The sequence below is a fragment of the Leifsonia sp. McL0627 genome, from assembly GCF_058244615.1.
This window is the reverse complement of sequence record NZ_JBZCGM010000002.1, coordinates 1,178,054-1,235,061: the sequence shown is the minus strand read 5'-3', so window position 1 is coordinate 1,235,061 and position 57,008 is coordinate 1,178,054. Positions and strand designations below refer to the sequence as shown.

General features: G+C 69.5%; 50 protein-coding genes and 1 pseudogene (1 of these 51 cut by a window edge). 26 read left to right on the top strand and 25 right to left on the bottom strand.

Annotation, left to right across the window (positions count from 1 at the left end):
* Positions 1-6: 6 nt before the first annotated feature.
* The 5 genes from AC37TH_RS06530 to AC37TH_RS06510 form a co-directional block, all read right to left on the bottom strand.
* Complete coding sequence (locus AC37TH_RS06530) at positions 7-1,119, bottom strand: fatty acid desaturase family protein (RefSeq protein ID WP_490763527.1); 1,113 nt, start codon at positions 1,117-1,119, stop codon at positions 7-9.
* Positions 1,120-1,239: 120 nt separating this feature from the next.
* Positions 1,240-2,256, bottom strand: coding sequence for a LacI family DNA-binding transcriptional regulator (locus AC37TH_RS06525; protein WP_490763526.1), 1,017 nt, complete (start codon positions 2,254-2,256; stop codon positions 1,240-1,242).
* Between the two features lie 28 nt (positions 2,257-2,284).
* Positions 2,285-3,214 (bottom strand): carbohydrate ABC transporter permease, encoded by a 930-nt coding sequence (locus AC37TH_RS06520; RefSeq protein WP_490763525.1) that lies wholly within the window; start codon positions 3,212-3,214, stop codon positions 2,285-2,287.
* A gap of 1 nt (position 3,215) precedes the next feature.
* Complete coding sequence (locus tag AC37TH_RS06515; protein ID WP_490763524.1) at positions 3,216-4,184, bottom strand: carbohydrate ABC transporter permease; 969 nt, start codon at positions 4,182-4,184, stop codon at positions 3,216-3,218.
* A gap of 68 nt (positions 4,185-4,252) precedes the next feature.
* Positions 4,253-5,554, bottom strand: a complete 1,302-nt coding sequence (locus tag AC37TH_RS06510) for an ABC transporter substrate-binding protein (protein WP_490763523.1) — start codon at positions 5,552-5,554, stop codon at positions 4,253-4,255.
* Positions 5,555-5,692: 138 nt separating this feature from the next.
* Here AC37TH_RS06510 and AC37TH_RS06505 point away from each other — a divergent pair, with 138 nt between their 5' ends.
* Entirely contained in the window at positions 5,693-7,732 is a 2,040-nt protein-coding gene (locus AC37TH_RS06505; RefSeq protein WP_490763522.1) for a beta-galactosidase, read from the top strand.
* A 46-nt stretch (positions 7,733-7,778) separates the two neighbouring features.
* On the opposite strand, the gene AC37TH_RS06500 is transcribed toward AC37TH_RS06505, so the two are convergent.
* Complete coding sequence (locus AC37TH_RS06500) at positions 7,779-8,948, bottom strand: hypothetical protein (RefSeq protein ID WP_490763521.1); 1,170 nt, start codon at positions 8,946-8,948, stop codon at positions 7,779-7,781.
* A gap of 50 nt (positions 8,949-8,998) precedes the next feature.
* Positions 8,999-10,414: an ATP-binding protein gene (locus tag AC37TH_RS06495; protein ID WP_490763520.1), complete on the bottom strand. Its 1,416-nt coding sequence runs from the start codon at positions 10,412-10,414 to the stop codon at positions 8,999-9,001.
* Positions 10,415-10,552: 138 nt separating this feature from the next.
* On the opposite strand from AC37TH_RS06495, the gene AC37TH_RS06490 reads away from it, so the two are divergent.
* A complete protein-coding gene (locus AC37TH_RS06490) occupies positions 10,553-12,424 on the top strand; it encodes an alkyl/aryl-sulfatase (protein ID WP_490763519.1) in 1,872 nt (623 codons plus the stop codon).
* 20 nt (positions 12,425-12,444) lie between these two features.
* Here the strand turns inward: AC37TH_RS06490 and AC37TH_RS06485 are convergent, their stop codons facing one another.
* Both AC37TH_RS06485 and AC37TH_RS06480 read right to left on the bottom strand, forming a co-directional pair.
* On the bottom strand, positions 12,445-13,086 hold the full coding sequence (locus AC37TH_RS06485; RefSeq protein WP_490763518.1) for an NADPH-dependent F420 reductase: 642 nt from the start codon (positions 13,084-13,086) through the stop codon (positions 12,445-12,447).
* 71 nt (positions 13,087-13,157) lie between these two features.
* Positions 13,158-14,948: a cell wall-binding repeat-containing protein gene (locus AC37TH_RS06480; RefSeq protein WP_490763517.1), complete on the bottom strand. Its 1,791-nt coding sequence runs from the start codon at positions 14,946-14,948 to the stop codon at positions 13,158-13,160.
* Between the two features lie 153 nt (positions 14,949-15,101).
* Between AC37TH_RS06480 and cls the strand changes: the two genes are divergently transcribed.
* The 5 genes from cls (at position 15,102) to AC37TH_RS06455 (ending at position 20,336) form a co-directional block, all read left to right on the top strand.
* Complete coding sequence (cls, locus tag AC37TH_RS06475) at positions 15,102-16,562, top strand: cardiolipin synthase (RefSeq protein ID WP_490763516.1); 1,461 nt, start codon at positions 15,102-15,104, stop codon at positions 16,560-16,562.
* Between the two features lie 41 nt (positions 16,563-16,603).
* Complete coding sequence (locus AC37TH_RS06470; protein WP_490763515.1) at positions 16,604-17,098, top strand: hypothetical protein; 495 nt, start codon at positions 16,604-16,606, stop codon at positions 17,096-17,098.
* A gap of 73 nt (positions 17,099-17,171) precedes the next feature.
* The gene (locus tag AC37TH_RS06465; RefSeq protein ID WP_490763514.1) at positions 17,172-18,053 is read left to right on the top strand and encodes a hypothetical protein; all 882 of its coding nucleotides are present in this window, start codon (positions 17,172-17,174) and stop codon (positions 18,051-18,053) included.
* A 189-nt stretch (positions 18,054-18,242) separates the two neighbouring features.
* A complete protein-coding gene (locus AC37TH_RS06460) occupies positions 18,243-19,472 on the top strand; it encodes a hypothetical protein (protein WP_490763513.1) in 1,230 nt (409 codons plus the stop codon).
* A 3-nt stretch (positions 19,473-19,475) separates the two neighbouring features.
* Entirely contained in the window at positions 19,476-20,336 is an 861-nt protein-coding gene (locus AC37TH_RS06455; RefSeq protein WP_490763512.1) for a hypothetical protein, read from the top strand.
* Between the two features lie 88 nt (positions 20,337-20,424).
* Here AC37TH_RS06455 and AC37TH_RS06450 read toward each other — a convergent pair whose 3' ends face one another.
* Entirely contained in the window at positions 20,425-20,985 is a 561-nt protein-coding gene (locus tag AC37TH_RS06450; protein WP_490763511.1) for a CGNR zinc finger domain-containing protein, read from the bottom strand.
* Positions 20,986-21,055: 70 nt separating this feature from the next.
* Here AC37TH_RS06450 and AC37TH_RS06445 point away from each other — a divergent pair, with 70 nt between their 5' ends.
* Entirely contained in the window at positions 21,056-22,042 is a 987-nt protein-coding gene (locus AC37TH_RS06445; RefSeq protein ID WP_490763510.1) for a DMT family transporter, read from the top strand.
* Between the two features lie 7 nt (positions 22,043-22,049).
* Here AC37TH_RS06445 and AC37TH_RS06440 read toward each other — a convergent pair whose 3' ends face one another.
* Positions 22,050-22,859 (bottom strand): CDP-alcohol phosphatidyltransferase family protein, encoded by an 810-nt coding sequence (locus AC37TH_RS06440; protein WP_490763509.1) that lies wholly within the window; start codon positions 22,857-22,859, stop codon positions 22,050-22,052.
* A gap of 83 nt (positions 22,860-22,942) precedes the next feature.
* On the opposite strand from AC37TH_RS06440, the gene AC37TH_RS06435 reads away from it, so the two are divergent.
* The 8 genes from AC37TH_RS06435 to AC37TH_RS06400 all read left to right on the top strand — a co-directional run bounded on the left by AC37TH_RS06435 (position 22,943) and on the right by AC37TH_RS06400 (position 30,079).
* Positions 22,943-23,914 carry a zinc-dependent alcohol dehydrogenase gene (locus AC37TH_RS06435; RefSeq protein WP_490763508.1) on the top strand — a complete coding sequence of 324 codons (972 nt, stop codon included), beginning with the start codon at positions 22,943-22,945 and terminating at the stop codon, positions 23,912-23,914.
* Complete coding sequence (locus tag AC37TH_RS06430; protein WP_490763507.1) at positions 23,914-24,309, top strand: 6-pyruvoyl trahydropterin synthase family protein; 396 nt, start codon at positions 23,914-23,916, stop codon at positions 24,307-24,309. Before AC37TH_RS06435 ends, AC37TH_RS06430 begins: the two co-directional genes overlap by 1 nt.
* Positions 24,282-25,394, top strand: a complete 1,113-nt coding sequence (locus tag AC37TH_RS06425) for a glycosyltransferase family 4 protein (protein ID WP_490763506.1) — start codon at positions 24,282-24,284, stop codon at positions 25,392-25,394. Before AC37TH_RS06430 ends, AC37TH_RS06425 begins: the two co-directional genes overlap by 28 nt.
* Positions 25,391-26,224 (top strand): SAM-dependent methyltransferase, encoded by an 834-nt coding sequence (locus tag AC37TH_RS06420; protein WP_490763505.1) that lies wholly within the window; start codon positions 25,391-25,393, stop codon positions 26,222-26,224. Before AC37TH_RS06425 ends, AC37TH_RS06420 begins: the two co-directional genes overlap by 4 nt.
* Positions 26,224-27,315, top strand: coding sequence for a lysylphosphatidylglycerol synthase transmembrane domain-containing protein (locus AC37TH_RS06415; RefSeq protein WP_490763504.1), 1,092 nt, complete (start codon positions 26,224-26,226; stop codon positions 27,313-27,315). Before AC37TH_RS06420 ends, AC37TH_RS06415 begins: the two co-directional genes overlap by 1 nt.
* Entirely contained in the window at positions 27,197-27,943 is a 747-nt protein-coding gene (locus AC37TH_RS06410; protein ID WP_490763503.1) for a RibD family protein, read from the top strand. Before AC37TH_RS06415 ends, AC37TH_RS06410 begins: the two co-directional genes overlap by 119 nt.
* A complete protein-coding gene (locus AC37TH_RS06405; protein ID WP_490763502.1) occupies positions 27,940-29,583 on the top strand; it encodes an alkaline phosphatase family protein in 1,644 nt (547 codons plus the stop codon). Before AC37TH_RS06410 ends, AC37TH_RS06405 begins: the two co-directional genes overlap by 4 nt.
* Before the next feature lie 73 nt (positions 29,584-29,656).
* The gene (locus AC37TH_RS06400; protein ID WP_490763501.1) at positions 29,657-30,079 is read left to right on the top strand and encodes a hypothetical protein; all 423 of its coding nucleotides are present in this window, start codon (positions 29,657-29,659) and stop codon (positions 30,077-30,079) included.
* Here AC37TH_RS06400 and AC37TH_RS06395 read toward each other — a convergent pair.
* Positions 30,052-30,717: a TetR/AcrR family transcriptional regulator gene (locus AC37TH_RS06395; RefSeq protein ID WP_490763500.1), complete on the bottom strand. Its 666-nt coding sequence runs from the start codon at positions 30,715-30,717 to the stop codon at positions 30,052-30,054. The genes AC37TH_RS06400 and AC37TH_RS06395 overlap by 28 nt on opposite strands.
* Positions 30,718-30,776: 59 nt before the next feature.
* Here AC37TH_RS06395 and AC37TH_RS06390 point away from each other — a divergent pair, with 59 nt between their 5' ends.
* The 4 genes from AC37TH_RS06390 to AC37TH_RS06375 all read left to right on the top strand — a co-directional run bounded on the left by AC37TH_RS06390 (position 30,777) and on the right by AC37TH_RS06375 (position 33,920).
* Positions 30,777-31,658 (top strand): SDR family NAD(P)-dependent oxidoreductase, encoded by an 882-nt coding sequence (locus AC37TH_RS06390; protein WP_490763499.1) that lies wholly within the window; start codon positions 30,777-30,779, stop codon positions 31,656-31,658.
* 82 nt (positions 31,659-31,740) lie between these two features.
* The gene (locus AC37TH_RS06385) at positions 31,741-32,178 is read left to right on the top strand and encodes a hypothetical protein (protein ID WP_490763498.1); all 438 of its coding nucleotides are present in this window, start codon (positions 31,741-31,743) and stop codon (positions 32,176-32,178) included.
* A gap of 9 nt (positions 32,179-32,187) precedes the next feature.
* A complete protein-coding gene (locus AC37TH_RS06380) occupies positions 32,188-33,294 on the top strand; it encodes a sensor histidine kinase (RefSeq protein ID WP_490763497.1) in 1,107 nt (368 codons plus the stop codon).
* A complete protein-coding gene (locus tag AC37TH_RS06375) occupies positions 33,291-33,920 on the top strand; it encodes a response regulator transcription factor (RefSeq protein WP_490763496.1) in 630 nt (209 codons plus the stop codon). Before AC37TH_RS06380 ends, AC37TH_RS06375 begins: the two co-directional genes overlap by 4 nt.
* Positions 33,921-33,963: 43 nt before the next feature.
* Here the strand turns inward: AC37TH_RS06375 and AC37TH_RS06370 are convergent, their stop codons facing one another.
* Complete coding sequence (locus AC37TH_RS06370) at positions 33,964-36,309, bottom strand: arylsulfatase (RefSeq protein ID WP_490763495.1); 2,346 nt, start codon at positions 36,307-36,309, stop codon at positions 33,964-33,966.
* A gap of 192 nt (positions 36,310-36,501) precedes the next feature.
* On the opposite strand from AC37TH_RS06370, the gene AC37TH_RS06365 reads away from it, so the two are divergent.
* Genes AC37TH_RS06365 through AC37TH_RS06350 form a run of 4 tightly spaced genes read left to right on the top strand, consistent with a single transcriptional unit; the run spans position 36,502 to position 41,164 of the window.
* The gene (locus tag AC37TH_RS06365; RefSeq protein WP_490763494.1) at positions 36,502-38,175 is read left to right on the top strand and encodes a SulP family inorganic anion transporter; all 1,674 of its coding nucleotides are present in this window, start codon (positions 36,502-36,504) and stop codon (positions 38,173-38,175) included.
* A gap of 18 nt (positions 38,176-38,193) precedes the next feature.
* Complete coding sequence (locus AC37TH_RS06360; RefSeq protein ID WP_490763493.1) at positions 38,194-38,865, top strand: GAP family protein; 672 nt, start codon at positions 38,194-38,196, stop codon at positions 38,863-38,865.
* Positions 38,866-38,875: 10 nt separating this feature from the next.
* Positions 38,876-40,474 (top strand): SulP family inorganic anion transporter, encoded by a 1,599-nt coding sequence (locus tag AC37TH_RS06355; protein WP_490763492.1) that lies wholly within the window; start codon positions 38,876-38,878, stop codon positions 40,472-40,474.
* 27 nt (positions 40,475-40,501) lie between these two features.
* Positions 40,502-41,164: a hypothetical protein gene (locus AC37TH_RS06350; protein WP_490763491.1), complete on the top strand. Its 663-nt coding sequence runs from the start codon at positions 40,502-40,504 to the stop codon at positions 41,162-41,164.
* 22 nt (positions 41,165-41,186) lie between these two features.
* Here the strand turns inward: AC37TH_RS06350 and AC37TH_RS06345 are convergent, their stop codons facing one another.
* The 9 genes from AC37TH_RS06345 to AC37TH_RS06305 form a co-directional block, all read right to left on the bottom strand.
* Entirely contained in the window at positions 41,187-41,843 is a 657-nt protein-coding gene (locus AC37TH_RS06345) for a class I SAM-dependent methyltransferase (protein WP_490763490.1), read from the bottom strand.
* Between the two features lie 192 nt (positions 41,844-42,035).
* Positions 42,036-42,416: a helix-turn-helix transcriptional regulator gene (locus AC37TH_RS06340; RefSeq protein ID WP_490763866.1), complete on the bottom strand. Its 381-nt coding sequence runs from the start codon at positions 42,414-42,416 to the stop codon at positions 42,036-42,038.
* A 56-nt stretch (positions 42,417-42,472) separates the two neighbouring features.
* Entirely contained in the window at positions 42,473-43,054 is a 582-nt protein-coding gene (locus tag AC37TH_RS06335) for an alpha/beta fold hydrolase (protein WP_490763489.1), read from the bottom strand.
* Positions 43,030-44,727 (bottom strand): cytochrome bc1 complex cytochrome b subunit, encoded by a 1,698-nt coding sequence (qcrB, locus tag AC37TH_RS06330; protein ID WP_490763488.1) that lies wholly within the window; start codon positions 44,725-44,727, stop codon positions 43,030-43,032. The genes AC37TH_RS06335 and qcrB overlap by 25 nt, the downstream gene beginning before the upstream one ends.
* A gap of 53 nt (positions 44,728-44,780) precedes the next feature.
* On the bottom strand, positions 44,781-45,692 hold the full coding sequence (locus AC37TH_RS06325; protein ID WP_490763487.1) for an RNA polymerase sigma-70 factor: 912 nt from the start codon (positions 45,690-45,692) through the stop codon (positions 44,781-44,783).
* 56 nt (positions 45,693-45,748) lie between these two features.
* On the bottom strand, positions 45,749-46,516 hold the full coding sequence (locus tag AC37TH_RS06320) for an SDR family oxidoreductase (RefSeq protein WP_490763486.1): 768 nt from the start codon (positions 46,514-46,516) through the stop codon (positions 45,749-45,751).
* Between the two features lie 116 nt (positions 46,517-46,632).
* Positions 46,633-47,115 (bottom strand): hypothetical protein, encoded by a 483-nt coding sequence (locus tag AC37TH_RS06315; protein ID WP_490763485.1) that lies wholly within the window; start codon positions 47,113-47,115, stop codon positions 46,633-46,635.
* A 13-nt stretch (positions 47,116-47,128) separates the two neighbouring features.
* Positions 47,129-47,341, bottom strand: coding sequence for a hypothetical protein (locus AC37TH_RS06310; protein WP_490763484.1), 213 nt, complete (start codon positions 47,339-47,341; stop codon positions 47,129-47,131).
* A gap of 38 nt (positions 47,342-47,379) precedes the next feature.
* Positions 47,380-54,339, bottom strand: coding sequence for a DUF5979 domain-containing protein (locus tag AC37TH_RS06305; RefSeq protein ID WP_490763483.1), 6,960 nt, complete (start codon positions 54,337-54,339; stop codon positions 47,380-47,382).
* A 210-nt stretch (positions 54,340-54,549) separates the two neighbouring features.
* On the opposite strand from AC37TH_RS06305, the gene AC37TH_RS06300 reads away from it, so the two are divergent.
* Positions 54,550-55,002 (top strand): VOC family protein, encoded by a 453-nt coding sequence (locus AC37TH_RS06300; RefSeq protein ID WP_490763482.1) that lies wholly within the window; start codon positions 54,550-54,552, stop codon positions 55,000-55,002.
* A gap of 5 nt (positions 55,003-55,007) precedes the next feature.
* A complete protein-coding gene (locus tag AC37TH_RS06295; RefSeq protein ID WP_490763481.1) occupies positions 55,008-55,649 on the top strand; it encodes a winged helix-turn-helix transcriptional regulator in 642 nt (213 codons plus the stop codon).
* 61 nt (positions 55,650-55,710) lie between these two features.
* Here AC37TH_RS06295 and AC37TH_RS06290 read toward each other — a convergent pair whose 3' ends face one another.
* The 3 genes and pseudogenes from AC37TH_RS06290 to AC37TH_RS06280 all read right to left on the bottom strand — a co-directional run.
* The gene (locus AC37TH_RS06290; protein WP_490763865.1) at positions 55,711-55,950 is read right to left on the bottom strand and encodes an ABC transporter permease; all 240 of its coding nucleotides are present in this window, start codon (positions 55,948-55,950) and stop codon (positions 55,711-55,713) included.
* A 427-nt stretch (positions 55,951-56,377) separates the two neighbouring features.
* Positions 56,378-56,776: pseudogene (locus AC37TH_RS06285) on the bottom strand (ABC transporter permease); the annotation flags it as partial.
* A 179-nt stretch (positions 56,777-56,955) separates the two neighbouring features.
* On the bottom strand, positions 56,956-57,008 hold the end of the coding sequence (locus AC37TH_RS06280; protein WP_490763480.1) for an ABC transporter ATP-binding protein. The gene runs 637 nt beyond the window's last position; 53 of the gene's 690 nt are visible here — the last part of the coding sequence; its start codon lies off the right edge, out of view — the gene reads right to left on this strand; the stop codon is at positions 56,956-56,958.

Genomic DNA, 57,008 nt, shown 5'->3' with positions numbered 1-57,008 from the left:
GGTCCGCTAGCGCATGGAGGCGGCTGCTGGACAGTCGAACGGGTCGCGGGCGGAGAGGCCGACGCGGTTGAGGTAGTCGATGACGATTCCGTACGAGTTGATCAGGGTCGTCTCGGTGTACGGGATGTTCTCGGTCTGGCAGTGCTCGCGGACGATCGCGGCGGCCTTGCGCAGGTGCGGCCTGGCCATGCTCGGGAACAGGTGGTGCTCGACCTGGTAGTTGAGCCCGCCGAGCAGACCGGTCATGCCCGGGCCGACGACGTTGCGCGAGGTGAGCACCTGGCGGCTGAGGAAGTCGACCTTCACTCCGCGGCCGATCAGGGGCATGCCCTTGTGGTTCGGCGCGAAGCTCGCACCCATGTAGAGGCCGAAGACCGCGAGCTGCACGCCGATGAACGCGAACGCCATGCCGAGCGGCAGCAGCCAGAAGATGGCGCCGAAGTAGAGGCTGAACCGGATCGCGAGGAACGTGAACTCCTTGGCCCTGCCATCCACCTTGCCGCGCTGGAAGAGCGTGCTGAACGAGCGTCCGTGCAGGTTGAAGCCTTCGAGGAGCAGCAGCGGGAAGAAGAGGTAGCCCTGCTTCCTGGTGATCGCCGCGAGGAAGCCGGTGCGCTTGGCGGCGTCCTCCTCGATGAACGAGATGGTGTCGACCTCGATGTCCGGGTCTTTGCCGATGGTGTTCGGGTTGGCGTGGTGACGGGTGTGCTTCGTCATCCACCACGAATAGCTGATGCCGACGACCAGCGTGGCGAGCATCCGGCCGAGGCGGTCGTTCATCGGGCCGGATTTGGCGATCTGGCGGTGCGACGCCTCGTGGGCGAGGAAGGCGAACTGGGTGAAGATGATGCCGAGAGACGCGGCGATGAGCAGCTGGAACCAGCTGTCGCCAAGCAGGATCATCCCGGCGACCGCGCCGCCGAGTGCGAGGACGAGACCGCCGGCCACGAGGGCGTAGAACAGGCGGGCCCGGCGGAGCAAGCCCTGATCGCGGACCGTGTTCAGCAGGATCTTGAAGCTCTGCGTGACCGGGGCGGACTGCTCGATGCGCGGGCCGGTGCGACGGATGGGACCAAGCGTGGACGCCGGCAGTGCGGGGGTAGGGGCAAGCGATACCATGGGCAGGCCGTTCGATCGGATCGACTTCCCAGCCAATATGGTGGTGGGCTGCTCGCCCGGATGGCCCAACCATATCCCGGGCAACCTGTGCGACCGCCTGCACCCAGGCGAATGCTCAGCCTAGGCTGAGGCCCTGCGAACCAACTCCGTCGGGAGCACGATCGCGGCGAAGTCCCCGCCGTCGATCTGCTCCAGCAGCATGCGCACCATTTCGCGGCTGATACGGCCGAACGGCTGGCGCATCGTGGTGATCGCGGGGGTGGATTGCTCGGCCGCCGGCGAGTCGTCGAAGCCGGCGACGGCAACGTCCTCCGGCACCCGTCGCCCGCTCTCCTCGAGGACGGCGATCGCCGCTGCCGCCATACGGTCATTGGCGGCGAAGACCGCATCCACGTCCGGTCGACGCTCCAGGATGGCGCGCATCGCGGTGGCACCGCTGGCGCGGCCGTAGTCGCCCTCGGCCACGAGGGACTCGTCCAAGTCGTCGCCGAGCGCTGCACGGTATCCGGCGAGCCTGAGCTGCCCTCCCGAGGTGTCCTGCGGCCCGGCGATCGTCGCGACGACACGCCTGCCCTGGTCGCGCAGATACTCGACCATCGTGCGGGCCCCGTGCTCGTCGTCGGCTGTGACGTAGCCCATCCGGCGCTCGAACCCCAACGGGATGCCGCAGGCGACGGCTGGCAGCCCGAGCTTGTTGATCGCGGAGACGAAGCTCTGCCCTCCGCTGTGTGACGAGACCAGGAGCACGCCGTCCACCGATCCCGCCGCGATGAAGTCGAGCGCCCTGCGCTGCTCGTCCTCCGTCGACGCCATGATCAGCACCAGGGACACGTCGCGCTCGGCCAGCGCATCCGCTGCCCCGCGCATCAGGATGGAGAAGTTGGGGTCCTCGAAAAGCAGGTCGTGCGGTTCGGTCAGCAGGAACGCGATCGAGTGCGTGCGGTTGGTCGCGAGACTCCGGGCCGCCGCGTTGATGCGATAGCCGGTCTTCTTGATCGCCGCCGTCACCGCGGCGTGCGCATCCGGGCTCACCCAATGGCCGCCGTTCAGCACCCGCGAGACGGTCCCCCTGGATACCCCTGCTGCGTCTGCGACGTCGTTGATCGTCGGGCGCCTCTTGGGCGCGTCGGTGGCCATGACTGAATTCTAGGGATGCGCGACCTGCTCAGGCCTTCACGGCGCCCGCTGCGAGGTCGACCCTCCAGAACCGCTGCAGCAGCAGGAACAGGATCACCAGCGGGATGATCGACAACAGCGCACCGGTGATGACGAGCGTGTACAGCGCAGGCACGGTCGCGCCCTGGTTGAGCAGCCCGGAGAGGCCGACAGTGATCGGGAAGAGCTGGTCGTTGCCGAGCATGATGTACGGCAGCATGAAGTTGTTCCAGATGGCCACGAACTGGAACAGGAAGATCGTGACCAGCCCCGGCGCCATCATCGGCAGCGCGATGCGGGTGAAGATGCGCATCTCCCCCGCGCCCTCCGTGCGGGCGGCCTCGACCACATCCGTCGGCACTGCTGCTGCGGCGTAGATGCGGGCGAGGTAGATGCCGTACGGGCTGATCAGCTGTGGGAGCAGCACCGACCAGTACGTGTTGGTCAGGCCGATCTGCGCCAGTAGGAAGTACTGCGGGATGGCGAGGATCACGCCGGGCACGAGCACGCCCATCAGCAGGATCGCGAACACCTTGCCCTTGCCGGGGAAGTCGAACTTCGCCAGCACGTACCCGCTGAGGGCGGAGATGTAGCTGGAGACGAGCGCGCCGACGCCGGCGTAGAGGGCCGTGTTGACCATCCAGCGCCAGAACAGGCCGTCGCGGTACTGGGTGAGAGCGACGATGTTGTCCCAGAGGTGCGAGCTCGGCGCGAAGGTGAACGTCGAGAACAGCTCAGAGCCGTCTTTGGTGGAGGCGGTGATCACCCAGAGGACGGGCAGCAGGCAGTACACGGCGCCGAGCAGCAGCACGGCGGTGCCGAAGGCGCTCGGGCGCTCGGCGGGGCTGCGATCGCGGCCGCGGCCTCGGCCGGTGCCGCTGCCGCCGCGCTCGCGAGGTTCGAGCGACGGGACGTCCTGCGATGTGATGGTGGCGGTCATGTCAGTCCTCCTGACCGAAGGCGCGTCGCTGGACGACCCGCAGGAAAATGAATGAGAGGGCGAACGTGCCGAGCGCGATCAGCACGCTGGTCGCCGCCGCGGAGTAGATGTCTCCACGGATGAACGCGTCGCGGTACACCTTCATCAGCGGGGTCCAGCTCGACGAGATCGAGTTGGTCAGCGGCTTGAGGGTGGTCGGCTCCGCGAACACCTGCAGGGTCGCGATGATCGAGAACAATCCGGTCATGATGAGCGACGGCAGCACGATCGGCACCTTGATTCGCCACGCGATCTGCACCTCGGACGCGCCGTCGATGCGGGCGGCTTCGTAGATGTCGCTGGGGATGGCGCGGAGCGCCGTGTAGATGACGATCATGTTGAATCCGACCCCGCCCCAGAGCGCGATGTTCGCGACGGCGAAGATGACGAGGCCGGAGCTCAGGATGTCTGGCGGGGCGATGCCGACGGCTTTGAGCATGTAGGCGAACGGGCTCACCGACGGCAGGTAGAGGAAGCCCCACAGCAGAGAGCTGATCACGGCGGGCACCGCGTACGGCAGGAAGATCGAGACCCTGCTGAACCGCACCGCCCGCGAGCGGCGCGAGTCGAGCAGGAGGGCGAAGACGAGGGCGAGCCCGAGCATCACCGGGATGAGGATGGCGCCGTAGAGGAGCACGCGGAGGACGCTGGCCAGGAACTCGGGGTCGGTGACCGCATCCACGTAGTTGTCGAGCCAGGCGAACTGCAGCTTCTTGCTGCCGGAACCGAGCCCGAGACCCTCGACCTTGACCGTCTGGAACGACATCACCACCGTGTACAGGATGGGGGCGGCCATGAACAGGGCGAACAGGACGATGGCGGGGGTGAGCATCGCATACGGGATGGCGACGCGTTTGACGCGGGTGCGGGTGATGCGGGTGCGGTCCGGGCCGGCCGGACGGGCGGGGCGGGTGATGCTGGTGGTGGCCACAGGGAGTCCTTTGCTGGGCGAGCGTCAGGCGGACGGGAGGGCGCCGTGCCCTCCCGTCCGCCGCCGGCTCATTTGACGGAGAACCCCGACTTGACCAGGTCGTCCTTGGTCGTGGACTGCATCGTGGTCAGCGCGGACTCGAACTGCGCCGGGTCCTTGGACTCGGCCGCCTTGGCGAATGCGTCGGTGTACGCGCTGTACGCGACGTTGACGTTCGGGCCGTAGGTGAACGACGAGACGACTTTCGACGACTGCGCGGCGATCGACCAGAAGTCGGACTGATCGGCGAAGAAGGCCGGAGGCGTGCTGAGAGCCGCGGACGAGTTGACGTCGGCCGGGTAGATGTTCGCGACCTGGGCGAGCGCCTTGACTGCCTCCGGGTCGGTGTTCAGCCAGGTGATGAACTCCAGCGCCTGCTTCGGGTGCTTCGACTGCGCGGTGACTGCGGTGGACGATCCGCCCCAGTTGCCGTTCGACGGCTTCGACGCATCCCAGTTGGGCAGCGGCGCCGCGGCCCACTTGCCCTTGGTGTCCGCCGCGTTGCCCTCCAGCACGCCGGGGCCCCAGACTGAACTGACCCAGCCGACCTGCGTTCCGTCGTTCAGAGCGGTGTTCCAGGCGGGGGTGTACATGGGTTTGTTGTCGATGACGCCGTCCTTGACGAGGCCGCCCCAGTAGTCGGCGACCTTCTTGGTGGCGGAGGAGTCGATATCGACGCTCCACGACTTGCCGTCGATGCCCCACCAGGATGCGCCGGCCTGCTGCGAGAGGCCGGCGAACCAGCCGGGGTCGCCGGAGGAGAACGTGCCCAGGAACTTCGTGGGATCGGCCTGGTGGATGGTGCGCGCATCCTGGGCGTATTCGTCCCAGGTTTTCGGAGCACTGAGGCCGTACTGATCGAAGATGTCCTTGCGGTAGTAGAACATCATCGGGCCGGAATCCTGCGGAACGGCGTAGATGGACTGGCCGCCGAGGGTGACGGCGTTCCAGGTGCCGTCAGTGAACTCCTTCTTGAGATCCGCCGCGCCCTGGTCTTTGAGATCGACGATGGCGTCCGAGGAGACCAGGGTGGGGATCTTCTGGTACTCGGCCTGCATGATGTCCGGTGCCCCGCTGCCTGCCTTGATGGCGGTGAGGAGCTTGGTGACGGCGGCGTCTCCGCCGTCCTGCTTGTTGACGGTGATCTGGATGTCCGGGTGGGACTTGTTCCAGATTGCGGCCACCTTGTCCATGTTGGGCGCCCAGGCCCAGTACGTGAGCTTGACGGGTCCGGAGTTGTCAGCTCCGCCTCCGCTGGAACTGCAGGCTGCTGTGGTCAAGGCCAGGGCTGCTGCCAGGGCGACAGCGCCGACCCTCAGTGATGTGCGCAAGATCTCTCCTCGTTGAGTACGGCTGTGAGCGGTTACAGTAACGCACACGGGTTTGCGCCTTGTCAATTCATTCAGGGCATAACATCCGGGAGTATTCAGGTGTGCTATACCTGGGAGCGCACACAGTAAGGAGAAGCAATGTCGCTGTCACCACAGCCCACCACCGCCCCGAACCCACAGGACGCCCGTCTCGGCTGGCCGCGGGGAACCGCCGACCTCCGCTACGGAGGCGACTACAACCCGGAGCAGTGGGCCCGCGAAACCTGGCTCGAAGACATCGAGCTGATGAAGCAGGCGCGGGTGAACCTGGTCAGCGTCGGCATCTTCAACTGGGGTCTCCTCGAACCGCGCGAGGGCGAGTACGACTTCGCGCAGCTCGACGAAATCCTCGACCTTCTGTCCGGGGCGGGCATCGACGTCGACCTCGGCACCCCAACAGCCTCACCGCCCGCCTGGTTCTGGGCGAAGTACCCCGACTCCCGGCCGGTCACCCGCGACGGCGTCCCCCTCGGCTTCGGGTCGCGCGGGATGGCATCGCCCAGTTCACCGCACTACCGCAGGGCGGCCGCCGCCGTCACGGAGCAGCTCGCCCGCCGCTACGCCGAGCATCCCGCGCTCGCGATGTGGCACGTGCACAACGAGTACGGCGCCCCAGTGAGCGAGTCGTACGATGAGCACTCCGTCGCCGCGTTCCGGCGCTGGCTCGCGGGCCGCTACGGCACGATCGACGCCCTGAACTCCGCCTGGGGCACCGCCTTCTGGGGCCAGCGATACCAAGACTGGTCGGAGATCGACGCCCCGCGCTTGGCCGCGACCGTCACCAATCCGGCCCAGCGCCTCGACTTCGCACGCTTCACCTCTGACTCGCTGCTGGAATGCTTCGTCGCCGAGCGCGACATCATCCGGGCGCACACGCCGCAGCTCGCCGTGACGACCAACTTCATGGCATCCAGCTGCCCGTCGATGGACTACTGGAAATGGGCACGGGAGGTCGACGTCGTCTCCAACGACCACTACCTCACTGCCGAACGGGAGGACAGCCACATCCTGCTGGCATTGGATGCCGACCTCACCCGCTCCCTGGCCGGCGGGCGCCCGTGGATGCTCATGGAGCACTCCACCTCTGCCGTCAACTGGCAACCGCGCAACCTGGCCAAGCGTTCCGGCGAGCTCGCGCTGAACAGCCTGAGCCACTTTGCGCGCGGCGCGGACGCGATCATGTTCTTCCAGTTCCGCGCATCCAGATCGGGGGCGGAGAAGTTCCACTCGGCGATGCTGCCGCACGCCGGGACGGACTCCCGGGTCTGGCGCGAGGTGACGGCGCTCGGCGACGACCTGGCCGCGCTGGCCGAACTGCGCGGCAGCACGGTGGATGCGCGGGTCGCGATCCTCTGGGACTGGGAGTCGTTCTGGGCTCAAGACCTCGAGTGGCGGCCGTCTGTCGACCTCCGGCACCGCGAGCGGATCGAGGCGTACTACACCGCACTCTGGCAGCTCGGGGTGACCGTCGACTTCGTGCATCCGGAGGCGGACCTGTCGGGGTACGAGGTGCTGATCGCGCCCAGCCTGTATGCGGTGACGTCGCGCGGCGGCCGGGCGCTGACCGAGTATGTGCGCGGCGGAGGGCACCTGCTGGTGTCGTTCGGGAGCGGGCTGGTCGACGAGTTCGACGCCGTGCATCCTGGTGGGTTCCCTGGCCCGCTGCGCGAACCGCTCGGGCTGACCATCGAGGAACTGCTGCCGTTCCGCTCCGGCGAGACGGCGTCCCTCGACACCGGAGGCACCGCGACGGTGTGGGCGGACGACCTCCAGCTGGGCACCGCCTTACCGGTCACGCGCTTCGCCGACGGGCGTGCGGAGGGCGAGCCCGCTGTGACGCGCAACGTGTTCGGCTCGGGTGTCGGCTGGTATGTGTCGACGCGGCCGGACCCCGAGACGCTGCGCACGCTCGTCGCCCGCGTGCTCACCGAGGCCGGCATCGACGTGCCGAGGACGCCGCACGGCCTGGAGGTCGTCGAGCGGACGGCGGGCGCCGCCCGCTACCGCGTGTACCTCAACCACACCGACGCGGACCTCACGGTTCCCGCCACCGGACGCGAACTCCTCACCGGAGCCCCCGTCGCCGGCTCGCTCACCGTCCCCGCGCGTTCCCCGCGCGTCGTCTCCCTCTCCTCCTAGCCCCCGCAGCCATCGAGCCCCGGCTTTCTCCCGCTAGGAACGTGTTTTAAGGGGAGGAAGGCAGGGCTCGATTGCTTCCGTCGTCGCTGGAGGAGGGCTGGAGGGCGGACGTGTTGCGGAGGAAGACGATGATCCAGCTGAAGATGAGGATGGCGGCCACCAGCTCGACGGCCGTGAGGTTGTAGTAGCCGACCGCGAAGAACACGGCGAGGACCACGACGACGGCCACGAACAGGTAGCCGAGCAGGATGAACACCCGCGGCATCGCAGGGATCCACCGGTGCAGCCCGATCACCAGGGCGGCGAACACCACGGTCATCCCGGTGGCCACGCTGTTGTGGATCACGAAGAACCGATCGACGGGGAAGACTCCCACGCAGCCGAGGAACACCCCGATCAGCACGAACGCCCAGCGCACCAGGTCGCGTCCTCGACGGGAGGCATGGTCCGGGGTCGGAACGCCCGCCGTCGCGACGCGCGCGATGATGACGACGATCGCGCCGCCCGCGATCAGTGTCAGGTTGAACGCGAGCGCAGACAGGTCGTCGGTCATCCCGAGAGCGGACAGGTTCTTCTGCCACCAAAGCGGATCGGACGAGCTGAGCATGCTCGTGAAGATGCCGACCACCAGGAAGACTGCGAGCACCAGCGAGAGCAGCATCGACGTGAGCTGCACGGCGGTCAGGAAGACGACGTAGGCGGTGAGCGCGAGCGCGACGCCCGCCAGCACCGCGCCGGGGATGGTGAACACGACGGCGCCGAGGAAGCTGCGTTCGACGACGTCCGAGATCGCGGTCCAGCCGAGCAGCGCGATCAAGCCCACCGCGACGGCGAGCGCGACCACGTCGAACGCCGCGAGGTGGAGGGGCGGGTGGGCACCCCCATCCCGTGGCGGACGGGCGCCGAGCAGGATGCGGCCGAGCGCGAACACGACGGCGGCCGTCACCGCTCCGCCGATCGCGGCGAACTCGCCGATCGAGCCGCGGCCGGAGATCGGGAGGTCCCTGTTCCAGAACACGAACAGGGCGACGACCCCGCCGATGACGAAGACGGTGGCGCCGATGAGCAGCGCGGACGACTCGACGGACTCCACGGTCCCGACAGGCCGGCGCAGCACGCGGGCGATGCCGGAGGGGCGATGCGGGGACGGTGTCGCGGACGACGGCTCGCGAACGGCTGCCGGCTCCTGAACGGACAATGGCTCCTGGGTCGACACGGGTCCCCTCTCGCTCGGTCGGCTCGTGCCGGCTCTCGCTGGCTCCGAACCTAGCGCGTCGCCGTCCGGAGCGGAACGTGCACGTCCGCCCCGCCCTCCTCGGTGAGCCTGTCGCGCACCTTCACGAGCATCGGGGCCGGGGTGAAGCCGCCCGCGATCAGCGCTTCGCCCTGCCGGAAGCTGGGCGCGTGGGCGAGCAGCGACGGGGGCGCGAATCCGAAGATCGTGCCGAGTTCGGCGAGGTCGAGCGGCGAGCTCATGCGCATCAGGGCCAGGTTGTCGCACTGCGAAACGATGTTCGGATGAACCTTCGACGGCCGCTGCGTCGACAGCAGCAGCCACAGCCCGAACTTGCGGCCCTCCGCCGCGATCTGGATGATCCGCTCCCGGACGGCGCGCTGCAGCGGACGGTCGTCGTCCGGTGAGCAGAGGTTGTGCGCCTCGTCGATGACGATCAGCAGCGGGCGGCGGGACTCGCGCTTGGCCCAAAGGTCGTCGAGCACGGCGAGCGCGATCACCAGGTGCTCGTCCGCATAGGCGAAACCGCCCAGATCCAGCACGGTCGCATCCGGCCGGGTGTCGAGCACGTCGGTCACCGCGCCCCTGCCCCCCGCCCAGACCTCCCAGTCGATGAGGCGCAGGTTCTCGATACGACGGGCGAGCTGCTCGGAGGCCGCGTCCCCGGAGGCGAGCAGTGCGGGGACGATCCCGTCCGGGTGCTGTGCCTCCATCCGCACGTCGAGGTGGACGAGCGCGTTGTACTCTGCGCGGTCCTCGATCGGGTCGAGCCGCAGCACCGCCGCCTTTGACCTCATCGGGAAGTCGATGAACTTCGCCAGCAGTGGATGCTCGGCGTCGCCAGGACGCAGCACCCGGATGTCTTTCGCGTCGAGCGCCCGCTCCGCGTCGGTGTCGACGGCGGTGCGCAGTTCGCGGAGGCGCACGAAGTCGCCGTTCGGGTCGAAGATCACCATCGGCAGCGCCGTCTCGACCAGGAGCTGTTCGAGCAGCACGCCGAGCGCGTACGTCTTGCCGGAGCCGCTCTGGCCGCACCAGAAGGTGTGGCGGTTGAACCGGTGCACGAGGAGGCGCGCCCGCACGTCGTCGACCCCGATCAGCGAGCCGATGTCGAGGGTCGCCCGCGCGGCCTGGAAGACGAGTTCGACGGCCGTGTCGTCCGCGGTGTCGATGGTCGCCCAGGGGAACGGATGCGTCGAACCGGTGTCGAATGTGCCGTCCTCTCTGCGTTCGCCCAGCAGCTTGCCGGTTCCGGCGAGCTGGTCCTTGCCGTCGAAGTCGAGGTCGTCGACCTGACCGAGCTGCTCGTTTCCTCCGCCCTCGCCGACAGCACCGCCGTCGCGGAGGGTCACGAACCCGCCGGGCACGAACGGCGTGCCCACCGGACTGCGGAAACGGAACTGACGTCCATCGAGGGACGTGGCGACACCTTCTGGCGCTGTGCTCACGAGTCGAGGCTATGACCGCGCATCCACCTGCGGCAAGGGGCGGAATTTGCCATCTCGACGCGGGACGCTGCACGAGGCATAGTCGTCGGTGTACGGGTCTGTCCTCGGACGGGGGCAGTTGTCGAAGGGGAGCGCGTTATGGACCAGAAGCCACCGACCACCGCCATCGAAACGGCCAACAACGCCCTGCGCGACTCGTTGCCGTTCGCTGACACGGCCGACTTCGCCGACGCCGACCGCGGATTCGTCGCTGCGCTGAAACCGGGAGTGGTGAAGGCCGCCGACGGGCGCGTCGTCTGGGATGCGGACAGCTACGGGTTCCTCACCGGGGAGGCGCCGGCAAGCGTCAACCCGAGCCTGTGGCGGCAGTCGAAGCTGGTCGCCCGGCAGGGGTTGTTCGAGGTGACGGACGGCATCTACCAGGTGCGCGGCCTCGACCTCTCGAACATCACGTTCGTCGAGGGCGACACCGGCGTGATCGTGATCGACCCTTTGATCTCCACCGAGACGGCGGCCGCCGCGCTCGGGCTGTACCGGGAGCATCGGGGGGACCGGCCCGTGGTGGCGGTCATCTACACGCACAGCCATGTGGACCACTTCGGCGGGGTGTTCGGAGTCGCCTCCGTCGAGGATGTCGAGGCCGGTCGCATCCAGGTGATCGCGCCGGAAGGGTTCGTGGAGCACGCAGTCGCGGAGAACGTCTACGCCGGAACCGCGATGTCCCGCCGCGCGGGCTATATGTACGGTGCGGCGCTCGACCGCGGCCCGCAGGGACAGGTCGGCGCCGGACTCGGCCAGACGACCTCCACCGGCGAGGTGGGGCTGATCGTGCCGACGCTGTACATCTCGGAGACCGGCGAGAAGCACACGGTCGACGGCGTCGACATCGAGTTCCAGATGGCGCCGGGCACCGAGGCGCCCTCCGAGATGCACTTCTACTTCCCGCAGCGCCGCGCGCTGTGCATGGCGGAGAACGCGACCCACAACCTGCACAACCTGCTGACGCTGCGCGGGGCGCTGGTGCGCGACCCGCATGTCTGGTCCACCTACCTCACCGAGGCGATCGACACCTTCGGCGAACGCACCGACGTGGCTTTCGCCTCGCACCACTGGCCGACCTGGGGCACCGAGAACGTCGCCGGGTTCCTGGCCACCCAGCGCGACCTCTACGCCTACCTGCACGACCAGACGCTCCGGATGCTCAACCACGGCCTCACCGGAGCGGAGATCGCCGAGGCGATTCAGCTGCCGCCCGCGCTGGAGAAAGCGTGGAACACGCACGGGTACTACGGCTCGGTCAGCCACAACGTGAAGGCGATCTACCAGCGCTACATGGGCTGGTTCGACGGCAACCCCGCGAGGCTGTGGCCGCATCCCCCCGTCGAGCAGGCGAAACGCTACGTGGAGGCGCTCGGCGGTGTCGACCGCGTCGTCACGCTCGCGCAGGAAGCGTTCGACGCCGGCGACTTCCGCTGGGCGGCGACGCTGCTCGACCACGCCGTGTTCACCGACGCCGAGCACGCCGCAGCACGCGCGCTGTATGCCGACACCCTCGAACAGCTGGCGTACGGCGCCGAGAACGGGACGTGGCGCAACTTCTTCCTCTCCGGTGCGACCGAGTTGCGCGAGGGCAACTTCGGCACGCCGACGGAGACGGCGGCGCCGGCGATCGTCGCCCAGCTGAGCGCCGAGCAGCTCTTCGACTCCATCGCACTGTCGGTGGACGGCCCGAAGGCGTGGGACCTCGACCTTGTCCTGGACATCACGCTCACCGACCTCGACAGGAACTACCGGGTCACGCTGAGGAACGGCGTGCTCATCTACCGGGTGCGCCCGGCCGACGACAGCGCGGGCGCCACCCTCACGCTGACGAAGGCGAGGCTGACCGGTGTCCTCGCGGGCGACGCCACCTCCCCCGGCATCGAGGTCGGCGGCGACGCCACGGCGCTCACCGCGCTGCTCGGTGTGCTCTCCTCCGGCGACCCAGACTTCAACATCGTCACCCCGTAGCCTCAGCCCGGAGGTTCGGGCTAGATGGTGCGCGGGGCTCGGGCGAGGTTCGCCTCGAGCTCGGCGCGGTTCTGGCGCACGACGTAGGCCGGGCGGTCGCGCTCGACGCGCCAGCTCTCGGAGAGCGGGCCGATGTTCACGGCGTCATAGCCGAACTCGTCGTAGATCGCCGTGACGAGAGCGGCGGCGTCGTCGTGGTCGCTCGCGGTCGCGAGCGCGCGGCGGTCGGCGGTGCCTGCCGGGGCGCCGGTGGTCTGAATGTCCCCGGCCCCGATGTGGTTGAAGCCCTTGGCGACCCTGGACTCCGGCAGGTGCGCCTGCAGCAGCCCGCTGACGGTCGCCGTGCCGTCGTCGAGCTCGGCGATGTGACCGTCGCGCTCGAAGTAGTAGTTGTTCGTGTCGATGACGATCTTGCCGGCGAGCGGCTCGACAGGGATGTCCCCGATCGCGCGGAGCGGCACCGTGACCACCACGAAGTCCCCGGCCGCTCCCGCCTCTGCCGCCGTCGCCGCCGTCGCGGACGGCCCGAGGTCGGCGACGAGCCCGGAGAGCGTCTCCGGTCCGCGCGAGTTGGCGATGGTGACGGTGTAGCCGTGCTCGATGAACGTGCGTGCGAGGGCGGAGCCGATGTGGCCCGCACCGATGATTCCTACGTTGGTCATGCCGCGTACAACGTGGGCTGCGGAGCGGAATTCCGTCGCGCCGAGAATCTGCGCTTTCTCTCAGCGCCCGCTCAGGGCGCGCCGGGCAGGCTCTCGCAGACGATGCCGTCGTGGTCAGCGTCGAGCTTCGCGACGTCGCCGTAGTACGGGAAGTAGCGCTGGTACCAGGCGTTCGCGTCTGCCCACGTTGCGAAGTTCGAGCAGTTGACGCTGTCTCCGGGGTTGGCGGGCGGTGCGGGCGGAGCCGGCGGCACGGGAGGAGCCGGAGGAGCCGGTGGCGCGGGAGGCGCACAGATCGCGCCCTGCCCTACAGCGTTGCTCAGCGCGTTGGGCCCGCCGAGCAGCACCGTGCTCACCGTTCCGTACGCCGAGATCGTCGCCGCCGTCGTCGGGGGTAGACACCCGGACGGCACCACGAACAGGGGCGAGCCGTTGCGTCCGGCGAGCGCCGCCCCGGCGAGTGCGTCGGCGAACGTGCTGCCTGTCGCGAAGTACACCCGGGATGCGGCGGCGAACCGGTTCTTGTTGATCGCGTTCGACGTCTCGTAACGGTCGCCACCGGAGAGCCGGGTGACCGGTGCCACTGACGCCAGCGTGGATGCGATCCCTGCGCTCACCGCGCTCGCGCCACCGGCGATGACGATCGAGCCGACGCCCATTCCACGCAGCAACGTGGTGGTCGCGCCGTCCGCAGCGCCGGCAGCGCCGTCGACGAGGACGACAGGGGACCCGGATGCTCCAGCCGCTGCAGCAGCGGACAGGGCGTCGGGGAAGTTACGTCCCGTCGCCACGAACGCGGTCGCGGCGGTCGGGAAGGCGGCCAGGCTGACAGCCCGGGAGGTTGCGAACCGGTCGGCGCCGGCGATCCGCTCCACCTGCGACGCATAGCTGCGAGCCTGCCGCTCCACCGCCGTCGACACGACGGACGTTCCTCCGACGATCACGATGCGCTGCGGCGCGAGTCTGGCGAGTTCGGACGCCACCCCGGCCGGAAGGCCGCCCGGCGTCGTCAGCAGCAGCGGTCCGCCCTGAACGGCGGCAGCGGGTGCGGCCGACAGCGCGTCGGCGTAGTTCGTCCCCGTCGCCAGGTACGCCACGGCTGCTCCGCCGGGATACCCGCTCTTCGAGATGGCGACCGCCGTCGCGAACCTGTCGGAACCTGCGAGGCGCTCCACGGTGGCAGTAGCTCCGCTGGTCGTCGTCGCCTGGGCGGGCAGAACGAGCGGCTGAGCACCGCACCCGCCCGTCGAGAACAGCGAGTTCAGCTTTGCCCGCTCGGTCGCGTCCACCGCAAGCTTCCACTTGTACTTCACGAGGACCCAGTCCTGCGCGTACTGGCAGGCGGCGGCCGCCGACGGAGGCATCCAGGCGGCGGGGTCGCTGTCGCTCTTGGACTGGTTGACGTTGTCCGTCACCGCCTGCAGCGCGTATGGGATGCTCAGGTCGTTCGCGTAGTCCTGCCGCTGCTGGGTGGTCCACGCCCAGGCGCCGGAGATCCAGGCCTCCTTGAGGGGGACGAGGTGGTCGATGTCGACGTCGGAGGCGAGCGTCCAGGTCTGCGCGTCGTACCAGGAGTTCCACGTGCCGGTCGCGACCGTGCATCCGGTGGCCGTCGTGTATGTGACCGGCACGGTCGTCTGAGCCTGCAAGACCTCTGCACGGGTGTTGCAGCCGTCACGGTCGGTGTCGACCCAGGTGGGGAACAGACTGCGCTGGTACGTCGTGGTCTGCACCGGTGAGGCGGTCGTGAGTCCGGCGAGAACGGTCGAGCCGTTCGCGGAGGCGGCGGTCGCCGGCTGGGCGACGACGAAGACGGAGGCGGCAAGGGCAAGCGCGGCCACCGCGAGGATCGAGCGTCTCACGGAGCTTCTTTCGGGTGTGGAGTCGTACAGACTCGGTTCGGGTACGCCACACGCTATCGACAGCCGCTGACGCTCACACGACCCCAGTGCGGGGTGGGGCGCACCCGCTAGGCTCCGTGCTGTGTCCGCCAGCGTCTCCCCCTCCACCGCCGCATGATCGACGGTGACGCGCTGGCGATCCTGTTGCTGATCGCGCACGGCGTGCTCGTGATCGTCGCCGCCGTGGTCGTGTCGGCGAACCGCCGGCCGTCCACGGCGATCGCCTGGCTGCTCGCGGTGGTGTTCGTGCCCGTGATCGCGCTGATCGCGTTCCTGCTGGTCGGCCGGACCAGGCTGCCCGCCGGGCGGCGCGGCGATCAGGCGTTCGTCACCGACCGGATGCGCGAGCGCGTCCCCAGTCTGGATGCGGGGGGTCACCGCGACCAGTGGCCCGCGTGGCTTCCCGGCATCGTCGCCATGACGGAGCGCCTCGGCGCGCTGCCGATGGTGGGAGGCAACACCGTCGACTTCATCGAGGAGTACGCCGGATCGTTCGACGCGATGATCGCGGAGATCGACACGGCGGAGCGGTTCGTGCACGTCGAGTTCTACATCCTTGTGCTCGACGAGAGCACGCGGCCGTTCTTCGACGCGCTCGCCCGCGCCGCGGCGCGCGGCGTCGACGTGCGCGTGCTGTCCGACCACCTCGCCGGCTTCCTGAACCCCGGACGAAAAGGGACCAGGCAATTCCTGGCCGACCACCGCATCCACTGGTACGGGATGCTGCCCCTCCGTCCACTGCGCGGTCAGTGGCAGCGGCCCGACCTGCGCAACCACCGCAAGCTCGTGGTCGTCGACGGGCGCGTCGGCTTCACCGGTTCGCAGAACCTGGTCGACGCGAGCTACAACAAGAGGAAGAACATCGTGCGCGGGCTGCACTGGCTGGAGCTCATGATCCGGATCGAGGGACCGGCGGTGCGGGAGCTCGACGCCGTGTTCGTGACCGACTGGTTCAGCGAGAGCAGGGAGCTGCTGCCGATCGACGAGACGCCGGTGACGCTGGTCGGTGCCTCCGGGGCGGACCGGTTCGACCTGCAGGTGCTCCCGAGCGGCCCCAGCTTCGACGCGGAGAACAACCTCAAACTGTTCGCCGCCCTCCTGCACAAGGCGGAGCGGCGGATCAGCATCACGAGCCCGTACTTCGTGCCGGAGGAGTCGATCATGCTCGCGCTCGCCACGGCGACGGCGCGCGGGGTGGCCGTCGAGCTGTTCGCGTCGGAGGTCGGCGACCAGGCACTCGTCTATCACGCGCAACGCTCATACTATGAGGCGCTGTTGCGCGCCGGCGTCCGGATCTTCCTCTACCGGTCGCCGACCGTGCTGCACTCGAAGCACTTCTCGATCGACGACGACGTGGCCATCGTCGGGTCGAGCAACATGGACATCCGCTCGTTCAGCCTCAACATGGAGGTGTCGGTGCTGCTGCATGGGCGAGAGGCGGTCGACCGGCTCCGGGCGGTCGAGGACCATTACCGGGAGCAGAGCACCGAGCTCACGCTCGACGGCTGGCTGGCGCGTCCGGCGCTGACGCGGGTCGCCGACAACGCGGCGCGGCTGACCTCCGCGCTGCAATAGGACGGCTCACACGCATCCGGTCTGAGGCGTAGATTGCTTGCATGGCAACACTCGAGGGCACCAGAGACGCCTTGCACCGCCTCATCTCTGCGGAGACCGGCCTGGAGGCGATGCTCCAGGCACGACCGAACTGGTACGGCAGGCTCCTGACCGGGCTGACGCTCGCCATCGGAGACGACCAGCTCGTCTACCTCGGCGCAGCACTGGAACAGTCCGAGCTGGGCTTCACCTTCCGCGTCGGTGCCTTCACCGCCGACACGATCGCCGTCGGCGAAGCACGCGGTGGTGCGGTAGGCGACGCGTCGGTGCTGACCAAGCTGCAGCGCAGAGCCGACCTGATCCGGCTGGAGATCAGCGGCGGCATCCCCGCGTTCGACCCCTCCGCGTTCAGCGAATGGCCCGGCAAGTTCCGAATGAAGGCGTACTACGGCTCCGGCCTGGAGCTGACGATCCCGTCGAGCGTCGTCGACACCGACCAGAAGCGGGCGTCGCTCGACCACATCCTGGACGGGCTGCGCAACGACCTGAAGCACTGACGGCCGCACGGTCGGTTTCACTGACGGCTCCCCCGTCGCCGGATTCGCCTCCGCTGACGGGCGACAATGGGGTGTGCACAATCTCGGACTCCTCTTCGACGTCGACGGCCCCATCGCCAGCCCGATCACCAGGACCATCAACATCCGGAGCATCGTCACCGACCTGGTCGCCATGACGGCGGCGGGCGTGCCGATCGCGTTCATCACCGGCCGCTCCGGCGACTTCATCCGCAACCAAGTGGTCCGGCCGCTCTGCGACGCCGGGCTCAGCGACGCCCTCGACGAGCACGGCGCCCGGATGTTCGGGGTGTTCGAGAAGGGCGGAGCCTGGGCGCCGATCACCGGAGACGGGATGGGCGAGGTGACCGTCGACGGGTCGGTCGCGTTCGGGTCGGCAGCGGTCGACGGCATCCGGGGCCTGGTACGCGAGCGCTACGCGGACACGATGTTCTTCGACGAGACCAAGCAGGCCATGATCTCGGTCGAGCAGCGCACCGACGTGGATGCGGACACCTACGCCGACGCGCAGGCCCGCTTCCAGGACGACGCCTTCACCCTGCTCACCGGCCAGGGCATCGGACTCCGCTACGGCGACCGCACCTCCCCGGACGCGGACGGCGGACTGCCGTTCCGGATCGACCAGACGATCATCTCCACCGACATCGAATCCGTGCTGCTCGACAAGGACCGCGGCGCCCAGCGCGCGTTCGAATACTTTGCCGAGCGCGGGCCGCTCCCCCGCCGCTGGCGCTCCATCGGCGACTCCCGCAGCGACTACCTGATGGCCGACTACGTGCACAGCGCCGGCTACGACGTCGCCCACGTGGATGTGCGACCAGCCGACGGGATCCTGGAGCGGCCCTACGAGGTGATCACCATCGGCGACGCGATCCACGACACGGCCGGCGCGGAGTTCCTGGCGCACTGGCGGCAGGAGTTGGGGCTGGGTGCGTAGGAGGGCGGTCGTGAGGGCGCCCGACGCGGCGTCCTGCGGTCTTGTTGTCTTCGTTAAAATGTTAGTGGCTTTGCATTTGCATTGACCATTCATGCATCCTGGATGTATGTCATCTCTGAGCGGTCACGCAGCCGCACCTCTTCAGCCCGACGAAGACGTCTCGGACCTTCTGCTGATGCGTGGTGAATCGTGGGGTTGATTTACGATTCGGGTGATTCGGGCAGTGTGAAGGGTGCGTTGTCGGCGAATCTTGCCGCTGCCCGGTTTGTGTTGGATGCGTCGGAGCGGGCGACCGATCGTCTGGTGGCTGCGTTGGGGACGGGGGAGTTGTCGGGGAAGGGGTATTCGGCGGTTGATGCGTTGTTCGCGCAGATCATCGCCCCGTGTGTGGTGGCGGCGAAGGGGGAGCTGGACGCGATTCAGACGGACCTTGATCGGTACACGGTGGCGGATGCGAAGGTCAGTCCGTTTGGTGTGCTGAAAGAGGACGAGCTGAAGGTGCAACTTACGGCGTCGCGGACCCAGCGGGACGCGACCGAGCGACAGATCCAGGCCAACGAGGCGGTGGCGGTGTCGTTGCCCGGGGTGGGTGAGCCGTTCCGTTCCGCGAATGCTGGGCTGGAACTGGTGTTGACCCAGTTAGTGAACGATATTCGTGAGTTGGAAGCGAAGCTGCAAGCGTTACGCGACTTCGCGGCGACCACGGCGGGGTTGTTTCTGGGCAGGGTTGAGAATCTGGCGGCGGTCACCGGCGATACCGTCGCGTTGCTGAAGCAGTTGAGCGAACCGGCCGTTGCCCCTGGGATGAGGTTGAACGTCGTGGGTGCTACCGGGCTCGGGCTTGGCGCGTTCGCGACGAGGACGTCGATCCTCGACAACTTGGCCGGCAACAAGCTCACCGTGGATGCGAAGGGCCGGGTGAACGCGGGTGGTCGCTATTTCTATCGGACCGAAACCGAGAACCTTTACAAGCGCGGGAAAGACTTCAACAAGGCGACCGGGACCAGGATCGATCACTATAGGAATCCGCTCAAGGCCGATGGTAGTGCTGCGCTGGCGTCTCCTACGGATGACTTCACCAGGTGGAAGGATGCTTCAAAGCTCGCGAAGGCGGGGAAGGGTTTGGGTGTCGCGGGTACGGTCCTGAGTGTTGGGGGAAATGCCGTCGAGTATTTCGGTGACGGCGTACAGGGAACCGACGTGCAGGATTTCGCCGTCGATACCGGGGTCGACCTCGCAAGCGCGGCAGCCGCGGCAGGCGTTGGCGCTGCGCTCGGCTCATTCTTGTTGCCGCCGTTGGGCACCCTCGTTGGAGCAGGTATCGGGCTCCTCGTGGGAGGTTTCCTCGACTATGGGTGGGGCGGCGGATCGTCAGCCATGGATTTGGCCAAAGATGCGATCAAGAAGGCGTATCGGTGACCCGTGGCAAAGACTAAGAAGCTCACTGTTGCTGAAGGGAACCGCGCCTACTTTCTGGTCTTAGCCAACACCCGGGGATCCCTAGAAATGTTTCCCAACCTGGCGGGCCCGATCATCTTCATATTGCTCGTTTTCAACGTTGGCCTGTCGAACGCACCGACGACTTTCAAGGGTCCCCCGGTGATTTCGTTCCTTTACGACGTCAACGTGGTCATCATCTGGACAACAGTAGCCGTCTCGATTCTGTGGATATTTAGGAAGCTCACCTACCGGTTTCAGGCGGCTTCCTCAGCGGTCATGGCAGGCATGGCAGTAGGCGTGGTCTACACCGTGTGTTTGATCACAGTTCCCTTGATGGCCACTAGTAACCCGCAGGGCGAGGGGCAATTCGCGATGCTCTTCAACATCGGGGCTGTGATCGCCGTGGCCCTGGTGCTTGGTGCGACTGTGGTGCATCTGCTGATGTTGCGGCACCGGTTACGGATGGGGCACTCGGAGAAGCGCACGCTGGGGAATATCGGGGCGGTGTCGGGATCGAACCGGTCGAAGATGTACTGGATCATCCTCGCCGTGGTGGTAGTGGTCCCGAACGTGTTGACGCAAGGCCAATACCTCATGAACTTTACTGCCGCCATGGCGCTGGTCTTATTTGCGTGTGTGATGCCGAGCCTGCCGGTGGAGTTCGGGTATCTCGCGTATCTGAAGTCGAAGGATCGTGACTACTGGGAGAAACTTCCGCGTCGGCGTTCGAAGAAGGAGCGCCGCCGGCTGGTCAAGAAGGTCAGCCTGCGGACGTTCGGAATCGTCGGGGGTCTGGCCCTGTTCTGGGCGCTGGCCAAGTACCTCCCGCTCTGGCTCGCGTGACTGTGCGAAGCAACCGAAAGACTGGACGAGGCGCTAGCGGCGGGCGAACCACGTCGGAGAATCTGCTCCGGTCCCCTCGTCCGCTCCCTCAATCGGCCGCGTCCCCCTCTTGCCGCTTGCGGAAGGCGACCATGTTCATCCGGTTGCCGCAGCGGACGCTGCAGAAGCGCTTGGAGCCGTTGCGGGAGAGGTCGAGCAGGAGGCCGGTGCAGTCGTCGGCGGCGCAGACGCGGAGGCGGCCGGTTTCGCCGGAGCGGATGACATCGACGAGGGCGAGCGCGACCTCCACCCTGATGCGTTCGGCGAGGGGCGCATCCTGGGCGGTGGCGTGCAGGTGCCAGTCGAAGCCGTCGTGCCGCATCAGGTATGGGCGGGCGTTGGCGTCGGCGAGCATGGCGTTGACCTCGGCCGCCGCGTCGTCCCGGGAGAGCGACCAGGTGCGGCGGAGGCGCTCACGCGTCTCGTGCACCTCGCGCAATTCGGTGTCGTTGCGGTCGATGCGGCCGGAGTATTGCTGGCCGATCACGAAGTCCGCCACTTGGTCGGCGGTGGCGAGCTCGTCGTCGCCTGTTCTGGATGCGCTGGGCACGGTGTTGCAGAGGGCGACGGCGAAGACCAGAGCGTCTTCTGTGTCAGGGGCAAAATGCAAGTTGACTCCTTACTTCCGACAAGACTAGCGTCAGGAGCATCACCCATCTAGACCCTGACCAGGATTCACCATGACGCGCAGCCGGACCTCTCTCGGACTCCTCATCGCCGTCGTCTCCGCGGCGACCTTCGGCCTGTCGGGCGCGTTCGTGAAACCGCTCCTGGAGTCGGGCTGGAGCCCGGCCGCCGCCGTCACGGTTCGCGCGCTCACCGGGGGCATCGTGCTCGCGCCGATCGCGGTGCTTCTGCTGCGCGGCCGGTGGTCCACCCTGTGGCGAGGGCGCTGGCGGGTGCTCGGGATGGGGCTGCTCGGCGTGGCGGCGACGCAGCTGCTCTACTTCGCCGCCATTCAGCGCATCCCGGTCAGCACGGCCATCCTGATCGAGTACATCGCGCCGCTGCTGCTGGTCGCCGTGGCCTGGGCGCGGACCAGGCGAGCCCCGAAGGCGGTCGTCATCATCGGCTCGGTCGTCGCGGTCAGCGGACTCGTCATGGTGGTGTCTCCGGACGGCTCAGGGGGAATCGACGCGCTCGGGCTTGCGCTCGCCATCGCGGCGATGGTCGGCTGCGCCGCCTTCTACCTGATCGCGGCGCGCCCGAGCGACGGCCTTCCGCCCGTGGCGCTGGCCTCCTCCGGTCTGCTGGTCGGCGGGATCGCCCTCGGCGCGGTGGGCGCGACCGGGCTCGTGCCGTTCCAGGTGAGCTTCTCGCCCGTGCACCTGTTCGGTCAGGAGACGGCCTGGTGGATCCCCATCCTGGTGATCGGCGTCTTCGCGACCGCCATCGCGTACGCGGCCAGCATCACGGCCACCGAAATCCTCGGATCGCGGCTGGCGTCGTTCACCGGGCTGCTCGAAGTGGTGGCGGCGACCTTCTACGCCTGGCTGCTTCTCGGCGAGAACCTCGGCCTGCTGCAGTTCGTCGGTGGAGCGCTCATCCTGGTGGGGATCGGGTTCGTGCGGTCGGACAAGGCGGAGACGGACGCGGAGGCGGTGACGGCGACGAAGGCGGCGACGAAGCTCACGCCGGACGCCGTGGTCGGCGCCGAACGCGACTGACGCAGGCTCATCCCGCTCGACTCGACCGGCCGCGCACGGGGGCGCCGAACGCCGTCGCACCGAGGCCCGGCGGCTGCTCCGCAGTCTCCCCCGGCACCTGCTCCGCGGTCTGCTCCGGCGTCGTTCGCCGCAGCACCAGCCAGACGACATCCCTGCCGAACGACTCGATCAGCAGCGCCAGGGCGACGGCGACGAGGACCACAGCGACGCCGGGCAGCAGACCGGACACGGCGAGCGCCAACGCGATCCCCGCGACCGCCGTGACCACCTTGCGCCAGTAGCGGTACGGCAGGCGCCTGCGGAACCACGGCAGCCCCCACCCTGCCAGCACGAACAGGTATCGCAGCGCACCGATGGCGAGCACCCAGAGCCCCAGGGTCGTGGCGACGTATGCGCTGAGGACGAGCAGCAGGAACGCATCCACCTCCATGTCGAAGCGCGCGCCGAGCTCGCTCGTGCTGCCGGTGCGGCGGGCGACCCAGCCGTCCACAGCGTCGAGGGCGAGCGCGGGGACGACCAGCGCGGTGAGCAGCGCGACGGGGATCGCTGCGATGAACGATGCGACCACCAGGCCGGTGATCGCCCCGACGAGTGCCGACCGGAGGGAGGTGACGACGTTCGCCTGACCGAAGCTGCCGGCTCCGCGACGACGAAGGCCGATCAGGAGGAGCGCGTTCGAGACGGCCAGATACACCAGGGCGGCGATCCAGCCGATCGCAGGCAGCGGGGTGATCGACGTGGCGAGAACATACGCGAGGACGACCAGGACGAGCCCGGCCCCCGCCCATCCTGCTGCTGTCCGTTGAACCCTTTTCACATTCCCCTCGTGTCTCTGTGTATGCGGCGTGTGTGGTTAACACGCCGGGCGCACAGCGAAGGTTCACCGCGGAGGGATGAAAAGTGGAGGCGACCGCATTCTGGACGGACCGCCCGGGCGTCGGCTCGCTGCGGTCGGAGAGTCTCCGGCCGCCGCGTGACGGGGAGGTGCTCGTGCGAACGACGCACACCGGCGTGAGCAGGGGCACCGAGGCCACCGTGTTCGGCGGGCACGTTCCGCCGAGCGAGCACGACCGGATGCGCGCCCCGTTCCAGGAGGGCGACTTCCCCGGACCGGTGAAGTACGGCTACCTCAACGTGGGCGTCGTCGAGTCCGGCCCGGACGCGTTGCAGGGCCGGACAGTCTTCACGCTGTTCCCGCACCAGTCCGCGTTCGTCGTCCCCGCCGCGGCGGTCGTGCCCGTGCCGGACGGGGTCCCCGCCAGGAGGGCGGTGCTGGCCGGGGCCGTCGAGACCGCGATCACCGTGCTGTGGGATGCGGCACCGCTGCTCGGCGACCGGCTCACCGTGGTGGGCGCCGGGATGATCGGGTGCAGTGTCGCCCGCCTCGCGCGCGGGATCCCGGGGGTGGAGGTGGTCCTGGTGGACACCGACCCGGCGAAGCGCGAGGTCGCTGAGCGGCTCGGCGTCGGCTTCTCCCTGCCGGACGACGCTCCCCGCGACCGCGACCTGGTGGTCAACGCGAGCGCGTCCGAGGCCGGGCTTCGGCTGGCCCTGAAGACCGTCGTGACCGAGGGCGAGGTGATCGAGGCGAGCTGGTACGGGGATCGGCCGGTGACCCTGATGCTCGGAACGGACTTCCACGCCAGGCGGCTCACCATCCGGTCGAGTCAGGTGGGGGTCGTCCCCGCTCGCAGACGCGACCGCCGGACGACCGGCGACCGCCTCGCACTAGCGCTCGACCTCCTGCACGACCCCGCCTTCGACGCTCTGCTGACCGCTGCGTCGTCGTGGCGGGAGCTGCCGGAGGTGATGACCGCGCTCGCCGACGGCCGGAGCACGGGCCTCTGCCACACGATCGATTGGACGGACTGATGCCATTCACTATCACGGTGCGAGACCACCTGATGATCGCGCACAGCTTCACCGGCGAACTGTTCGGCCCGGCGCAGCGGCTGCACGGCGCGACGTTCGTCGTGGACGCGAGCTTCGGCGCGGACGAGCTGGATGCGAACGGAGTGGTCGTCGACATCGGCAGGGCGACGGCCGCGCTGTCCGAGATCACCGGGACGCTGACCTATCGCAACCTCGACGACGAGCCAGACTTCGCCGGGACGAACACGACAACGGAGGTGCTCTGCCGGGTGATCGCCGACCGTCTCGCCGACCGCGTGGCGGAGGGCGGACTCGGCATGAACACGATCACCTCGATCGCCGTGACCCTGCACGAATCGCACATCGCGTGGGCGAGCTATTCGAGGCCGCTGTGAACGCGGGAACGGTCTTCTTCGTCGTCCCGGACGACCTCGATGACCCGGAGCGCGTAAGCGGGGGCAACGTCTACGACCAGCGCCTCCGGGACGGCCTCGCCGCAGACGGCTGGGAGGTGCGGATGCGGCCGGTCGCCACTGCCGCCACCACCGCCACCGCCACCGCCACCGCCCGGAACCTGGCTCGCACGCTGGCCGCGCTCCCGGACGACGCCGTGGTGCTGATCGACGGGCTGCTCGTCAGTCGTGAACCGGACGGGCTTCTCACGCACGGCGCGCGCCTCCGCCCTGTCGTGCTCACGCACATGGTCGCGGCGGACCTCGGCGCACTTGAGCGTGAGGCACTGCGGACGGCCGTGAGCATCGTGGCGACCAGTAGGTGGACGCGGGCGGAGCTGATCGCCCAGGACGCCGCGGATCCGCGCAGGATCGTGGTCGCGCATCCAGGGACGGACACTGCCCCGGTGACGGAACCGTCCGCCTCTGGTGGCCGATTGCTCTGCGTCGCCGCCATCGCACCGCACAAGGGACAGGACCTGCTGGTGACGGCGCTCGCCGGAGCCGCCGCCGTGGAGGGGTGGACGTGCACGTTCGCCGGGTCGCTGGCGGTCGCTCCGGAGTTCGCCGCAGAGCTGACGGCCGCTGCCGTGTCGTCGGGCATCGGCGCCAGGGTCGCTTTCCCCGGCGTGCTCACCGGCCGGGCGCTGCAGCGGGCGTACGCGCACGCCGACCTGCTGGTCATGCCGTCGCGCAGCGAGAGCTACGGGATGGCGGTCGCTGAAGCGCTCGCACACGGCGTCCCGGTGTTGGCGACGGGCGTCGGCGGACTCTCGGAGGCGATCGGCCACGGCGAGGCGGCGATGCTCGTCCCGCCGGACGACCCGTGGGCGCTGGGCATGATGCTCCGGCGGTGGTGGGCCGACCCGCCGCTGCGACGGCGGCTGCAGGCGGCGGCACTGGAGGCTCGGGGCGCGTCCACACCGTGGGCGGAGACGACGCGCACGGTGGCGGCGGCCCTCGCCGACGCTGCGCGCCTCCCAGTCACCGACGCGCGATCGGCAGCCGGATCGGTGGCGGCATCGTGAGCGACATCCTCGACGTCAGCAGCGACTGGCTGGCCCTCCGCGAGACCGAGGACGCCCGGGCGCGCTCCGCGGATCTCGCGCTGCGCATCCCGTCGCTGCGCATCCCGTCGCCGCTTGGGCCTGGCCCGATCACGGTGCACGATCTCGGCAGCGGAACCGGCTCGATGATGCGCTGGCTCGCGCCGATGCTGCCTGGACCGCAGACGTGGGTGCTGCACGACTGGAACGAGAGCCTCACCGGGCGCGCCTTCGACGGGCCGCCCCCGCGCGGCAGCGACGACGAGCCCGTCACGATCCGCACCAGGGTCGGAGAGCTCGACCGACTCCGCGCCGACGACCTCGCCGGTGCGTCCCTCGTCACCGCCTCCGCCCTGCTCGACGTGCTCACCGCCGCCGAAGCGCACGCGATCGTCGACGCCTGCGTGGAGGTCGGAGCGCCAGCCTTCCTCTCCCTGAGCGTGACGGGCGAGGTCGAACTGCGGCCCTGGGATGCGCGCGACAAGGCGGTCGGCGACGCGTTCAACGCGCACCAGCGCCGGGAGGTGCAGGGGCGCAGGCTCCTTGGTCGCTACGGAGGCCCGATCGTGCGCGGCCTCTTCGAGCAGGCCGGCTGGGCGGTGCGCCAGGCGCGCACGACCTGGCGCCTCGACGGCAGCGAGCCGGAGCTGACGCGCGAGTGGTTCGACGGGTGGGTCGACGCCGCGGACGAACAGGCTCCGGAGCGCAGCGCCGAGATCGCCGACTACCGGGCGGTGCGACACGACCAGCTCGACCGCGGCGCGCTCTCCGCCGTGGTCTACCACCTCGACGTGCTCGCGTGGCCCCGCTGATGTCTGCCAGCACCATGCCGTCCAGGATGCGGCCAGCCCTGCTCTCCAGGCTGCGGCCCCTGCTGCGGTCGCGCTGGTTCGGGGTCGCCGTGCGGGTCGTCGTGGGCGGTGGCGTGCTCGTCGCCATCGTGGCACGGGTCGGAGCCGGTCCCTTCCTGCACGGCCTGCGGAGCCTGGATGTGCAGACGGTCGGCGCGGCGGTCGTCCTCGCGGCGATCGCGACGGCCGCGGCCGCCTGGCGGTGGGGCGTCATCGCCCGCCGTCTCGGCATCGGGCTGCCCTGGACGCGCGCGGTCGGCCTGTACTACCGCTCCCAGTTCCTCAACTCGGTGCTGCCCGGCGGGGTCATCGGCGACGTGCACCGTGCCGTCGACCACGGCCGCAGCGCCGACAGCATCGGGATGGCCGCCCGCGCCGTCGCTGTCGAGCGCGCGGTCGGGCAGGCGGTGCAGCTGGCGATCACGGTGGTGGTCATCGCTTTCGCCGGGGCCGCGTTCGGCGGCGTGCTCCTGCCCGCGATCGGGGTCGGGCTGGCGGTTGTTCTGGTCGCCGCGGGGATCGCGACCCTGGCCAGCGCGAGCGTGCGGCGGGTGCTCCGGCGTGAGGCGGCGGAACTCCGTGTCGGTCTCGGCTCCCCGGCGGTCGCGGCGCAGGCGATCGGCGCATCCATCGTCGTCGTGGCCTGCCACGTGGCCACGTTCGCCATCGCGACGGCGGCGGTCGGCGCCGACATCCCGCCTCTCCGGATGCTCACGCTCGCCATCGTCGTGCTGCTCGCCGCCTCCATCCCGCTCAACGTGGGCGGGTGGGGCCCCAGGGAGGGCGCGGCGGGCTGGGCGTTCGCCGTCGCCGGGTTCGGTGCGGCGGCCGGCGTCTCTGCCGCCACCCTGTTCGGCGTCCTCGCGATCGTCTCGCTCGTACCCGGCGTGGCCGTGACCTGGCTCGCATCCATCATCACCAGGAGGAATCATCGTGATCGACACCCCGTACGTGACCCTCAGCTGCGCCGTCTCCCTCGACGGCTACCTCGACACGGCTCGCCCGCCGAGGCTGGCGCTCTCCAACGCAGCGGACTTCGACAGGGTCGATGAGGTTCGGGCGGGCAGCGACGCGATCCTGGTCGGCGCCCGCACGGTCCGGCTCGACAATCCGCGTCTGCTCGTTCGCAGCGCCGAACGTCGGGGCCGGCGCGCGGAATCCGGCCTGGGACTCTCGCCGTGGAAGGTGACGGTGACGGCCTCCGGCGACCTCGACCCGCTGGCGGCGTTCTTCACGGAGGGCGACACCGCCAAGCTCGTGTACTGCCCGCGCGGGGCGGAGCGGCGCCTCCGGAGACGACTGGGCGACAGGGCGACGGTGATCGCGCTCGGCGACGAGGTGCGGATGACCGACCTGCTCTCCGACCTCGGCGACCGCGGTGTGCTGCGCCTGATGGTGGAGGGAGGAGGCAGGACGCTCACCCAGTTCCTGGCCGACGACCTCGTGGACGAGCTGCAGCTCGCGGTCGCCCCGCTGTTCGTCGGCGACCGGCGGGCACCCCGGTTCGTCGGCGACGGTCTGTTTCCGTGGACAGGCGAACGCAGGGCGGCCCTGGTCGACGCACGCACGATCGGCGACGTGGTGCTGCTGCGCTATGCGCTGTCCAGCCGATTCACGGACGACGAGGCCTCCGGGCTGACGATGGCGGCGGACGCGGCGAGGGCGGCGGTGCGACGGTGACACAGGAACTGCACCCGAAGTCCGTGCGCACGCGCGCGACCATCGCCACCGTGCTCTCCGCGGTCACGCTGTTCGTGGCGTCGCTCGCGCCGGGGCTGATCGCATCCTGGTCGCCGCTCGCGCTGCTGCGCGTGCCGCTCGACGCGGTCGTCGCGCTGGTCGTGATCGTGCTGCTGCCGTGGCGGTTCGCGCGGCGCGTCGTCGCGATCCTCGCCGCGCTGCTCATCGTGCTCGCGACGCTGAGCGCCGCACTCGACCACGCCTTCACGGCGAGCGTTGGACGCCCGTTCAACGTGCTGACCGGCTGGCCGGAACTGGCCGACGGCTACGGGGTGGTGAGCGATTCGACCGGGTCGATCGTGGCTTTCCTGCTGGTGCTGCTCGTGGCGGGGCTCGCGATCGGAGCGACCGCGGCCGTCGCGGCGTCGCTGCTCCACCTGGCCGCGGCGCTCGGCCGCCGTCGCGCGCCCAGCCTGATCGGCGCCTCCGCTGTCACGGCCGGCTGGCTGGCGCTCACACTCGTGGGAGCGCAACTCGTGCCAGGCGAACCGGTGGCGGCGGCCGACTCGTTCACATCCACCGTCACCAAGACCGACCAGGCCGTCGCCGCCGTCCGCGACCAGGCCGCGTTCGCGAAGTCGGGCGCGACGGACGCGTACGCGCAGCTTCCAGGATCCGACCTGCTCACCGGGTTGAAGGGCAAAGACGTCATCATCGCGTTCGTCGAGAGTTACGGCCAGGTGGCCGTGCAGGGCACGCCGTTCTCCTCGGGCGTGGATGCGGTGCTCCGCGACGGCGACGCCCAGCTCGCCGCGCACGGGTACTCGGAGCGGAGCGCCTTCCTCACCTCGTCGACGTTCGGCGGCATCAGCTGGCTGGCGCACTCCACCCTGCAGACCGGCCTCTGGGTCGACTCGCAGCAGAAGTACGACCAGGTGACCTCCGGCACCCGCTTCACCCTCGCGGACGCCTTCCGGAAGGCCGGCTGGCGGACCATCAGCGACGTCCCGTCCGACACCAAGCCGTGGGCGGTCGGAACCTCGTTCTACCATTTCGGCACGCAGCTCAACGCGACGAACGTCGGGTATAAGGGGCCGAAATTCAGTTATGCCAGGATCCCCGACCAATACACGCTCTCCTACTTCCAGCAGCACGAGCTCGCGCAGCCGCACGCGCCGCTGATGGCGGAGATCGACTTCGTCACCTCGCACACGCCGTGGACCCCGTTGCCGAAGCAGGTGCCGTGGGCGTCGATCGGCGACGGCTCGATCTACAACGGCCAGCCGGAACAGGGCCTGTCGCCGAGCGTCGTCTGGCAGAACCCGGAGCACGTGCAGCAGCTCTACGGTCAGTCCATCCAGTACACGATGGGCTCGCTGTTCTCCTTCCTCACCACGTTCGACGACCCGAACCTGGTGCTCGTCGTCCTCGGCGACCACCAGCCGGCCAGCGTGGTCAGCGGCGCGGGCGCCAACCACGAGGTGCCCATCAGCATCATCGCGAAAGACCCGGCTGTGACCCAGCGCATCTCGTCCTGGGGCTGGCAGCCCGGGATGCTCCATCCCCGACCGCCCCGGTCTGGCCGATGGATGCGTTCCGCAACCGGTTCCTGTCGGCCTACGGTGGATGAGGACGCATGAACCATCCGCCCGGCAACCTCGTGTTCTCCCTGTGGTCCCCCTCCACCAGCTCGAATCGGAAGCAGGTACTCCCATGACCGAAAGCAGCAGAGCCCTCCGGGTGCTGAGCGTCGTCAGCGCGATCGTGCTCCTCGTGATCGCCGCCATCCACATCTTCTTGCTGTTCGACGGCGTCGGCGGCCTCCTCGGCGTGCTGTTCGTGCTGAACGGCATCGCCGGGATCGTCCTGGCGCTCGCGATGCTGTTCCTCCGCGGGAAGCTGCTCGCCGTCGCCACGGTCCTCAGCCTGCTGTTCGTGATCGCGAGCCTCGCCTCGCTGCTGCTGGCGCTGACGGTCGGGCTGTTCGGCATCACCGAGACGTGGAGCTTCACGCTCGTGCCCGAGACGGTGATCGTCGAGGCGATCGGCGTGGTGGTGCTCGCCATCACGACCGTGAGCGCGCTGCGGGCGGTGCGCACTCCGCGCGACTACGCCTCGACGGCCCCAACCAGGTAGGCGGTCAGGATCCGCGTGAGCCGCGGCTCCAGGTCGATCAGCGCGTGCCCGAGCCGCGGGTCGGTGCGGTAGAGCTCGGCGATCTCCGGCGGCGGCGTCGAGATCTGCCAGAACGTGCCGGCCAGCGAGGTGGCCGTGGCGACGAGGTCGACGGCTGCCGCGCGGGTGAGCGCAGGGATGGTCTCCCGGACGGCGCCGACGATCAGGTCGAGCGACTCCCCCGTGGTCAGCTTGAAGGTGCGGACGCCATCGACCGACACGTTGCGCTCCAAGTTCAGCGGCGCCTGCGCGAGCAGGTCGCAGAAGCCGCCGCGCTCGGCCAGGGTGGACGCGAACGCCGCGGCGACCCCGGACGCCGAATGTGCAGCGCGCACACGATCGCAGAGCACGGGCGTCCACTCGCGCCAGCCGTCGGCGGTCAGGCGCAGGAAGATCTCCTCGCGGGTCTCGAAGTAGCGCAGCATGGCCGACTTGTGCATCCCGACCTCGTCGGCGATGTCGGTGAGAGTGACCTCGCGGATGCCGCGGCTGCCGGCGAGCGCTCGCGCCGCATCCAGGATCGCCTGCTCCCTGGCGGCTTTCGCCTCGGGAGATCTGGCGCGCTGGAAGGCGGAGTTCGCGGGTTCGGCGGAAGTCATGCCGTGAGTTTATCGCAACACAGTTGCATTATTTAATGAAACGGTGTTTTATTAGAGACATGATACAGACCCCGACAGCACAGACCTGGTTCATCACAGGCTCCTCCCGCGGCTTCGGCCGTGCACTCGCCGTCGCCGCCCTCGAAGCGGGCGACCGCGTGGCCGCCACCGCCCGCCGCCCCGAACAGCTCGACGAGCTCGTCGCCCAGTACGGCGACCGCATCCTCCCCCTGCGACTCGACGTCACCGATCCCACCCAGGCCCGGGATGCACTCGACGCCGCCCAGCGCCGGTTCGGCACCCTGGACGTCATCGTGAACAACGCCGGCTACGCCAACGTGTCGCCGATCGAGACGACGGACGACAGCGACTTCCGCACCCAGTTCGAGACCAACTTCTGGGGCGTCTACAACGTCTCCAAGGCAGCCATCCCGCTGCTCCGCCAGCAGGGAGGCGGCCTGGTCATCCAGTTCTCCTCGGTCGGCGGACGGGTCGGCGGCTCCCCCGGCATCGCCTCATACCAGGCGGCGAAGTTCGCGATCGACGGTTTCAGCAGGGTGCTCCGCGTCGAGACGGCCCCCTTCGGCGTGAAGGTGCTCGTCGTCGAGCCGAGCGGCTTCGCCACCGACTGGGCAGGATCGTCGATGGAGGTGCGCGAGGTGCCGGAGCAGTACCAGAGCACGGTCGGCGCGATGAACAGCAGGATGCGGCAGAACACCGGCGGACCGGCGGGCGACCCGGCGCGCGCAGCGGAGATCCTGGTGTCCGTCGCGAAGCGGACGAACATCCCGGAGCACCTGCCGCTCGGCGTCAACGCGGCCGAGATGAGCGTCGCCCAGGACCGCCGCCTGCTCGCCGACGACCTCGCCTGGGCGCCGGTCAGCCGGTCGGCGGACTTCGGCGAGCCGTACCCTGCGGAGTTCCCGGCCGACGAGGCGTGAGACGCGGCGCATCCACCGATCGGCGGCCGGCTCTAACCGACCGGTGGATTCGCCGCTCGCGCGTTCTCGCGACGCTGGAAGCATGACAAACGCCATCGATTCCACCACCGCCCGCCCGGAGGCTGCCGCCCGCCGCCGCGCCGCTTTCCGTCCCGTGCTCGTCCTGCTGGCCGCGTTCTGCGCGATCAGCTTGGCGATGATCGTCGTGCTCATCATCCAGGGCACGACGGGAATCGCCGTCGACATCGCCGTCTGGGTGCGCTGCTCGATCGTGCTCGCGAGCGCGCTCGTCCTGCTGCTGATCGCACGGAGTGCTGCGCGAGGGTCGCGGGCGTCATGGGTGCGCCTCCGGATCATCAGCCCGATCGTGTTCGCCGCGGTGGTCGTCATCGTGTCGATCCCCGGCTTCCTGCCCGACTGGGTGCGGGTGGAGCAGGCACTGTGCGGGCTGCTCGTGCTGCCCGCCGCGATCCTCGTCAACCTGCCCAGGATGCGGCGTCACTTCGTGAAGGGCGCGTAGGGTCTGGCTATGGTCGATCCCCGCTGGCGGGCCGTGCTCGCGGTCGCGCCGTACGTCGTGGTCGGGATGCTCGCCGCCTTCGCCATCGGGATGCAGCGGTCCGACCCGGCCCACCTGGTCGCCGAACTGCTGCTCTGCCTCGCATACGCGGTGCTGGTGCTCGTGCTGCGCGACCTGCCGTCGCCGTGGCATGGACGACCGGCGGCCATCGCGGTGCTGATGCCCGCGCTCATCGTCCTCAACTTCGTGCTGGTGCTGTCCCAGGGCTGGTTCGCCTTCCTGACCATCGCGACGTTCTCGATCGCGTACTCGCTGGTCCCCTGGCCGTGGGAGCTGCTCGCCGTCGGCGCGACGGCCGTGGTCGCGGGGTTCGCGCAGGCGTCCAGCTTCAGCGCGGACGCGGCGGGAACCATCGGGCGCATCCTGGTCATCATCCTCAACGTCGTCGCGATGTGCGGTCTGTCCTGGGGGCTCCGGCTGTCGCAGCGGCAACTGGAGGTGACGGCGACGGAGGCCGAGCGGGCACGGCTCGCGCGGGAGATCCACGACACGCTCGCCCAGGGCTTCGCCGGGATCGTCACGCAACTGCAGGCCGCCGAGCACGCGCCGGATGACGGAGCGCGCGCCAGGCACACCGACGCCGCTCTCTCCCTCGCCCGCGACGGGCTCGCCGAGGCCAGGCGCTCCGTTCAGGCGCTCCGTCCTGGCGCCCTCGACACGGCAGGGCTGCCGGAAGCCATCACGGAAACGGCGCGGCGCTGGTCGCAGCGCACCGGCATCCCGGTGGAGGTGCACGTCGACGGCGCCGCCCGCACCCTGCCGGTGGATGCGCAGGTCGCCCTCCTGCGGATCGCCCAGGAGGCCCTCGCCAACGTCGAACGCCACGCGGACGCACGCACGGTCACTCTGACACTGCGGCACGACCAGCGCGGAGTGCGTCTCGACGTGTCGGACGACGGCCGCGGATTCGACCCGGCCGCGCCCGTCGACGAGGCCGCGGACGGCGGCTACGGCCTGATCGCTATGCGCGAGCGCATCACAGCGCTGGCCGGCCACCTCGACATCGAGTCGTCCCCCGGGCACGGGACGCGCATCCAGGTGGAGGTGCCGCGATGAGCCCGGTGCGCCTGCTGGTCGCCGACGACCACCCTGTCGTGCGCGACGGCATTGTCGGCATGGTGTCTTCCGACCCGGACATCGAGGTCGTCGGCGAGGCGTCCGACGGCGCGGAGGCGGTCAAGCTCGCCCGCGCACTGCAACCGGATGTGGTGCTCATGGACCTGCGGATGCCCGGCACCGACGGTGTCGCCGCGATCCGCGAACTGATCCGGCTCGGCGTGCCCACCCGCGTCGTCGTCCTCACCACCTACGACTCGGACGCGGACGTGCTGCCTGCGATCGAGGCGGGAGCAACGGGCTACCTGCTGAAAGACGTCCCGCGCGACGAGCTGGTCCGCGCCGTCCACGCAGCGGCGGCCGGGCACTCCGCGCTCGCGCCGTCCGTCGCCTCCCGGCTCGTCGACCGGGTGCGAACGCCGGAGGCGAGCCTGCTCAGCCCTCGCGAACTACAGGTGCTGGCGCTGGTGGCCGACGGCGCGACCAACCGCGAGGCGGGCGCGCGGCTGCACCTGAGCGAAGCGACGGTGAAGACGCACCTGCTGAGCGTCTACGCGAAGCTCGGCGTCGGCGATAGGGCTGCGGCGGTGGCGGAGGGGTTCAGGCGGGGGTTGCTGCGCACCTAGGCGCAGTCCCGCTGACCGCCCGCATCCGGGCGTCCCCCTCCGCTCAGTCGCGAGCCATCGCCGCTGCCAGGTGTGCTTCGACGTCGACGTAGGCGTCGTCGGCGATGTCGAACACGACTTTGACGATCTCCCCGTTCTCGAAGGGGAACTGCGAGCCGGTGTATGCGCTCGAGACGGCGTCCCCGGAGTCGTAGCCGATGCAGAGGCCTTCGCCGCAGAGCGAGAAGTGCCCCAGGATCGTCCGGATCTCCTGCTCGGCGACCTTCACGTCGTCGATGTAGAGCGCGAGCGGGCCGATGCCCTCGCGGTACTCCCCCATCCGCTCCTTGGTGAAGGCGGCACCGAGCACGTGGCGGCCCGGACCGGGCACCGGCGCGGAGATGACGCTCTCCGGCGGGATGCCGAGGAAGTTGTACACGTAGTTCAGCTGCCCGTCCTTGATGAACAGGGCGTGGCCGCCGAACCGGGAACCGTGGGCGAAGATCACCCCCTGGCTCGTCTCGGTCAGGTCGACCTCGGCGAGCACCTTGTACGAGACGCCGTGCGTGTTGGCGGCGGAGCGCTCCGGGATCTCCGTCGTGCCGGGATAGTAGGTGTACTGGCCGGTCGGCGGCACAGGGATCTTGAACTCCATACCGAGGAACGTCTCGTAGTCCTTCGGGTTGCCGATGATCTGCAGGTCGTTCAGCGGCAGCACGAGGTTGCGCTTCGCCTCCTCCAGCCACAGTGCCTTCAGCTCCTCCACCTTCTCCGGGTGTTCGGCGCTCACGTCGTGCGCCTCCGAGCGGTCGACGTCGGTGTGGAACAGCTGCCAGGTGTCGTCGTCGAAATGACCCTTGCCGCTGACCGGACCGTGCTCGGTGACGGCCTTCCAGCCCTGGTGCCAGATGCCGCGGTTGCCGAACATCTCGAAGTACTGCGTCTCCTTCGTCGTCTCGCCGTCGGCGGGCGCGTCGAAGCTGTACGCCATCGAGACGCCGTCGAGCGGCCGCTGCTCCACCCCGTTGTATGTGTCGGGCAGCTCGACGCCGCAGACGTCGAGGATCGTCGCGACGATGTCGGTGGAGTGGTGGTACTGGTTGCGCACCTCGCCGCGCGCCGCGAAGCCCTTCGGCCAGGAGATCACCAGCGGGTCGCAGACGCCGCCCTGGTAGACGTAGCGCTTGAACATCCGGTACGGCGTGGAGAAGGCGGTCGCCCATCCCGTGGGGTAGTGGTTGTACGTGTCCGGCGAGCCGAGCTTGTCGACCATGGTCAGGTTCTGCTGCAGGTCGTCCGGGTACCCGCCGAACACCTTGCCCTCGTTGACGGAGCCGTTCGGGCTCCCCTCACCGGAGGCGCCGTTGTCTGCACAGTAGATGATGAGCGTGTTGTCGAGCTGCCCGCTCTCCTCCAGGTAGTCGACGATGCGGCCGACCTGCGCATCCGTGTACTCGGAGAACCCGGCGAAGACCTCGGCGAGACGGCAGAACAGCGCCCGTTCCTCGGCGGAGAGCTCCGCCCAGGGGCGCACCTCGTCGGCCGGGGAGAACGTTCCTGGCGGCATCGGGTTGATCTCGGTCAGCTCGGTGCCCTCGGGGAGCAGCCCACGCTCGATCATGCGCGGCAGCACCCACTCGCGGTAGGCCTCGTAGCCGTCGTCGAACACGCCCTTGTACTTGTCGATGTACTCCTGCGGGGCGTGGTGCGGTGCGTGGTTCGCTCCGGGGCAGAACCACAGGTACCAGGGCTTGTCCGGCTCGGTCTGCTTGACGTCGCGCAGCATCCGGAGTGCCTGATCCGCGAGGTCTTTGGACAGGTGGTATCCCTGCTCGGGGAGGTACGGCTGGTCGATGTAGTGGTTGTCCTCGGCGAGCGACGGGTACCAGTTGTTCGTCTCGCCGCCGACGAAGCCGTAGAAGCGGTCGAAGCCCTGCGCGAGCGGCCAGTTCTTCTTCGACGCCCCCGCCGTCCACTCGTCGATCGGCACGTTGTGGTTCTTGCCGACCCAGTATGTGGCCCAGCCGGCATCCCGCAGCAGCGTCGCCATCGTGGCGTTCGACGCCGGGATGTGGGAGTTGTATCCGGGGAAGCCTGTGCTCGACTCTGAGATGGTGGCGAACCCGTTCGCGTGGTGGTTGCGCCCGGTCAGCAGGGTCGAGCGCGTCGGGGAGCACAGGGCGGTGGTGTGCCACTGGCTGTAGGTCAGACCGTTCGCCGCCAGCCGCTCCATCGTCGGCATCTGGATGCGGCCGCCGTACGGGGACCACGCGGCCTGGCCGGTGTCATCGTAAAGCACCAGCAGCACGTTGGGCGCGCCGTCCGGCGCCTTCGGTGGAAGGAACGCGTCCCAATCCGACACCGAGTCGCGCACGTCGAGTTCGATCTTGCCCTGGAATTCCCTCGCCACAGTCGTTCCTCTCTGCGTTCGTTCCTCGCTGCGTTCGTTCCCCGCTGCGTCCATTCCCCGCTGCGTTTGAGCCTGAACCTAACCCCGCTGTACCGGCGCGTCTAGTACCGCCGTTGCCCCCTAGACGCGGGCGCGCGGCAGTGGCTAGCCTTCGAGCACAGTCGCGGGGCTGCTGGCAGGGAGGGGATCGCGATGTCGACACGCCCACTCGCCGGGCTCACCGTGCACAACGCCGTGCGGGAGAGCGTCGCGGGCGTGACCCTGCTCGCCATCGCCGTCCCCCTGAACATCGGCTACGCGCAGATCGCGGGCCTGCCGCCCACCGCCGGACTGTACGCGCTGGTGCTGCCCGGCATCGTCTGGGCGCTCCTCGTGTCGTCCCGGCAGCTGGTCGCCTCACCGGATGCGGCGGCGGCTGCCCTCGTCGCGTCCTCCATCGGCGGGCTCGCCGTCGCTGGAAGCGCCGACTACCTCACGCTGGCGCTCGCTCAGGCGATCATCTGCGGCGTCATGTTCCTGCTGTGCTCCTTCTTCAAGCTCGGGTTCCTCGCCGACTTCCTCTCCAAACCGATCCTGATCGGGTTCGTCGGCGGCCTGGCGTTGGACATCCTGGTGTCGCAGGTCGCGAAGATGCTCGGGGTGAAGATCGACTCCGGCGGCGAGTTCACCGACAAACTCGTCGGGCTCGTGACCGGACTGCCGCACGTCAACCCGTGGTCGCTGCTGATCTCCGTCGGAGCGCTCATCATCCTGCTGGTCGGCAAGCGGCTCGCCGGCGCCGTCCCGTGGGCGCTGGTGGTGCTCGTGGTCGCCACCGTCGTCGACGTGCTCAGCCACGCGGAGAGCGCCGGCGTCTCGGTGCTCGGCCCCGTCGACGCCGGGCCGCCGACGCTGACCTGGCCGGTGATCGACTGGTCCATGTGGCTCGCGCTCATCCCGTCGGCGATCGCCCTGACCGTGGTGTCCATGGGTGAAGGGCTGCTCGTCTCCCGGTCGTACGGCGAGAAGCGCGGGTATCGCACGAAGCCGAACAGGGAGCTGCTGGCGTTCGGCGCGAGCAACCTCGCGGCCGGGGTGACCGGCGGTTTCGCGGTCGGCTCGTCCACCTCCCGGACGGCGGCGATGGACCAGGCCGGGTCGCGCACCCAGCTCCCGATGCTCGTCGCGGCGGTCGGCACGCTGCTCCTGCTGATCTTCGGCACGGCGCTGCTCACCCACATCCCGTCGCCCGCGATCGGCGCCATCGTGGCCGTCGCCGTCGTGCCGCTGCTCGGGATCGCGGACTTCCGGACGCTGTGGAAGCAGGACAGGTTCGAGTTCACCATCGGCGTCGTCTGCTTCCTGGTGACGCTGTTCGTCGGTTCGATCGCCGGGATCGTCGTGGCGTTCGTGCTCGCGGTGATCAACGTGACCCGGCGTGCCTCCGCCCCGGCCATCGACACGCTCGCGGCGGACGGCGACCCGCAGAGTTCCCTCCTCGACGCCGCGGAGCCGGGCGAGCCGACGGCGCCGGGCGTCGTCGTCGTGCGTCTCGCCGCTCCGCTGTTCTTCGCCAACGCGGCCACCTTCGGGCAGGCCGTGCGGCGTGCCGTGCGCTCTGTCGACGGTGTCACGCACGTCGTGCTCGACATGGAGGCGGTGACCGACGTGGACGTGACGGGCGCGGAGGGCTTCGCCGAGCTGCACACGTGGCTGACCGGGCGCAACGTCGACCTCGGCCTGACCAGACTGCGGCCGGGCCTTCGCGAGCGGATGCAGCACCTCGAGCTCCTCGATGGCGTCACGATCTACGACACCAACCGGGAAGCGCTCGCCCGCCTCACTCCGCCCCCACGGCAGGGAGAGGCCAGCCATGCCGACGCGTGAGACACGAAGGAGACCGTCATGCCACAGGTGATCGGAGCGATCCTCCCCCTGGCGATCGGAATCGCCATCAGCCCGGTGCCGATCATCGCCGCGATCCTGATGCTGCTCTCGCCCCGGGCGAAGAGCACGGGCGTCGGCTTCCTGCTCGGCTGGGTCGTCGGCATCCTGGTCGCGGTCACCATCTTCGTCCTGCTGTCGGCCGTCCTGCCGGAGAAGGACCCGAACGCGTCGCAGCCGATCATCGGCACCATCCAGCTCGTTCTCGGAGTCCTGCTGCTGCTCCTGGCAGTGCGGCAGTGGCGGTCGCGCCCGAAGGACGGCGCGGAGCCTACGCTGCCGAAGTGGATGGGCGCCATCGACTCGATGAACACCGGCCGCGGGTTCGCGCTCGGCTTCATCCTGAGCGCCGTCAACCCGAAGAACCTGCTGCTGGCCGTCAGCGCCGGAGTCACCATCGGCTCGGCCGCCCTCGGCGTCGGCTCCACGATTCTCGTGGTCGTGATCTTCACGATCATTGCCGCCATCTCGGTGGCGGCCCCCGTGATCGCCTACCTCGTCGCCTCCGACCGGATGCACGGACCGCTCGACGCCCTGCGCGGCTGGCTGGTGCACAACAACGCGACCGTCATGGCCGTGCTGCTGCTCATCCTCGGCGTCGCCGTGATCGGCAAGGGCATCGGGAGCTTCTGAGCGGCCTCCGATGACGACGACGCCGAGAACAGAACCGAGAACGAGATCCTGGCTGCTGCCGACGCTGGCCGGCTACCAGCGGTCGTGGATCGGCCGCGACGTGCTCGCCGGGCTCTCCGCCGGGGCGGTCGTGGTGCCGCAGGGCATGGCGTACGCGACCATCGCGAACCTGCCCGTTCAAGCCGGGCTGTACACCTGCATCGTCCCGATGATCGTGTACGCGCTGCTCGGCGGCTCCCGCGCGATGAGCGTCTCCACCACCTCCACCATCGCAACGCTGACGGCGACGACCCTCGTGTCGGCCGGGGTCGTCGCCGGCTCCGACGACATCCCGCGCGACCTGGTGACGCTGACCCTGCTGGTCGGCGCCATCTTGGCCGTTGCACGGGTGCTGCGACTCGGCTCGCTGGTGGAGATCATCAACAAGCCGACCTTGCTCGGCATCCAGGTCGGCGTCGGCGCGACGGTCGCGCTCGGCCAACTGCCGAAGCTGCTCGGCGAAACGGAGACGACGACGGGCAGCGGCTTCATCCGGTCGTTCGTCGCGGTGGTCGAAGCGGTGCCGTACGCGAACCTCGCGACGGTGCTGCTCTCGGTCGGCTCCGTCGCCACGCTGTTCCTGCTCAAACGCTTCGCCCCGCGGGTGCCAGGACCGTTGCTCGTCGTGGCCGCCGGCATTCTGCTGAGCGCGTTCACCGGGCTGACGGACGCGGGGGTCCAGCTGATCATGCCGGTGACCCAGGGCATCCCGGTGCCCGCGCTGCCGTCGTTCCAGCACATCGTCGCGCTCATCCCCGGCGCGTTCGCCATCGCCCTGATGGCGTTCCTGGAGACCACAGCCGTCGCCCGCGGCATCCGCGACACGGGCGACCGCACCATTGACAACAACCAGGAACTCCTCGCCGATGCAGCGGCCAACCTGGTCGGCGGCATCTTCCAGACCCTCCCGGCCGCCGGCGGGTTCTCGCAGAGCGCCGTGAGCAAAGCCGCGGGCGCCCGCTCCCAGGTGGCCGCCCTGGTGACGGCGGCGCTGGCGCTGCTGGTCGGGCTGTGGCTCGGCCCCGTGGTGAGCCTGCTGCCGCAGGCGACGCTCGCCTCCCTCGTGTTCGTGGCGGTGTTCGCGCTGATCGACATCCCCAGCCTCCGCCTGCTGTGGCGGGTCAGCCGTCGCGACTTCGCCGTCGCCATCGTGACGATGGCGGTGGGACTGATCGCCGGGCTGCTGCAGGCGGTCGTGGTGGGCGTGGTGCTGACCCTGATCCTGTTGCTGTCCGCGCTGAACAAGCCGCGCATCCGGGTGTCGTCGCCCGCCGACGGAGAGCTCGTGGTGACGCTGCTCGCCCCGCTCTACACGGCGAGCGTGCTGGCGACGGAGCAGGCGGTGCTGCAGGCCGTGGACGCTGCGCCGGACGCGCGCAGGCTCACCATCGACTGCACCGTGATGCAAGAGATCTCGGTGACGGTCATCGAAGGCTTCCGCGACCTCGACCGGGAGCTCGCGGGCCGCGAGGTGACGCTCGTGCTGACCGGATTCGCGCCGGCGGTGCTCGCGGTGCTGGAGCGCACGGCGTGGTTCGTGACGCTGCGGGAGGCGGGGCGGGCGGGGTAGGGCTGGTCAGCGTGCGAGGATGGCGCGATGGAGGAGAACCGTTCCCCGAAGAACGCCATGTCGCCGTCCGAGACGAGGCTCATCTCTGTTGCGAACAGGGTGAGTCGCATCGCCTCCGTCATCGGGGGTGCGATCCTGATTGTCTGCCTCATTGGCATCGTCGTCTCCGCAGTAGCCAGCGGTGGCCGTTCGCTCACCTCGGGTGGCCCGAGCGCAGCCGCATGGGCTGCAACGTGGATAGTGGTCATCCTTGCCCTCTTCTGGTGGTTCTTCGTCCTCCGCATCGAAACGCAACGGCGAAATGCTCGCCTCCGCCGTGAGGACGCTGGTGCCGTCGTGTGCGCTGCCGCCGTGAGCGGCGGCAATCGTCGGATACTCGGCGCGGCCACGGGGGTGCGACTGCCCGAGCGGTCACTTTCTGTTGTCGGAGCGCAACAGGGATTGTCCCTCATAGGAAGCCGGCGCTCCTTCGGTGCTCAGGCGCTGATCCCGTGGGACCAGGTGCGGTCGATCACGCGTCAGCCGCGCGGCAGGATCGACGTCCGGGTCAGCGACGGGATCGGCGAAGCAGAGGTGCGCATCCTGCTCTTAGACGATCGCTTCTGGTCGCCGCGTCGGCTTGGCGAGGGCATACAAGAACAAGTCGTCGCAGCATTGGACGAGCTCCGCATCGGCGGTTCGGCTCACTGAGCACGAGTCGCGCGCGCACCCATCAGGCCCGCGCGGTCCCGGCGATCTGGGTGTTGAACGTCACGAACGGCGTGTGCACCCGGAAGTGCTCGACCTCGACGCTGCGGAACCCGGCCCCGCGCACCGCCGACTCCAGATCACGTTCGCACGAACATCCCTCGAACGTCCACGCCCACGGCCGCCGGAACATCCGCTGCGCCGTCCTGGTCGGGGTGCCTTGCTTTGCCACCACGTGCTCCACGAACCGAAACGTCCCGCCCGGCCTCAGGATGCGCCTCACCTCGGCGAGCACCGCATCCGGGTCGTGCACCGTGCAGAGCACCAGCGACGAGATCACCGTGTCGACGCTGCCGTCCGGGAGGCCGGTCTCCTCCCCCATCCGCTCCCGCAGGTCCAGCTGGATGCGCCGGGCGAGCGCCGCGTTCTGCAGCTTGGCGTGCATGTACCGGTTGGGTTCGATGGCGACGAGCGTCGCACCCTCCGGCAGGTAGCGGAGGTTCGCGCCGACGCCCGAGCCGATCTCGACCACGACCGGCGGGAGGTCGGCGAAGACGCGCTGCTTCTGGCGATGGAGGCTGCGCTCCAGGGTCGGGCCGAGGGTGTGGAAGAAGGCCGCGTTGAACCGGCCGCGGGCGGGGTGGAGTTCGAAGGCGGGTGCCGGAGTGGTGGTTTCTGTCATGACGGGCTCCTGTCGTGAGTGGTAACACCACAGTGCGCCGACGCCGGGCGGAGGGCAGGCGGGGAAGTACCTCAGTTCGCGGGTTGGGACTCGACGGCGCGTGGGCCGATCGAGTGGTCCCGAATTGCCGCGCGCGCACGTGCGCCTGCGGCAATTCGGGACCACTCGATCGTGCTGACGACGCCAGGCCACCTACCCGGCCCCACCCCGCTCCCCCGCGTACCAGGCGGCGATCTGCGCGCGCGAGCGGAACCCCAGCCGCACCCGGATCCGTTCCACGTGGCCTTCGGCCGAGCGCTCGTCGATGCCGAGGGTCGTGGCGATCTCGCGGTTGGTGCGGCCCTCGCTGACCAGGGCTGCGACTTCGGTCTGCCTGGCCGTCAGCCTGCCGACCGGCGTCCGGGAGGCGCGCAGCCCGAGGAAGCGGCGGATCGGCGCGACGATGGCCTGCGTGTCGCCCGCCCACGGCAGGTGCGAGCGTCCCGGGAGGATCACGAGCTGCGCATCCGGGATGCCGTCGGCGAGCGCCGCCGCCTGTGACGCCGGAGCCGCACGGTCGTGCTCCCGGTGCACGACCAGCGTCGGGGCGCGCACCTGGCCGAGCACCTCCCGGATATCGAGCGCGTAGCTCAGCGCGAGGAGCGTCCGGGCGGTGGCTGCATCCGACGACGCGCGCTGGTACCGGCCGAACGCCGCACGGGAGCGGGCGGGCGCATCGGGAGCGAAGATGTCGGTGAGCACGTCGGAGCCGAGGCCCCAGTGCGATTCGACCAGGGCGAGGATGCTGTCCTGCACCTCCGGCGGGAAAGCTCCGCGCCGGTCGCCCAGCCTCCGTAGAGCACCAGCCTGCGCACCCGCTCCGGATGCTCGGCCGCCCAGGCCGTGGCGACGAGCGCCCCCATCGACGTGCCCATCAGGTCGAACGGTTCAGGGCCGAGGGTCGCGGCGAGCGCGGACAGCTGGTCAAGTTCCTGGCGGAGAGACGGCGGCCGACCTGTGGATGCGGACAGCCCGCATCCTGCGCGGTCGTAGCGGACCAGCCTGCAGCCGTCCGCCAGTCCTTCGTAGAAGGCGCGCTCCTCCGGCAGAGCCCAGCTCAGCTCCAGGTGGCTGAGCCAGCCGGAGACGTAGAGCAGCGGGCGCCCCTCGCCGACCGACGCGTACGCCAGCGGGTACGCGTCGTTCGTCAGCCGGCCGATGCGCTGCTGCATGCCACCATTGTGGCCCCGTCCGCCTCCACCGTGCTGGGGTCGCCGTCACCGACTCCATCACCGGCCCCGCCACCGGCTCCGTCACCATCGCCCGCCGACAGCAGTTCGGCACGCGGGATGGGGGTGAGCCTGTCCTCGAAGAAGAACCGCGAGATCCCGGCGCGCAGCCGCACCATGACGCCGAGTCGCCCCCGCTCGTCCGGGCGTGCGAGCACCGGCTCGGAGGCACTGGTGTCCAGCAGCCGCCACCGTTCGTGCGCATCCAGCCGCCGGTGCACCTCGGTGTACTCGCCACCGGGCAGACGGACGATCCTGCCCGTCTCGTAGCCGTGCAGCAGGATCTCCCTGTCCTTCTTCTGCAGGGCGAGGCAGACGCGCCTGGTCAGCACGAACACCAGGATCGGCCCGACGATCACGAGCACCTGGTACACCGTGACCACCGTCTCGACGCCCACGTGGAAGTGCGTCGCGACCAGGTCGGCGCTGCCCGCACCCCACAGCGCCCCGTAGAACACGACCCCTGCGACACCGACTCCCGTGCGCGACGGGGTGTTGCGCGGCCGATCCAGGATGTGGTGCTCCCGGCCGTCTCCGATGATCCACTCCTCGATGAACGGGTAGAGCAGCACCAGCCCGAGGTAGGCGCCGAGGACGGCGAGCGGCACGATGACGGCCAGTGTCCAGGTGTGGCCGAGCCAGACGAACTCCCAGCCGGACGGAACGAGTCGCAGGGCCCCGTCGAGGAAGCCGGTGTACCAGTCCGGCTGGCTGCCCGCGGAGGCGTCGCCCGGCGACGACGGGCCGTAGAGCCAGACGGGGCTGATCGTGACGGTCGATGCCACCAGCACGAGCAGCCCCGTGACGATCGCGAATAGTCCCCCGGCCCGCACGGCGGCGTTCGGCAGCACGGGCACCCCGATCACGTTCTGCTCCGTCACACCCTCCCGCATGAACTGCGCCGGCGGTTGACGGTAGCCGCTCCGGATGCGCCACCACAGCAACCCGATCAGCAGCACCGGGATGACGGCGACGTGCACGGGGTACAGGTGCTCGATGATCTGGCCGGGGAACTCGCCGCCGAACAGCAGCGTGGACAGCCAGGTGCCGACCACCGGGATCCCGAGCACGATCCCCTCCACGATCCGCAGGCCGGTTCCGGAGAGCATGTCGTCCGGGAGCGCGTACCCGCTCCACCCTCCGGCGAGCGCGACGATCAGGAGGAGGAACAGGAGCACCCAGCCCAGGCGGCGCGGCCGCCGGAACGCCCCGGTGAAGAACGAGGTGAGCAGCTGCAGGATGATCGCGGCCGGGAGGAGCAGGGCGGCCCAGTGGTGCAGCTGCCGCAGCAGCAGCCCTCCCGGCACCTGGAAGGAGATCCGCAGGGTCGACCACAGCGCCTTCGACATGGTCACGCCGTCGAGCGGCGCATACGCACCGCGGTAGGTGACGGGGGTGCTCGACGGCGTGTAGAAGAACATCAGGAACAGACCGCTCACGAACAGGACGAACACGCAGGCGAGCGAGACGACGCCGAACAGGTTCGTCCAGTGCAGCGGAACGTGCCGCTGCCGGAGCTCGGCCGCGAGCGCTGCGAGTCTGCGCCCAGCGCCCGTCCCTCTCGCGACTCCCGCCGCGCGGTCGGTGAACGACTGCTGTGCACTGGTCTTTGTCACGACGACCTCCTGTCTCACTACACAAGACAGCCGGGCGACGGGAAATGTGACAGCTAGCCCCCGATTGCCACCGCGGACAGCTTCTCGGGGTTCATCATCCAGAGCAGCTGGTCGATGCCGTCCGTGCCCGAGGTGACCGTGACGACGCAGAACACCGCGCCGTCGCGCAGCAGCGCGACCGCCGGTTCGCCGTTGACGTCGATCGCGAGTGCCGTGGCGCCCGGCCAGAACCGCGGGGCGAACGCATGGATGAACTTCGCGACGACCACACGGCCGGACACCACGATCCGGGAGGCGCGCACCACCCCGCCGCCGTCGGAGTAACTGACGACATCCTCGGCGAACAGGCTCTCCAGCCGCGCCAGGTCTCCCGACTGGGCGGCGTCGATGAACGTGTCGAGCAGCCGCCGCTGCGCGTCAGGATCCACGGCTTCCACGCGACGCTCCGCCGCGAGGTGCTTGCGTGCTCTGCTGACCAGCTGCCGGGTGTTGGCCTCGCTGGTCTGGACGATCTCCGCGATCTGGGAGTACGGGTAGTCGAACGCCTCGCGCAGCACGTAGGCTGCGCGCTCCGTCGGAGGGAGCTTCTCCATCAGCAGCAGCACGGCGAACCCGAGCGCTTCGCCGGTCTCCGCCCCGAGCGTCGGGTCAGAGCGGGTGTCGACCGGTTCCGGCAGCCACGGACCGATGTAGGTCTCTCGGCGGACGCGGGCTGACTGGGCGACGTTGATCGCGAGGCGCGTCGTGGTGGTCGCGAGGAACGCGGCGGGATCCTCGACAGCCGAGCGGTCGTAGCCCTGCCAGCGCAGCCACGCGTCCTGCACCACATCCTCCGCTTCGGAGGCGCTGCCCAGCACCCGGTATGCGATGCCGAACAGCCGGGGCCGCGTCTGCTGGAACACGGCGGTCGCCATCGCGAGGTCGTTCGCGACCGGCCGGTCGTCCGCTGTCGGCTGGTCGCGCATCCACTGATGGTACCCCCGCCGTGCGAACGGCACGGCGGGGGTGGTGCGCCTGGTGTTCAGCGACCGGTGGATGCGTTCAGCCAGTCCTCGAACCGGGTCGGCGCGATCCGCAGCGCGGTGATCGCCGGATCGTTTCCCGGCACCAGCGACGTGTCGGTGACGGTGCCGCCGAAGTATCCGGCGGCGGGGTCGGCGACAACAGTGCGGGTGTCGCCGCGCGCTTCGAGCACGCGGCGCGCGAGGTCGGCGAGGCGCAGCTGCTCCGGGCCGCCGAGCTCGGCGGTGCCGTTGCTCGGAGGCTGGGTCGCGACCTCGGCGAGCGCAGCCGACACGTCGGCGGCGGCGATGGGCTGCATCAGCACGGGCGACAACCGGATGGTGTCCCCGTCGGCCGCACCCTCGGCCAGTTGCGGGACGAACTCGAAGAACTGGGTCGCGCGCACGATGCTGAACGGCACGCCGCCGCCCTTCACGATCTCCTCCTGGGCGACCTTCGCGCGCATGTAGCCGATGTCGTGCATCCGGTCGGCGCCGACGATCGACAGCACGACGTGATGACCGACTCCGGCCGCCTTCCCCTCGGCGACGAGGTTCCCTGTCGACCGCTGGAAGAAGTCCAGCACGGCTGCGTCCTCGAACGACGGCGAGTTCGGGATGTCCAGGATGACGTCGGCTCCGGCCAGCGCGTCGGCGAGCCCCTCCCCTGTCACGCTGTTCACTCCGGTCGACGGCGAACCGGCGACCACGTCGTGGCCGCCCTTCCGAAGCAGCTCGACGGCCTTTCCACCGATCAGCCCTGTGCCTCCGATGACGACGATCTTCATGACGTTCCTTCCGCTCTGTCTGCCCGCGGGGCGTGCGCCACGCGGTCGTTACACCAGCTCAGACCGGGAGGTGCGGGAGTTTGTGACAGCGATCGCGAATTCGCCGCAGCGACGCGTCAGCCGCCGATCACATAGAACGGATACGTCCCGACGACCACGCCGTCCGACTCCACCTGCCAGCGGTAGACCGTGTCCGGCGCGAAGCGCAGACCGGTCGTGAAGTTCGCGGCGAGGACGTGCGTGACCGGCAACTGCCCGAGCGGGATGTCCGCGTCGAGCGGGAGGTGCGCATCGAACGGCACCGACTGGGTGATCCGGATCTCGTTCAGGGCGCCGATCGCGTCGGGCAGGCGGACGCTGCTGCCGTCCTTCCCGGCCAGGACGAGCTCGACGACCACGGAGCGCGACGGAGCCTCGGTGAGACTGACCGCCGCCCAGACGGCGAACGGCGCCGAGTCCGTTCTGTCCGGGGTGCAGGTGAGCACCCGGATGCCGGCGCCGACGAGGTTGGCCTTGCCCGCCGCATCCACGTTGACGTAGTCGGCGATCGTCATCGACACGCTGGTCTGACGAGTGCTGACCCTGGTTTCCTGATCCATGATGCCGGTCGGATCAGATCCACATCGCGAATTGCAGCCACTGATCCCGCGGGAGCCTGCGCTGCTGGCCGGCCTGGTTGACGATCCACTCGTCGGAGGTGCTCGCCACGTAGGTGGCCAGCACCGTCTCCGGCCGCCAGCCGTCGTCCGTCTGGGCCCAGCGGACCAGATGGATGTCCGTCCCCTTCTTGGGCGTGTTGCCAAGCGGGATTCCGAGTGTCGTCATGCTGACTCCGTCCGTGAGGCTGATGCGTTGATGGGTGTTCAGGAGCTGCGTCGGCGTGACCGATCGCGGAGGATGAGTCCGGCGCCGAGGAGGCCAGCCCCCAGGAGCAGGATCGGCCAGAGGTCGCTGCCGGTGTCCGGCAGCCCGCCGGCAGCGGCGGGGTCGAAGGTGTTGGTGACAGTGAGGTCGATGGTCGTCCCGTCGCCGACGGTGGCGACGCCGACGCTCTGGTCACCGGCATTCGGGGTGATCGTGGTGGTCGCTGCGCCTCCCGGGCTCGGCTCTGTCAGCTCGCAGGCCGCGCCGGTCGGCAGGTTCTCGTAGACCGCGGTGAGCGTGGTCGAGCGGGACAGCGTCCTGTCCGGGCCGCCGGGGATGGCGACCGCGGCGGGCATTCCGTCCTGGATGGCCGTGCAGGTGAGGTGGACGGCGAACGTGCCGCCGCCGAAGTCCGCCGCGCCGCTGCCGTCGATCACTTTGGTCACGGCGATCGAGCCGACGTCGAAGGTGTTGACGGCGGTCAGCGTGATGGTCTCCCCCGCGACGACGGTCACGGCTCGCGCCGGGTCGCCGTTCGCATCGAGGAGCTGGGAGGAGGTCGCGCCTCCGGTGCCGGTCTCCCGCGCGACACAGACGGCGTCCGCGGGCAGCAGTGCATAGTCGGCCGCGTACCCGTTGGCCGCGCTGAGCGTTCGCGTCGCTCCGCCCGGGATGGTGACGAGGCGCGGCAGCCCGTTGACCTGGCTCAGACAGGTCAGCGTGACGGTGAACGATCCGGCGCCGTAGAGGGCGACGCCGGCTCCGTCGCGGAGTTTGTCGATGTGGATCGAGCCGGTGTCGAAGGTGTTCGTGACCGTCACGGTGACGGTGCCGCCGGTGCCGATGGTGACCTGTCCTGGCGTGACGGCCGACGCGTTGGCACCCCCGGCTCCCGGTTCGGTGACGTCGCAGACGGAGCCGGCCGCGATGTCGCCGATCGTGGTCTCCAGGGGTTGGCCGCCGCCGAGTGTGACCGTGCCGTCCCAGGTGGTGCGGGTGCCGGTGGCGTCGTCGAGAGTGCAGGTGGCGTGCAGGCGGAACGGTCCGGCACCGAACGCGGGGCCGCCGTCGCCGTCGACCACTTTCAGCAGGTGCAGCGAGCCGACCCCGAAGCTGTTGGCGACCGCGACGACGTTGGTGGATGCGCCCCCCGCGGTGTCCGGGGTGAGCGCGATGGTCGTCGTCGTGCCGGAGGTCGGGCCGGTGGTCCCGTTCGTGTTCGTCGCCGTGACGGTGGTGGCGTCGGCCCCCTTCGCGTCGCTCTCCGTGACGACACAGGATGCGCCGGCCGGCAGCCCGTTGAGCACCAGCGTCCCTCCATCGGCGAGGTCGGCGGCCATCGGTGTGGCCGGCCCGTATCCGGTGGCGTAGACCGGGTTCCCGAGGAACGTGCACTCGGCAGTGACCGGGAACGGCCCGTACACGATCGGGTCACCGGAGGTGTCCACAGCGGGCGAGTCGACGTGCTTGATCACGACGAGCCCGGCCAGGTCGTACCGGTTGGTGACCGTGACGACCGGGACGGGATCGGTGTCGGTGCCGACCGTGACGTGGGTGGCCGTCGACGAGGTCTGGCCCGCGTCGTCCTCGACGACGGTGCAGTCGGCGCCCCACGGAAGGTCGTCGACCGTCGTCGGCGTGCCCGGTGTCAGCGTGATCGGGATGGGGTCGAGCGTCACTCCGGCGGAGACGCACTGCACCGTTCCGGTGAACGTCGTCGGCGCGAACGCCGCTCCGTCGCCCGTCACCTGCTTCACGACCGAGATGGGCCCGGTCGCGAGGGCGACGCCGACCTTGTTGCCCTCGGTCTGGGCTGTCACCGTCGGCGTGCCGGCGATCTCGACGCGTCCGGCGACGCCGACCGTGTTCCAGGCGATCGGCTCGTCGATGCCGGCCGGCTGCACGGCGGGCGTCTTCGTCGTGACGTCGATCGCGATCGCCCCGCCCGGCGCGATGGTCGGCGCGAACGCGACCACGAACTTCAGCCCGGTCACGGTCGTCGGGTCGACGGCCGGGTCCCAGACGGTCCACGCTCCCGGCGGGCAGGCGATGCCGGTGGTCGAGAGGTCGTCCACACAGGGCGCGGCGTCGGTCGTGTAGTACTGCGTGAGCGTCGCTCCGGGCGGGGCGGTGGCGAGGGTGGTCGTGCCGGTGTACGTCGGCCGGAACTGCGAGCCGCGCGGAAGCGGGGTGAGGACGCCGGTGTCACCGGGGGTCGGCAGCTTGTCGATGGCGACCATCCTGTCCATCGGCAGCGTGCCGGTGTTGATCAGGTTGAACCGCCAGACCTCCGTGCCGCCCGGCTTGGTGATCGGGACGCACGGCCCGACGTAGAAGCCGTCGGCGTCCGGCACGCAGGTCACGGCCGGGTTGGTCTCGTCCACACCCAGTTCGGTGTCGGTCGAGCGGACGGCCTTGATCCCGCGCAGCGCCCCGGCGCTCTGCACCGTCACCGTCGTGTCGGTCGAGCACGCCCCGGTCGCCGGATCGAGGGTGCCGCCGCAGGAGTCGAACGGCCGGTCGCCTGTGACGTCGAGCGTGTTCGTCACCGTCGTCCCGGCGGGCAGGCCGGTGCGGAACATCAGCGCGACGGTGATCGTGTACGTCTGCCCGACCTCCAAAACGGTGCCGGTCGGGAACGTGAACTGGATGCGCGCACCGGCCTGGCTCACGGTGGGGGTCACCTGCGTCGGGTCGGTCGGCATGGGCGGCCCGCTCGGCGGGACGGGCGCCGCGCCGTTCAACGCGTAGGTGTACGGACTCGTGGTCGGGTCGGCGAACGGGTCGAAGACGAGCAGCGGACCGGTGGCGTCTGTCGGGAGCTGGTCCGTGATCACCGGGTCGGTGACCGCGATGGCCCCGGTGTTCGTCACGGTGAGCATGTACGGGATGATCGTGCCAGGCTGTTGCACGCCGGCAGGGGTCTTGGTCACATCCACAGCGCTGATGGCGTGGAGGTATTGCACGGTCGCCGTCGCAGAATCGGTCGCCGTGAAGATCGCGCCGCCGGCGTCGAAGGTGCCCTCGGCGAGCGCGCCGACCGTATTGGTGAAGGTTCCCGCGCTCGTCTCGCCGGGCGCGGGGCTGTTGGTCGAGAGGTCACTGGGGACGGCGCCGCCCGACCGGAGGTCCGCCCGGCGTTGCGCGCTGATCGGGACGGTCTGCAGCGGCGCGGGCTGGAAGAGCCCCCCGTTGAACTCGGTGAACGTGTAGCGGATGCCTTCCACCTGGGCGTCCGTCACTCCCGACGGCAGCGGCGCCGCGTTCGCGTCAGCCTCGGTCTTGCGAACACCGAGGATCCAGGTCCCGCCGTCCGCGACGCATCCGGCTGCCGGGTCGGCGAACGTCCGCCCCGTGCAGACGTCGATCTGCACCCGGTCGATCGGAGCGGTGAGGACCAGCGGCGACGCGAAGCCCCGGTAGTCGAACGCGTTCCAGAACGTGCCGGACTCGTCTGTCAGGGTGAGTCTGCGCGCCCGGATGGTGCCGCCCGGCTCCCCGGACAGCGTGACGGTGATGGGCGAGTCGTCCGGCTCGGTCTGCTGCGCGGGGCTGATGTCCTTGGTGGCTGTGACGGTCAGGGTGCCGTCGGCGAGCAGGATGGACGCGTTGGCCGGGGCTGTCGTCGCTCCCCCCGCCGCGCCTCCCTCGTCGCTGACACCGGCGAGCGCGAAGTTCTCGACGGGCGAGTCGGCGGCTGCCGTCACCGCGGTGCCGTCCGAGCGGTTCGTCGCCCGCAGCCGCGTGTCGAACACAACAGTGGATGCTTGGCCCGCCTGGATTCTGCCGGTGTTGATGACCTTGACCGAGACCACGTCCGCCATCGCGGCGGCACTCAGCGCGAGCGCCTGGGCGATCGTGTACCCGGTGGTGATCCCGCCGGCCGTTGTCAGCTCGACCGTGGTGCCCGTCGCCCCGGCGGGCACGCTGATGCTCTCGAACTTGACGAGGTCGAAGATGTCGAACGGGTTCGACGGACTCGTCGGCGCCGGGTCGCTGATGGTCAGGTTGTCGACGCTCGCCGCCGTGTTGTTCGTGGCGACCAGGGTGATCCGGCCGGACGGGTACAGCGCAGGGTCGACGCCCTGCTGGGGAACGCCGAGCGGGCCGCCCTCCCACTGCTTGGTGAGTGTGACGTTCAGCGGCACGTCGAGCAGCCGGACGATATCGGAGGCCGTGTCGGTGACCGTCGATGCGTCGATGGTCGAGGTGCCCGTCGCGCGCGCCGTGTTCTCGATCTCCCCGGCCGTCCCTGTGTTGTAGACCCGGGTGGCGACCACTGGGTCCGGCGTGGTGACCGGGTTGCGCACATCGTCCCTGAGCTGGAAGGTGAGCACGATCGCGCGGTTGTTGCCGGTGGACCTGGCGACGCCGGAGCCGACCGGCGGCGCCGTCGGGTCGCCAGCCGAGGCCGCCGCCCTGTTCGGGCTCTCCACGTATGTCAGCCGCACGCCGACAGTGGATGCCCGCTCAGCGGTGGTCAGCGTCACTCCGGGGAAGGCGCCGATGCACGCGGCCGGGCACGGATCGTTGGCCGCGTCGACCCAGGCCGTGCCGTTGTAGAGCTGCACGGAGGTCACCTGGTCGTACTTCAGCAGCGGATCCTGTGCTGCTGTGATCGCGGGGACGCCGACCAGGTCGAACGCGTTGAAGACCGAATTGTCGATGGGGGTGGTCGTCGGGTCTTCCGTGTCGGAGATCACCATCGTGCCGAGGTTGGCGCGTCCACCGGTCGACCAGTTCAGCGTGGCCGTGGTCTGCGCCTCACTGCGCGCCGTCAGGACCTTCGGGGCCGCCCAGCTCTTGTCGATGAAATCGGCAGCGCCTGGCAACCCTCCGGCGATGAGGTCCACGGTCGGGCACGGAGACGGGATCACGGCGCTCGCCGACTCACCGCCGGAGCCTGTCGCGGAGGACGCGGCGCAGTTCTCGATCGTCTGGTCCGTGCCGGTGGCCGGACCCGTTCCGTCACGCAGCTGGTCGCGGAGCGACATCGTCACGTTGGGCTGCACCGTGGTGCCCGGCGGGAAACCGTCCGGAGACGTGTAGACGAAGCGGAGCCCCTGGATGTCGTCCTGCAGGTTGGCGGGGATGTTCATCGAGAACACGGTGGGACCGGCGATGTCCACCGCGCCAGGCAGGTCGATCCACTGCGTGCCGTCCCAGTACTGGATGGTCAGGGTCGCGTTCGCCGGCACCGCCGTCTGCGTGATCGCCGTGGCGTCGAAGTGGTTCCACCAGTCGGTGAGCGCCGGCGGATCCCCGGGAGGGTCCTGCACGACGATGGTGTTCGCATCCACGGTCGATGCCGGGAACGGGCTGGTGCCGCCCGGAAGCTCGACGGTGACGAACTCACCGGGGTTCGACGCGATCTCGTTCGGGCTGATCGTCTTGCCGATGACGGTCGCGATCCTGCTGGTGTACACGGTGAGGTCGGCTGTCGCGTCGGCCGACCCCGTCGTGCCCTCCGCGGAGGTGCCAGACGATGTCTGGCTGTTCGGGACGGTGGTCGAGTCCGTGGTGATGCTCGCGTCGGTGTCCAGCGTGAACGGGATGCTCGCGCTCGCGTTCGGCGGGATCGTCCCGGTGAAGGTGACGCTGAAGCGCACGACCTCCTTGGCGGGGTCCGGTGCGGGGATCGTGTTGGGCGTCGTGGAGGTGAGGACCTCGTCCGTCCCGTCCGCGTAGTAGTAGTGGACGCTGACCCCGGTGGCGCCGGTCGGCCAGGCGACACCGCTGGTGAACCCGGCGAACGACGTTCCGGCGGGGAATCCCCCGGCGAACGGGTCGGCGCCGGTCTGCGTCGGCTCGGTGAGCGTGAGCTCGGTCAGCGGCACGGCGCTCTGGTTGGTCGCGCCGATGGTGACGGTCGTCGGGTTCCCCGCGACGACCGTGCTCGGGCTGAACGACTTGGTCGCGCCGATGGTCACCACACTCGATTGGATGGTGTAGTCGGCGGTTCCGCTGCCGGTCGCGGTATTCGCGCCGAGCTCGACCTGGCTCTGCACCGTGTTCGCGACAGTGAGGGCGGCGGGGAGCGTGGCCACCTCCGGTCGCTGCTGCAGGTCGACATCCACGCTTCCCGTCGCACCGGCCGGGATGTGCTCCCCCGCCGAGTTGGTGAACGTGAACCTGATACCGGAGATCTGCGCTGTGGGAACGCTGCTCGGCAGCACGGCGGTCGGGCCGGGGGTGCCCGTCACCCACTGGGTTCCGTCCCAGACGTCCACCTGCACCTGGTCGGCCGGGGCGGGGAACGTCACGGTTCCGAGCGCGGTCACTTCGAGATAGTCGAACGGGTTGGGGGTCGCGGTCGGGTCGGTCGGGTCGGTGAGGACGATGCTGTCCACACCGGCGTTGGAGGTGTTGGTGCCGCTCAGCGTCAGCGTGGTCGGGGTGCCGGGAGAGGCGGGCGCCCCGGTCGGATCGAACGACTTGGCCGCGGTCGTGGCGAGGTCGAGGGCGACGTCGGGTGTGACGCTCGCACTCGAGCTCGCCGGGGCGATCTGGTTCGACGCCGTGAGCTCGCCCGTATTGCTGACCGGGATGCCGTTCGCCTCATACGGCAGGTCATCTCTCGCGCGCACGGTGATCGTGACGGTGCCGGTTGCCGAGGCGGGGAGCCCGACCGCGCCCGGCGGGTCGTCGAGGGGGGAGTTGAAGACGACGGTGACATCCTGGCCGGACACCTGCGGCGTCTCCGCCGACAAGCCGGTGCCCACGGTCACGCTGACGACCTCGAATTGCGGCGGCACCGAATCTGTGAGGGTCGCGTTGGTGCATCCGGTGCCGACATCGACGGCGGTGCACCCGACTTCGAGCGTGTAACTGAACGTCTGACCGGGGACGACGGTGGTCACGGACGCCGTCTTGGTGAGGCTCAATTGGCTCGGCCCCTCGGCTGCAGCCGGCGTCGTCCCGAGCGGAATCATGGCGAGCACGAGAAGCGCTGCGAGCACACCCCCAGCCACCCGGGCTGCCCCGGTACGCGTCGTCGTGCGCATCATCGCTACCGAACCCCCGTTCGTTTGCGTGCATTTCGCAGCCTACGGGGACCCCTCAGAAGGGGGCTAGTCCCCTTTTCTGCGGATACGGGGTCTTGACTCGCCACTTGTTTTTTGCAAGTGTAGGCGTCATCGACATAATCGGACCCGCGAGAGGGGACCATGATGACCGCGATGTTCGTCAACCTGCCGGTGGCCGATCTGGAGCGCTCGAAGGCGTTCTACTCGGCGATCGGCTTCACCGCCAACCCCGCCATGTCCGACCACAACGGGGCCTGCTTCGTGGTCGAACAGGACCACAGCTACCTGATGGTCCTGACGCGCGACTACTTCCAGACCTTCACGGACCTCCCCATCGGAGACCCGGCCCAGAACCCGTCGGTGTCGACAGCAATCTTCCTCGACAGTCGCGACGACGTGGACGCCCTCCTCGCCGACGGCATCGCCGCCGGAGGCGTGGAGCCGCACCCGGCGACGGACTACGGCTTCATGTACCAGCGCCAGCTCAACGACCCGGACGGCAACGTGCTGGAGTTCGGATGGTTCGACCCGTCCGCCGCGCTGCCCGACACGGCTGCAGGCGCGGAGACCGCCGCGGACGCGGGCGCCGGAGCCTAGGAGCGTTGGCCGCACGAGAATACGGGCAATACTCGGGCGTCAGCCGCGCCCTGGAACTCGTCGGCGAACGGTGGGCCATGCTCATCGTCCGCGACCTGCTCGTCGGCCCCCGCCGCTACGGCGAGCTCGCGGCCGGACTCCCGCGCATCCCGAGCAACATCCTGGCGGCGCGCCTCAAAGAGCTGCAGGCGGCGGGCGTGCTGCGCCGCGCGCCGCACTCGCGCATCATCGTCTACGAGCTGACGCCGTACGGCCGCGAGCTCGAACCGATCGTCCTCGCCCTCGGCGCTTGGGGGTACAGGGCGCTCGGCGACCAACGGGACGAACAGATCATCACCCCGGACTCGATGACGATCGACCTCCGTGCGGCGTTCCGTCCCCACGTCGCGTCGGCGTTACCGGCGACCGCATACGCCGCCCGTCTCGGCGAGGCCGAGCTGTTCATCCGGGTCGACCGACAGACACTGGATGTGCGACGTGGGGACGGCGACGCCGACCTGGCGTTCGCGGCCGGGGCGGACATCCGGAGGCTCATCTCCGGCGAGCTGCCGGCAGAGCGGGCGATCTCGACCGGCGCCGTCGAGGTGCTGCGCGGGCGGGGAGAGCTGCTCGGCCGGTTCGCGCGGACGTTCCACGTGGCGCGTTGACTCGACCGTGCAGGTCTCCCCACCCGCGCCGGGAGTAGGCGCGCACCCCGCCGCCCGCCCGCTACGAACTCAATGCCGACGTCGGCGGGGTCGCCGAGGCTCGCATCGCGGGATACAGGCCCGCCGCCGCCCCGATCACCAGGGTCGAGACGATGCCGATCCCCACCGCTGCCGGAGGGATCGCGACCGGCCAGCCGTTGAGCACAGCGATCAGTGCGGTCACCCCCGAGCCGAGGATCGCGCCGAGCACACCGCCGAACGCGGACAGGACGAGCGCTTCTGCGAGGAACTGCGCGCGGATGTGCCCTCGCGTCGCCCCCAGCGCCCTGCGGAGCCCGATCTTCGCGCCGCCGTTCGATCACCGAAATGATCATCGTGTTCGCGACCCCGATCCCGCCCACGAGCAGCGCGATCGAGCCGAGCCCGACCAATAGCCCTGTGAACGCCTGATCGGCCGCGTTCTTGGCCGCGAGCGCGTCGGAGGGTCGGGACACGGACACGTCGCCGGGCGACTGCGGGCTGACCGTTCCGGGCAGGAGCCGGCGCACCGCATCCACGGCGGAGTCGCTCGACCGCTCGTAGACCGTCGTCGGGTTGCCGCCGAACCCGAACGCGGAGCCTGCGATGGGGATCCCGATCAGCGCCGAGGTGTCCAGCTCCGGTGCGAGCGGCACAGGGTCGAGGATGCCGACGACGGTGAAGTACTGGCCGCCGAGCCACACCTGCGCGCCCGGTCCGACGACGCCGAGGCGCTGGGCGGCCGTCGCACCGAGCACGACGGTCGGGAAGGAACCGGTCGCCGTGTTCAGCCAGTCCCCCGATCGGACGGTGCCACCGACGACGTCGAGCAGGCCGAGGTCTGCGGCGACCACCTGGATGCCCCCGGTCGCCGCCGGATCGACGAGCTCGCTCCGGAACACATTGATGCCCGTGAGCACCCCGATGGAGCTGGCGCTCTCGACGCCGTCGACCAGACGGACCTTGCCCACGGTGTCCGGCGGGAGCTTCGTCTGCTCGCCGAAGATCGACTTCCCCGCCTGGGCAGTCAGCAGGTTCGTGCCGAGGCTCGCGAGCTGGTCGTTGAGCCTCGCCTGGCTGGAGGCGGAGATGCCGACCACCGCGAGCATGGCCGCGATCCCGATGGCGATGCCCAGAGCGGAGAGCACGGCACGCACCGGCCTGGCACGGAGCCCCGTGGTGCCCAGCCGGAGCACATCGGCGAAGCGCACGGTCGAGCGCTGAGCTGTCGTCCGTGCCGCCCGGTGCCGGTCGTCGGCGGGCGTGTCCGGAACGACCGTCACGGCGTTCACGATGCCACCGCCCGTGCGGAGTCGGAGACGACCCGGCCGTCGCGCATGG

What these genes read in the sequence shown, in the direction of transcription:
- AC37TH_RS06530 (WP_490763527.1), bottom strand. Translation starts at nt 1,119, where the DNA reads ATGGTATCGCTTGCCCCTACCCCCGCACTGCCGGCGTCCACGCTTGGT.
- AC37TH_RS06525 (WP_490763526.1), bottom strand. Translation starts at nt 2,256, where the DNA reads ATGGCCACCGACGCGCCCAAGAGGCGCCCGACGATCAACGACGTCGCA.
- AC37TH_RS06520 (WP_490763525.1), bottom strand. Translation starts at nt 3,214, where the DNA reads ATGACCGCCACCATCACATCGCAGGACGTCCCGTCGCTCGAACCTCGC.
- AC37TH_RS06505 (WP_490763522.1), top strand. Translation starts at nt 5,693, where the DNA reads ATGTCGCTGTCACCACAGCCCACCACCGCCCCGAACCCACAGGACGCC.
- AC37TH_RS06490 (WP_490763519.1), top strand. Translation starts at nt 10,553, where the DNA reads ATGGACCAGAAGCCACCGACCACCGCCATCGAAACGGCCAACAACGCC.
- AC37TH_RS06485 (WP_490763518.1), bottom strand. Translation starts at nt 13,086, where the DNA reads ATGACCAACGTAGGAATCATCGGTGCGGGCCACATCGGCTCCGCCCTC.
- cls (WP_490763516.1), top strand. Translation starts at nt 15,102, where the DNA reads ATGATCGACGGTGACGCGCTGGCGATCCTGTTGCTGATCGCGCACGGC.
- AC37TH_RS06470 (WP_490763515.1), top strand. Translation starts at nt 16,604, where the DNA reads ATGGCAACACTCGAGGGCACCAGAGACGCCTTGCACCGCCTCATCTCT.
- AC37TH_RS06445 (WP_490763510.1), top strand. Translation starts at nt 21,056, where the DNA reads ATGACGCGCAGCCGGACCTCTCTCGGACTCCTCATCGCCGTCGTCTCC.
- AC37TH_RS06430 (WP_490763507.1), top strand. Translation starts at nt 23,914, where the DNA reads ATGCCATTCACTATCACGGTGCGAGACCACCTGATGATCGCGCACAGC.
- AC37TH_RS06415 (WP_490763504.1), top strand. Translation starts at nt 26,224, where the DNA reads ATGTCTGCCAGCACCATGCCGTCCAGGATGCGGCCAGCCCTGCTCTCC.
- AC37TH_RS06400 (WP_490763501.1), top strand. Translation starts at nt 29,657, where the DNA reads ATGACCGAAAGCAGCAGAGCCCTCCGGGTGCTGAGCGTCGTCAGCGCG.
- AC37TH_RS06395 (WP_490763500.1), bottom strand. Translation starts at nt 30,717, where the DNA reads ATGACTTCCGCCGAACCCGCGAACTCCGCCTTCCAGCGCGCCAGATCT.
- AC37TH_RS06390 (WP_490763499.1), top strand. Translation starts at nt 30,777, where the DNA reads ATGATACAGACCCCGACAGCACAGACCTGGTTCATCACAGGCTCCTCC.
- AC37TH_RS06385 (WP_490763498.1), top strand. Translation starts at nt 31,741, where the DNA reads ATGACAAACGCCATCGATTCCACCACCGCCCGCCCGGAGGCTGCCGCC.
- AC37TH_RS06380 (WP_490763497.1), top strand. Translation starts at nt 32,188, where the DNA reads ATGGTCGATCCCCGCTGGCGGGCCGTGCTCGCGGTCGCGCCGTACGTC.
- AC37TH_RS06375 (WP_490763496.1), top strand. Translation starts at nt 33,291, where the DNA reads ATGAGCCCGGTGCGCCTGCTGGTCGCCGACGACCACCCTGTCGTGCGC.
- AC37TH_RS06365 (WP_490763494.1), top strand. Translation starts at nt 36,502, where the DNA reads ATGTCGACACGCCCACTCGCCGGGCTCACCGTGCACAACGCCGTGCGG.
- AC37TH_RS06360 (WP_490763493.1), top strand. Translation starts at nt 38,194, where the DNA reads ATGCCACAGGTGATCGGAGCGATCCTCCCCCTGGCGATCGGAATCGCC.
- AC37TH_RS06355 (WP_490763492.1), top strand. Translation starts at nt 38,876, where the DNA reads ATGACGACGACGCCGAGAACAGAACCGAGAACGAGATCCTGGCTGCTG.
- AC37TH_RS06350 (WP_490763491.1), top strand. Translation starts at nt 40,502, where the DNA reads ATGGAGGAGAACCGTTCCCCGAAGAACGCCATGTCGCCGTCCGAGACG.
- AC37TH_RS06345 (WP_490763490.1), bottom strand. Translation starts at nt 41,843, where the DNA reads ATGACAGAAACCACCACTCCGGCACCCGCCTTCGAACTCCACCCCGCC.
- AC37TH_RS06335 (WP_490763489.1), bottom strand. Translation starts at nt 43,054, where the DNA reads ATGCAGCAGCGCATCGGCCGGCTGACGAACGACGCGTACCCGCTGGCG.
- AC37TH_RS06325 (WP_490763487.1), bottom strand. Translation starts at nt 45,692, where the DNA reads ATGCGCGACCAGCCGACAGCGGACGACCGGCCGGTCGCGAACGACCTC.
- AC37TH_RS06320 (WP_490763486.1), bottom strand. Translation starts at nt 46,516, where the DNA reads ATGAAGATCGTCGTCATCGGAGGCACAGGGCTGATCGGTGGAAAGGCC.
- AC37TH_RS06315 (WP_490763485.1), bottom strand. Translation starts at nt 47,115, where the DNA reads ATGGATCAGGAAACCAGGGTCAGCACTCGTCAGACCAGCGTGTCGATG.
- AC37TH_RS06310 (WP_490763484.1), bottom strand. Translation starts at nt 47,341, where the DNA reads ATGACGACACTCGGAATCCCGCTTGGCAACACGCCCAAGAAGGGGACG.
- AC37TH_RS06300 (WP_490763482.1), top strand. Translation starts at nt 54,550, where the DNA reads ATGACCGCGATGTTCGTCAACCTGCCGGTGGCCGATCTGGAGCGCTCG.